Genomic DNA, 57,671 nt, shown 5'->3' with positions numbered 1-57,671 from the left:
ATCGGCCAGATCACCGGCCAGTTCGAATTCAACGAGGTCGTGTTCACCGACTACTTCGTGCCCGACGACCACGTGCTGGGCGAAGTCGACGGCGCCTGGAAGCAGGCGACGTCCGAGCTCGCCTATGAGCGGTCCGGCCCCGAGCGTTTCCTCGAGACGTATTACGTGCTGACCGAGCTGGTGCGCGCGGTCGGCAAGAACCCGGACACCCGCAGCGCCGAGGGCATCGGCCGGCTGGTAGCGCAGGTCCACACCATGCGTCGCATGTCGGTGTCGGTCGCGGGCATGCTGCAGGCCGGCAAGGAGCCGGTGGTGGAGGCTTCCATCGTCAAGGACATCGGCACGGTGTGGGAGCAGCAGCTGCCGCACCGCGTGCGCGATCTCGCGGCCTTCGTCGAGGAGACCGCGACCAACCGCGAGACGCTGGAAAAGCAGCTCGATTTCGCCATCAAGACCGCACCCAAGCTGACGATCCAGGGCGGCACCACCGAGGTGCTGCGCGGCATCATCGCCCGCGGGCTCGGTCTGCGCTGATGACCAATGAGACCGACGCTCTCACCGCAAGCTCTTGCACCTCTCCCATCGGGAGAGGTCGGCGCGCAGCGCCGGGTGAGGGGTCACGGTCCCTCGAGAGAGCAGACCCCCTCACCCGATTTGCTGGCGCAAATCGACCTCTCCCCTTGGGAGAGGTGACACTGTTCGCGCCGCGAGATTGCAGCCTTACCGGAGACAAGAGATGACCAAGTACACTGATATCGGCGTCGAGACCCATGGCCATGTCGGCCTGATCGAAATCCGCAAGCCGCCGCTGAATTTCTTCGACGTCGCGCTGATCAACCAGATCGCCGACGCGCTGGAGGAATTCGACAACAATATCGAGATCCGCGCCTCGGTGCTTGCGGCGCAAGGCAAGGCGTTCTGCGCCGGCGCCAATTTCGGCGATCCCGCCCGCCAGGAGCAGGAAGAGCGAGCCAAGAGCGATCCGGCCTCGAACCTGCCGATCAACCATCTCTATGTTCAGGCGGTGCGCATCTTCCGCAACAAGAAGCCGATCGTCGCGGCGATCCATGGCGCCGCGATCGGCGGCGGTCTCGGGCTTGCCGTGTCAGCCGACTTCCGCGTCGCCTGCCCTGAAGCACGCTTCTCGGCGAATTTCACTAAACTCGGCTTCCATCCGGGCTTCGGCCTGACCACCACGCTGCCGGAGCTGATCGGCAAGAACAATGCCGAGCTGATGTTCTACACCAGCCGCCGCGTCACCGGCGAAGAGGCCTATCGCTGGGGCCTCGCCAACGTGCTGGTGCCGCAGGACCAGGTGCGGGCCGAGGCGATGAAGCTCGCGCAGGAGATCGCCGAATGCTCGCCGCTCGGCCTGGTCTCGACCCGCGCCACCATGCGCGCCGGCCTCGCCGACCGCGTGCTCGCCGCGACCAACCACGAGTTGGAGGAGCAGACCAAGCTGCGCGCGACCGAAGACTTCAAGGAAGGCGTCAAGGCCACCGCCGAACGTCGCGTCGCCAACTTCAAGGGACGGTGAGCGTAAGCGCATCTCCCTCAACATGGTCGTCCCTGCGAAAGCAGGGACCCATAACCACCGATGCGAGTGACGAGACAAGCCGTCTCCCCTTGTGCCCTTTCCGCCCGGCCGCGGCGTATGGGTCCCTGCGTTCGCAGGGACGATGGGGAGATAGCTCGCTACCCCCTCGGCACCACCAGCGCATCGACGATCGTCACGCCCTGGCCCTCCGGATGCACCAGCACCGGATTGACCTCGACCTCGGCGATCTCGCTCGCATGCTGCGCAGCCAGCACTGAAATCTGCGAGATCAGCCGCGCGAGTGCAGCCACATCCGCCTTCGGCGCGCCGCGGAAGCCGTGCAGCAGCGGCGCGGCCTTCAGCGTCTCCAGCATTGTGGCCGCCTCATCCGGGCTCACCGGCGCCGGGCGGTAGACTACGTCCTTGAACAGCTCGGTCGTGATGCCGCCGAGCCCCACCATCACCAGCGGCCCGAAGGTGGCGTCCGTCATGGTGCCGACGATGATCTCGACGCCCTTCCGGGCCATCAGCCCGACCAGCACGCCCTGGATCGCAGCGTCCGGCCGCGCCTTCTGCACCGTCTCCAGCATGTCGCGATAGGCGGTGAACGCGGCGCCCTTGGCGGCGATGTTGACTCGGACGCCGCCGACCTCGCTCTTGTGCGCGATTGCCGGCGACTGGATCTTCATGACCAGTGGAAATCCGGCGCGCTCGATCGCGGCGTCGAGCCCGTCGCGATCGGTCACCAGCACCTCGTCCGGCAACGCGATGCCGGCGGCGCGCAGCAGCGACTTGCTGTCATGTTCGGAGAGCGTCTTCCCCGTGAGATACGCGGAGAGATCCTGCGCCGGTGACGCCGCCACCATCTCCGGCGCGGGCCTGAAGCCGGCATAGTCGGCCAACCGTCGCATCGCGACGCCGACATGGGTCAATCCCGAGAGCACCACCACGCCCGACTTCGCCAGCTCCTGCCGCGCGAAGTGAGAGGGTAGCGTGTAGGAATAGAACACCACCGGCTTGCGCTGCGCCGCGATCACCGGCTTCAGCTCGGCCTCCTTGAACGGCATCCGTATCTCGCTCGACAGCGACAGCACGACCAGTGTCGCGTCCACTTCATCGGACGCGTCGAACATCTCGATGCTCTTCTGCAAGCCACCGGAGGAGACGCCCTGCGCGGTGACATCGACCGGATTGCCCGCCGCGCCGTAGGACGGCATCCATTGCTTGATCTGGCTCTGGATCCCGGCCGAAAGCTCCGGCACGCGCAGGCCCTGCATCGACACGGTGTCGGCGCCCCAGATGCCGGCGCCGCCGGACACCGTCAGCACCGCGACGCGATCACCCTTCGGCAACGGATTGGTGGTCAACACGGCAGCAATGGTCACGGCCTCGTCGAGATCGTTGGAAACGATGAAGCCGTATTTCGCGAACACCGCATCATAGGCCGCCGACCATCCCGCCATGCTCGCGGTGTGCGAGGCCGCCGCGCGTTCGCCGGCGCCGGAGCGGCCGACCTTGGTGACGATCACGGGCTTCCTCAGCTCCGCCGCGCGCTTCGCCGCCGCCAGGAACTTGTCGACGTCCCGGATGCCCTCGATGAACAGCAGGATCACGTCGGTCGAGGCATCCTGCACCATGTAGTCGAGGAACTCGCCGGCGCCGAGATCGCTCTCATTGCCGGCGCTGACGACATAGCTCAGCGCAACGCCAAGCGCCTTGGCGCGATGATAGATCGCAAAGCCGATGCCGCCGCTTTGCGCGACGATGCCGATCCGCCGTTGGCTCGCGACCAGATCGGGCACATCCGGCTTGACGTCGACGGTCGGGCTGAAGGTCGCCGCAACCTTCTGGACCTGGCTGTAAAATCCTTCGGCGTTGGGGCCACTGATCCGCATCCCTGTCCGCTTCGCCAGTGCCACGATCGCGTCCTGCATCGCTGCGCTGTCGCCGCCCTCCTCGGCAAAGCCCGAGGAGATGATGACCGCGTTCCTGACGCCGGCGGCCGCGCACTGCTCCAGCGCCGGCAGCACCGCACGCGCGGGAATGACGATGACGGCGAGATCGACCGGCGCGCCGATCTCGGCGATCGCCTTAAAGCACTTCAGGCCGTCGATCTCGTCATAGTTCGGATTGATCGGATAGAGCGCGCCCGGATAGCCGTTCTTGCGCAGCATCGCGAGCAGCCGCCCGGGAATCTTCTCGTGATCGCGCGAGGCGCCGATCAGCGCGATGCTTTTTGGAGCGAAGAAGGAATCGAGCGGATGCGGCATGGGGCGTTCCGTTTGTTGTTATTGTGGGCCACGATATTGAATCGCCGCCAAAGGCTCAACCACCTGTCCCGTCATCCTGAGGTGCGAGCCTCTTCGGCGAGCCTCGAAGGATGGACGGCCCGGCTGGTGGCCGTGCATCCATCGAGGCTCGCTCCGCTCGCACCTCAGGATGACGGATCTGGTAGCCTCCTCCGGGCTACGGAATTACGCCGTCAGCTTGAACGTCACGCCGCAAAGCAGGAACTCATCGCCTTCAACCGCACAGCCCCTGGCTTTCGCGGCAGCCAGCACCTTCGCCTTGTCGGCAACCTTGAACGTCAGACCGCTCATGATCTCGGTGTCGCCCTTGACGAAGCGGAAGCTGCTGTTCGGCAGCTTCACCACGGTGCCCTCGGCGGGGACGCCGATGATGCGGCCCCAATGCGCTGCCAACGCTTCGGGCTCGGGGCTCTGCATCTCGACCTCGGTCAGCGCCAAAGTCGTGTCCTTGCGGATCGACTTCTGCCAATCGGGGCCGGCCGGCGGATACGGCCCCAGCAAATTGTCGCTGCCATCGGTGTGGTTGAACTCGATGAACGCCGCGCGGCAGTCGCGCGGATGCAGCTGCACGCCATGATACGGCGCATGCGTGATCACGTTCGCGGTACGCACGCCCATTGCATTGGCCTTGGCGCCGCGCGCGTCGGGATCCTCGCAACAGAAGATCGCCATGTAGCCGCCGCGGCCACCGGTCTTCTCGATGAAGCGGCCGGCCGCGGTGCCCGGCCCCGGCTGGAAGGGCGCGACGACTTCAAGGAGAATCGTATCGACCGGCAGCAGCGCGTTCTCGAGGCCGTATTTGGCGACGTTGCCGTCGCGGTAGCAGACGTCGAGGCCCATGATCGCGGAGATATCCGCGATCACAGGCGCAAGCTGCGGCGCCACCAGGCAGATCTGCCGCAGCCGCATGTATTCGGCCATGTGATTGGTCACGGTCTACTGGCCCTGGAAGGTGGGCTTGCGCTTCTCGACGAAGGCTTTCGCCGCTTCCTTGTGGTCGGTGGTGTCGCCGGCGCGCGTGTGGTGGATCGCCTCGCCGTCGAAGCAGGCCTCGAGCGTCATAGTCTCGGCATTGTTGATGTTGCGCTTGATGTAGCCGAGCGCAACCGACGGTCCCTGCGCCAGCGAGCGCGCGAGTTCCAGCGTCTCGGCCTCGACATCGGCATCGGGCACCACCTTGGAGACCATGCCGAGGTTGTAGGCCTCCTGCGCCGACAGCACCGGCGACATCATGTAGAGCTCGCGCGCCTTGGCGCTGCCGAGCATCTTGGTGAGGAAGTAAGTGCCGCCGTAGTCGCCGGAGAAGCCGACCTTGGCGAAGGCGGTCGTGATCTTGCAGGAGGCGCTGGCGACGCGGAGATCGCAGGACAGCGCGATCGAGAGCCCGGCGCCGGCCGCCGCACCATCGAGCTGCGCCACCACCGGCTTCGGCATCGTGTGCAGGATGCGCGAGACCTCCATGCCGCGGCGCAGGTTCGCCATCTTGGCCTCGAACGGCAGCGGCGCACGGCCTTCCGCCATCGACTTGACGTCGCCGCCGACGCAGAAGGTGCCGCCGGCGCCCCTGATCAGCACCGCGCGCACCTCGGTGTCGTCCTGCGCCCGCCGCGCCGCCTCGACCAGGCCGCGGGTCATGTCGGGATTGAGCGCATTGCGCCGATCCGGGCGGTTCATGGTGATGGTGAGCAGGCCCTTGTCGAGGGATTGGAGAACCATCTGATTGTCGCTCATGGCGTTTTGCCTTTCGTTGTTGTTGGTTAGAAACTGTCTCTTTCGTCATTGCGAGGAGCGAAGCGACGAAGCAATCCATTCTCCCGTCATGCGGCCCGATGGATTGCTTCGCTCCGCTCGCAATGACGGCACTCCGACCGTCTTATTTCTTCACCAGCGGACAGCGCGACTCCGACAGCGGCTGGAACGCCTGATCGCCCGGGACGGTCGCGAGCAGCTTGTAATCGTCCCAACGGCCTTTCGATTCCGACGGCTTCTTGACCTCGAACAGATACATGTCGTGCACCATGCGGCCGTCCTCGCGAATCCGGCCGTTCTTGGCGAACATGTCGTTGATCGGGGTCTCCTTCATCACCTTCATGACGGCGGCCGCGTCCGTGGTGCCCGCGGCCTTCACCGCCTGCAAATAATGCATCACGGAGGAGTAGACGCCGGCCTGCGCCGAGGTCGGCACCCGCTTGGTGCGCTCCATGAAGCGCTTTGAGAACGCGCGGGTGTCGTCATTGAGGTCCCAATAAAACGCTTCCGCGAGCAGCAGGCCCTGCGCGGTCTCGAGCCCGACGCTGTCGATGTCGGTGACGAAAGCGAGCAGCGGCGAGATCTTCTGGCCGCCCTTGGTGATGCCGAACTCGGCGCCCTGCTTGATCGCGTTGATAGTGTCGCCGCCGGCATTGGCGAGCCCGATCACCTTGGCCTTGGAGGCTTGCGCCTGCAGCAGGAAGGACGAGAAGTCCGAGGTGTTGATCGGATGCCGCACGCTGCCCAGCACCTTGCCGCCCGACTTCACCACGACATTGCTGGTGTCCTTTTCGAGGTCCTGACCAAAGGCGTAGTCCGCGGTCAGGAAGAACCAGGTGTCGAGGCCGGATTTCACCGCGGCAAGGCCGGTCACATTGGCCTGCGCGAAGGTGTCGAACACGTAGTGCACGGTATAGGGGCCGCAGGCTTCATTGGAGAGGCGGATCGAACCCGGGCCGTTGAACATGATGATCTTGCCGCGCGCCTTGGCGATCTCGCCGGCGGCGAGCGCGGTCGCGGAGGCCGCGACGTCGAAGATCATCTCGACGCCCTGGTTATCGATCATGTCGCGGGCGATGTTGGCGGCAAGGTCGGCCTTGTTGAGATGATCGCCGACCACGATCTCGATCTTGCGGCCGAGCACCGTGCCGCCGAAATCCTCCGCCGCCATCTTGGCCGCGGTTTCGCTGCCCGTACCGGTGATATCGGCATAGAGGCTCGACATATCGAGGATGCCGCCGAGCTTCAGCGGAGGCTTGTCCTGCGCCAGCGACGCATTCGCCGAGATCGCAAACGCACAGGCCAACACGCCGGCCAAAACTCGTCTCATTCAGATCCTCCCATCAAGCGCGGACCTCATTCCGTCAGGTCCGTTTCGAGGGCCGGATCATGCCGCATGGTCCGCAGTGCAGCAAGCCGCAGCGGCAGCAATCTGTTTTCCGTTGAGCGGAATGACGCGCCGCACCGGCGATGCCGGCCGGCCGTCGATCGCGCGCAACGCGATGCGATCAGAGATGGAAGTCGGGAACGGTCTGATAGGGCGTTCCCGCCGGCAACCCAAGGAACAGGTACTGCATGCCATATTGTCCGGCGAACGCCGATGCAGTCGCGTCCATGATGACGTGACCACCCAGATCCAGGTGCAGTTCCGGCCGGGTGATCGCGCCGATCGTGTAGGCCGGCGCTGTTGTCTCGTTGATGTGCAGCGCATCGAACACGGCGGATACGGCCGAAAGCGATGCCGCATTGCCGGCCAGGTCGACGACGCTTCCGCCATTGGCGACGAATCCGGTCACCGCCAGCGAGGCGGCGCGATCCGTCGACGACACGATGTGATCGAACACCAGTTTGGAGGGATCGCCGAGCAGCGCCGTTGCCGCGGCATCGTAGGTCGCGCTACCGCCATCGTTCAGCGTCAGGATCGGCGTGCCGCCATTGACCTTGACCGTCTCGCTGAAGCCGACCGTCAGTTGCACCAGCGAGCCCGGCCCCGCAACGCCCCCGGCGGGTGTCGCGGTGATCCCGGTGAGATGGGGCGCCGACGTGTCGAGGGTGAAGGTCAGACTCGACGACGCGCTGACATTGCCGGCGGCATCGACCTCCTGCACCGTCACGAAGTGCACGCCGTCGGTCGTGAACACCGGCGCCACCGTCGAGAAGCTCGAGGCGCCGTCGGCCTTGAACCACAGCGTGTCGGCCGAATCGAACTTGGTGTAGTCGATCAGCGGATTGCTGGTGATGTGATCGGTGCCCGAGAACCCGGTGTCCCGGTGCAGCGCCAGTCCCGGCGCCGAGGGTGCCTTGGTGTCGCCAGTGAAATTGATGGTGCTGCTCGCCGCGCCGGCGTTGCCGGCGACGTCGGTGTAGCTCGCCCCGGCAACGGACAGATTGGCCGACAAATGGTCGGTGACCTCGGCCGTGAAGACCGCAGTGTAGATATCCTGGCCTGCGCCGTTGATGCCGACATGGGTCAGACTGCCCAGCAGGCCGCCATGGACCGTGATGTCGCCCAGCCCGAAGCCCGCAACCGCCTCGGAGAAGGTGAACGTCATCAGCGCCGTGTCGCCGGCGTGCAGCACAGTGTGGTTGGCGGCAACCGACACCGTCGGCGAGTGGGTGTCGCCGCCGATATCGGCCGTGTTGCTTGCGGCACCAGCATTGCCGGAGTCGTCAGTATAGGTCGCGGCCGAGACCCGGATCGAGCCCGCCAGGACATCGTTGATATCTGGCGTGAAGAGCGCGGTGTAGACGTCCTGGCCCGATCCGTTGAGCCCGACATGGACCAGATTGCTCAGCGCGCCACCGGCGACGACGGTATCACTGAGCGCAAAGCTCGCGACGTGTTCGGAGAAGGTGAAAGTGACAACGGAGGTCTGGCCTGCCAGCACCGTGCTCGGGCTCGCCGCGACCGACACCGTCGGAGCCTTGGTATCGCCGGTGAAATTGATGGTGTTGCTTGCCGCGCCGCTGTTGCCGGCGACGTCGGTGTAACCGGATGCGGTGACCTGCACCGATCCGAGCTCGGCGTTGCTTTCATCCGGCGTGAAGGTCGCGGTGTAGACGTCCTGGCCCGATCCGTTGACGCCGACATGGACCAGATTGCCCAGCGCGCCGCCATGCACGGTGACGTCACCGACCGCGAAGCTCGCAACCTGTTCGGAGAAGGTGAACGTCACCAGCGCGGTCTGGCCCGCCAGCAGCGCGTTACGATCCGCCGCAATCGACACCGTTGGCGCCAGCGTATCGCCGCCGATAGCGGCGGTGTTGCCGGCCGTGCCGGCGTTACCGGCCGTATCGGTGTAGCTCGACGCGTTGACCTTCACCGAGCCCGTCTCGGTGTCGCTGATGTCGGGCGTGAACGTCGCGGTGTAGATGTCCTGGCCTGCGCCGTTGAGCCCGACATGCACGAGACTGCTCAGCACGCCGCCATGAACGGTGGTGCCGGCAAGGCTGAAGCCCGCGACGGCCTCCGAGAAGGTGAAGGTCGCGACCGAGAGGTCGCCGGCCAGCACCGTGTCCGGGTTGAGCGTGACGGATACCGTCGGCACCTGCGTATCGCCGCTGAAATTGATCGTGTTGCTCGCGCCGCCGGCATTGCCGGCCGTGTCGCCGTAACCAGATGCGGTGACCTGAACCGAGCCGGCCTCGGCGTTGCTCACGTCAGGCGTGAAGGTCGCCGTATAGATATCCTGGCCGGAGCCATTGACTCCGACATGCACAAGATTGCCAAGCGCGCCGCCGCTGACACTGACGTCGCCGAGCGCGAAGGCCGCAATCGCCTCGGAGAAGGTAAAGGTCACGACTGCGGTCTGACCGGCCAGCAGCGCGGTGTGATCGGCCGAGACCGACACCGTGGGCGCCTTGGTGTCGCCGGAGAAGTTGATCGTGTTGCTGGACGCGCCGGAATTGCCGGCGACGTCGGCGTAGCTTGACGCGTTGACCTGCACCGAGCCCGCTTCAGCGTTGGTCACGTCGGGTGTGAAGGTCGCCGTGTAGACGTCATGGCCGGAGCCATCGACGCCGACATGGATCAGGTTCCCCAGCGTCCCGCCCTGGACGGTGACATCACCGAGCCCGAAGCCGGTGACGGCCTCGGAGAAGGTGAAGGTGACGAGCGCGCCATCGCCGGCAGTCAGCGTGGTGTGATCGGCCGAGATCGACACCGTCGGCGCTCTGGTGTCGCCGGTGAAGGTGATCGTGTTGCTCGCCGCGCCGGCGTTTCCGGCGACGTCGGTATAGCTTGAAGCGTTGACCTGCACCGAGCCCGCCTCGGCGTTGGTCACATCGGGTGTGAAGGTCGCCGTGTAGACGTCCTGGTGCGCGGCGTTGACGCCGACATGCACGAGATTGCTCAGCACCCCGCCGCTGACCGTCGTGTCCGACAGCGCGAAGCCCGTCACCGCCTCGGAGAAGGTGAAGGTGACGGTCGAGGTCTGTCCGGCCAGCAGCGAGGTCTGGCTCGCGCTAACAGACACGTTCGGTGCGATCGCGTCGATCACCAGATGCAGGTCGGTGGCCGCATGGGTCACATCGGCATCCTGGCCGCCGGGATCCTTGATGCTGCCGCCATTGAGCGAAAGGCTCTGTATCTGAAGATCGGACGTGCTGTCGCCGTCCTGCACGGTGTAACTGAACACCAGCGCCTGCGAACCGCTGCCGCTGACATAGGTCGCGACCTTGCCGTCGTTGAGCAGCAACTCGGGCACGCCGGTCACGCTCACCGTGTTGCTGAAGTTCACGGTGACGGTGACGACCTTGCCGGCATTCAGCGTCGTCAGGTGACCGGTGGTGTCGGCCGTGACCGAGGCGATGCTCGCCTGCGACCTGATCTCGAGATGCGGCGAGGCCGAGCCGTCGGAGGCCAGCATCAGCGAGCCGAACGAAGCGCCCGACCCGAAGCTCAGGTTCAGCGAGGCGAGCGTCGTGCCGCTGCCGCTCTTCACCACCAGCACGCCATTCGAATAGGACAGCGTGGCCGTTGCGTCATAGGCGATATTGCCGAAATCGATAGTATCGCCGCCGGCAAAGCCGGTGATCGACGTGCTGAACGACGTGCCGGAGAACACCCCGGCATCGAGCACGAGCTTCTCGGTAGAGCCGTCGGTGAACGCGATCGCGCCGGTTCCCGCCGCACCGTTCGTCGCCAGTTCGAGGATCGAGCCCTTGATGACGGTGCCGCCGGAATAGGTGTTGTGCGCCGACAGCACCAGCCGGCCGCCGCCGGTCACCTCGACATCGCCCGGCGTCGCGCCATCGGAGATGACGCCGCTCTGGGTCACGGTCTCGCCGGCCGCGACATTGAAGACCGGATCGCCCGCGACGGTGATGTTGCGGGTCTGCGTGAAGCCGTCGGTGAAGCTGATGCCGGTGCCGTCGCCGAGCTTCAGCACGTTGGTGACCGCGCCGAGATTGACGTTGGCGGAGATCGAAACAACGGTGCCCGTGCCGCTGACGGTGGTGTTGCCGGTATAGGTGTTGTTGCCGCCAAGGATGACCGTGCCACCGCCGCTGATGACGAGACCGCCGATGCCCGCATTGGCGCCGGTGCCGCCATTCCCGCTCTGGTCGGCGATGTCGTTGGCGATCGTCAGCGTCTGGCCGCTGTCGGGCGCGAAGCTGAGATTGTTGTTGCCCTGGATGAAGATGCCTGAGCCGTAAGCCGATCCGCTGGCCTGGCCACCGCCATTGGCGCCGCCCTTGACGGCATTGAAGCCGGTGTCGTTCGACAGCGAGCCGCCCTTGATGGTCAGCGAGCCGCCTTGCTCGACGAAGACCGTGCCGCCGGCGCCAAGGCCGCCACCGCCCCCCGCCGTGCCGTCACCGCCACCAAAGCCGCCGAGCGCGCTGACGCCGCCACCGCCGCCGAAGCCGCCATTGCCGCCATAGCCGCCGCCACCACCGAATCCACCATTGCCGAACGCCCCGCCGCCACCGCCGTAGCCGCCATTGCCGCCGTCGATTGCGTTGGCGCCGCCGACGCCACCGCCGGTGCCGTGCGCGCGGTTATTGTTGCCGTAGAAACCACCCGCGCCGCCGCCGCCGCCGTTGGCGCCGCCCGTTCCTCCATTCCAATAAAGAATGGTCCCGTTCCCGTACGGGATCAGGTAGCCGTCGACCCCTTTGCCGCCCCCCGCGGCGCCGGGGACGATGCCGGCGGAACCGTTCTGAAATGCGGCGGAGTTCGCACCCTGCGCGTGAAGGCCGATGCCGCCGCCGCTGCTGTTTCCGCCTTGGCCGCCCATGCCGCCACCACCGCCGAAGCCGTCGATGTTGACGTTGCTCGCGGTGCTGCCGGTTCCGCCCTTGCCACCGATCGCGGCACTGTTGTGAAACACGACATTGTCGATCGTGGCGCTGCCATTCGACGAGACGAACAGCCCGCCACCGAGGCCGGCGCCACCGCCGCCGCCGCCCTGGATGACGCCACCGCCGGCAGCCACGGTGTTCTGGATGGTCAGGTTTTCGAGATTGAGATTGCCGGCATAGACGAAGAAGCCACGCTGGGCGTTGAGGCCGTCGATCGTGTAGGTGCCGCCGCGACCGTCGCTGCCGTTGATCGTGACACTCGACCCACTCAGCAGATTGAGCGCGTACAGCTCCGACGTCAGGCTGAAATTCGCTGTGATGTTGATCGTGTAGTTGGCATTCGCCGCGGCGTTCTGCCCGCTGGAATCCATCTGCAGGATGGCGGCATTCAGGTCGGTGACATTGGAGACATTGAAGACGCGGGTCGAGACGACCTGCACGATCGTGCCACCGCTCACATCCTGCGAGAGCTGGAAGCTGGTACCGGCGCCGACGCCGGCAAGGGTCAGCGTATCGGTCGTCGTGCCGTTCGAGATCGAGAGCGTGTTGCCGGTCAGGATGACCGTGTTCAGCGACGGATTCTGGGTGTTGTACTGCAACCCGGTCAGGTCGATGAACTGGCCGGGATTGAAGTTCGCGATCGTGTTGGTGAACGCATTGCCGCTCAGCGCGGCGTTGTCGATCTTCAGCGTGCCGACAATGCCTGTCGTGAACGAGATGTTGCCGGTTCCGGCGGCGCCCGCCGCGGTGAGCCACACCGTGCCCGAATAGATTGTCGTGCTGCCGTAGCTGTTGGCGGCGTGGCCAAGCACGAGCGTACCACCGCCGTCGATGCCGAGATTGCCGCTGCCGGTGACGAGAGCGGTGTCGGTGACGGTCTTGCCGTTCGCGACCGACAGGATCGAATTGCCGCTGACCGAGAGCGTGTCGTCGAACGTGCCGCCCGATGTCAGCGACAGGTGCGCGCTGCTCAGACCGAACGTCCCGGTCAGCCCGGCGAGCTGACCCATCCCAAGCTGCAACGTGCCGGCGCCGGACAGCGTGAAAATACCGGAGCCAGAGATCGAGCCGATGTCGGCGATGGTGCCCGACGAGATGTCGAAGGTGCCGCCATTGGCGGTGACCTGGATGTCGTGGGTGAAGGTGTAGCCGCCGGTCGTGGTCAGCGTGCCGCCATTGAGGATCAGCGCGCCGGCCGAGCCGCCGATATTGTTGTCGGCGCTGATCGAGAGCGTGTTGCCGCCGTCGATCTGGGTGCCGCCGACATAAGTGCTGGCACCCGTCAGCGTCAGCGTGCCGCCGCCCGAGACGACCAGTTTCCCGGTCGTGCCGCTGCCGCTGATGCCCCTCTCGTCGGCGATGGCGTCGCCGATCGTGAGCGTCGTGACGGTCTGCAGGCCCTGCGAGAACGTCGGCACGGTGTGCGTCGGCGTGACGACCATCGTGCCCTGGATGAAGATGTCGCCATAGGCAGAGCCGTTGCCGGCGCCGTTGGCGCCGGTGCCGCCGGTCTCGGTAGCACCCATCAAGGTGCCGCCGATGACGGTCAGCGTGCCGCCCTGTTGTACGAAGATGTTGCCGCCGAGGCCTGCGCCGCCGCCACCGCCACCGGCGAGCGAGCCGCTGCCCGCACCAAAGCCGCCGGTGCCGGGCGTGCCGTTCGAACCGCCGCCGCCACCGCCGAAGCCGCCATCGCCGCCGGTGTGCGCGTATCCGCTGCCATTGCCGGAGCCGCCGCCGCCACCCGCGAACCCGCCATTGCCGCCGCTATAAATACCGCCGCCACCACCGCCGCCGACGCCACCAGCGCCGCCGTAGCCAGTTCCGGGAGCGCCGGCGACCGAGTTGGCGCCACCGATGCCGCCGCCGCCTCCACCAACACCACCGCCGCCACCGCCGCCACTCGCACCGCCGCCGGCATGTGCGCCGTAACCGGAGCCGCCGTAATTGTCGGCGCCCTGTCCACCGCCCGCCGCGCCTTCGATCGTCGCCGGCGTGCCGCCCGCGTTCTGTGCGCCGGTCGAGGGATTCTGGCTGTCGTGGCCGGCCTCGCTGTAACCGCTGCCGCCATTACCGTGGTAGCCGTAATAGTCCTGCCCACCGAAGCCGCCGCCGCCACCGCCGCCGCCATTGCCACTGCCGCCGTCGGCACCGATGCCGCCACCACCGCCGCCACCGCCGGCCGGATCGACCACGCCGCCATTGCCGCCCCTGGCGGTGTTGCTGCCGAAATTGACATTGTTCAGCGTGACGTTGGCGTTCGCTCCGACGAACAATCCGCCGCCGAGGCCCGCGCCGCCGCCGCCACCGCCGACCCCGCCATTGCCGCCGCTCGCAACCGCATTGATGATGGTGAGGTTCTTGAACGTCACCGTGCCTGACGTGACGACGAAACCTTGATAGCCGCGCGCGTCGATGACGTCGCTGTAGTCCTGTCCGCCGAGTTGATTGTTGTAGTCGGAGTTGCCGTCGAAGGTGAGCGTCGAGCCGCTCATCAGGTTGATGGCCGGCAGATCGTCCAGCAATTGCAGCGTGCGCGCGCCGGACGAGAGCGAGAAGTGGATCACGTAATCGGTGTTCGCGGCAGCCATGCCGCCACCGACGCTGATTCCAGAGATCGCGTTGTAGAGCAGGAGATAATCGCTGAGCGGATCGGTGGTCGACAGCGTAAGAACAACTGGGTTCGACACAAGGACCTCGGCAATATGCGTGAGCGACCGCGATCGATCGCTGTTTCGAAAAATTGCTGATTAGTTACCTTGCGCCGCAAGTCATTGGCAACAATAACGAATTCTCATTCCGCGCACGGAGTTGAGATGGTCAATCGGTAAGGTTGATGCGTCTGAGGGCGCGCTGTGAACGTCAAACGCGCCAATCTCCGTCACGGCGAGGGACATGCGAGACGTGTTCGTCCCGCAGCGACCGTGCATTGATGTGAAACGGGGATCAGGCCTGTGCGCACGATGAGAAGCGTCGCAAAGAATTTGATCGCCAATGCGTTGTCGAATCACGGCCGATCGCGCTGATGCGGTCGCGCCTGGCCTGTGGCTCCGCGACGATCTTTCGGTCAGACTGTTCTTGTTGGCGACCGCGCTCCGAACGGAGCGTGCCGGAGTGACGAGTTCAGCATGACGTTTCCGCGCGATAGAGCATGGCAACGCCGTCCGCGGGCAGTGGCGATGATCGCGTGCGCGATCGCGACCGCGGCGTGCATCGGACGCGGCGAAGCGGCCGGATGCAATTTCGAGGTTCAGGGCGAGGGGCGCGTCGCCGCCGTGGTCGATGCGCGCAGCTTTCGGCTCGACGACGGCCGTGAGATCAAGCTTGCCGGCATCGAGGTGGCGGACAGGGCGAAGGCCACAACAGCGCTGACGGCGCTGCTGGTCGGTCGCGAGGTGACGTTGCGCGGACAGGACGATACGCCGGACCGCTATGGCCGGCAGCCGGCCTACGCATTCCTCGACGGCGGCGAGATGCCCGTGCAGACCGAGTTGCTGCGCCGGGGCGTCGCGCTGGTATCGTCCGAGATCGCCGACAAGGACTGCACCGCGGCACTGATGGCGGCGGAGGCCGAGGCGCGGACCGCCCGATCGGGAACCTGGGCCGAGACCACGGTCATAAAAAACGCTGAAAGTCCGGACGATATTTTGGCCGGGATCGGGCGCTTTACAGTGGTCGAGGGCAGGGTTTTGTCCGTGCGTCAAGCGGGCGCGACGACCTACCTGAATTTCGGTCGAAACTGGACTCGGGACTTTGCTCTGACTATTTCAAGGCGCATAGTCCCTGCGTTCGAGGCGGCCGGGCTTTCGCCCAAGTCTCTGGAAAATCGTAGGATTCGTGTGCGAGGCTGGGTGGAAGCACGACGTGGGCCGCGAATCGAGTTGCTCCGGGTGGGGCAGATTGAAGTGCTCGGCGGGAACTAGGGGGGCCTCTGGCCACAGCCTGGCCGATTCTCGGGACAAATTTGTGAGTTTTTGACGTGATTGAGCGCGAGCGCGCAGGACGGCGTGAAGAGGGGACTGGCCGCCGCCTTTCGGCGGCGCCTGTGCTCGTCTGCGCCGCCCTGACGCTGTCGGCCTGCGGCAATGTCGGCCGGTTCGAGCAGGTCACCCCGACCGCGGCCGCAGCCCCGGTGAAGCCGAACCGGGTGGTGCAGCAGACCCCCAACAGCGAGCGCGAGCATGAGCGCATCCTGTCGTCCTATGGCGGCGCCTATGACGACCCCAAGCTCGAGGCCCTGATCAGCAAGACCGTCGAGCGGCTGGTCGCCGCCTCCGAACGGCCCGACCAGGCCTACAAGGTGACGATCCTCAATTCCGGCGCGGTCAACGCCTTCGCGCTGCCGACCGGTCAGCTCTATGTCACGCGCGGCCTGATCGCGCTCGCCAGCGACACCTCCGAGCTCTCCTCGGTGCTGAGCCACGAGATGGCGCACGTGCTGGCCAAGCACGCCGCGATGCGCGAGGACCAGGCGCGCCAGGCGGCGGTGGTGACGCGCGTCGTCACCGACATGAGCACCGATCCCGATCTGACCGCCTTGGCGCTCGCCAAGACCAAGCTGACGATGGCGAGCTTCTCGCGGCAGCAGGAGTTCGAGGCCGACGGCATCGGCGTCGGGATCGCCGCCCGCGCGCATTTCGATCCCTACGGCGCGGCGCGCTTCCTCACCGCGATGGAGCGCAATGCCGCGCTCAAGATCGGCAAGACCGCGCTCGATCCGCGCGCGCAGGATTTCACCTCGTCGCATCCGGCGACGCCGGAGCGCATCAACAATGCGCAGACCACGGCGCGGCAGTATTCGTCGCCCGAGAGCAACGAGCGCGACCGCGAGACCTATCTCGCCGCGATCGACAACATCGTCTATGGCGAGGACCCCAGCGAGGGCTTCGTGCGCGGCCGGAGATTCCTGCATCCCAAGCTCGGCTTCACCTTCACCGCGCCCGACAATTTCACGCTCGACAACACCGCGCAGGCGGTGATCGGCGTACGCGAGGGCGGCAGCCAGGCGATGCGCTTCGACGTGGTGCGGGTGCCGGCCGAGCAGTCGCTCGGCGACTATCTCAATTCCGGCTGGATGGAAGGCGTCGAGAAGTCCTCGACCGAGGACCTCACCATCAACGGCTTTCCGGCGGCCTCCGCCACCGCGCATGGCGAGCAGTGGCAGTTCAAGGTCTACGCGCTGCGCTTCGGCAGCGACGTCTACCGTTTCATCTTCGCCGCCAAGCAGAAGTCCACCGAGAGCGAGCGCAATGCGCGCGAGACCGTCAATTCATTCCGCCGCCTGACCCTCGACGAGATCCAGGCCGCGCGGCCGCTGCGCATCAAGGTCATCAATGTGCAGCCCGGCGACACCGTGGAATCGCTGTCGCACCGCATGGCCGGCGTCGACCACCCGGCCGAGCGCTTCCGCGTGCTCAACGGCCTCGACGCCCACGCCCAGGTGAAGCCGCGCGACCGCGTCAAGATCGTGGTGGATTGAGGTCCGCGCTGGCCCTCACCACCGCCGTCGTCCCGGCGAACGCCGGGACCCATAACCACCGTCGTTAATTGTTGGAAGAAGCTGGGGCCACAGCGCGCTCGAACAACGCAGCCCTGTGGTTATGGGTCCCTGCTTGCGCAGGGACGACGTCGAGAGAGAGCGCCTACTTCGCCTTCTCCTTGAGGAAGGCGATGATGTCGGCCCGATCCCTGGGATCCTGTACCTCGTAGAACATCTTGGTGCCCGGAACCATCGCGTCCGGACCGGTGAGCCATTTGTCGAGATTGGCCTCGGTCCACACGATCTTCGAGTTCTTCAGCGCCGGCGAGTAATTGTAGCCTGCGACCGAGCCGGCAAGGCGGCCCACCACACCCCGGTGCATCGGGCCGACGTCGTTCTTCTCGATCGAATGGCAATCGCCGCAACCCTGGTACAGCGTGGCGCCGCGCGCCGGATCGCCCGCTGCGCGGGCGCTGTTCAGGGCGATCAGGATCGCGATGGCCGCCATCGCGGCGATCTTGGCGTGCCGCGGCGCCAGCGCGCCTGCGATCGAACGAATGGTCATTCCCGGGGTCTCCTGTTTGCCACCACAACAGGAGCAGCCCTGCTGCCATTCTATTCCCTGCAATGCCGCTCGCTCGCGCGGCCGATGCGGAAGTTTTTCAGCCGACCGGGAATATCCGCGCGCGCCGCCGATCTATCTTGGAGCTGCCACCTCCGCAGCTGCGCCGCGCTATTGGAGCATCCCCAGTGTTTCAGAACCGGTTCGGCGCCGTCGCCCGACTTGCCGAACTTGGGTGCGTGCTTGCTGCGCTCGCTCTCGCAGCAGCCACCGCCGCGCGCGCGGACGGCTGTCCCAAGGCCAACGAAAAGCCGAGCGACGAAATCGCGACCGACCGGCCCGACGTCACCAATTCGAGTATCGTCGTGCCGGTCGGGAGCCTGCAGAACGAGAACGGCATCAACCTGACCGGCCGCAACAGCGGCCGCTTTATCGACGGCAGCAACAGCCGCTGGCGGCTCGGGATTGCGCCCTGCCTCGAGGTGCTGGTCGACCTCCCGAGCTATGTCGGCCCCTTGAGAGCGCCCGGCGCCTCGGGCTTCACCGACGTCGCGCCTGCCATCAAGTGGCAGATCAGCCCGCTGCCGGGGAAGATCGACCTCTCGATCACCGCCGGCGTCGCGCTGCCGACCGGCACGGCCGCGGTCGCCGGGCGCGGCGCGCAGCCCTACATCCAGTTGCCCTGGTCATGGGAGCTGCATGACGGCTGGGGCGTCAGCGGCATGTTCACGGAATTCTTCCGCCCGGCCGAGCTGACCGGCCGGCACATGTCGGAAGCGACCTTCGTGATCGAGAAGAAGCTGACCGAACGGATCAGCGTGTTCACCGAATATGTCGGCGACTATCCCGACGGCACACGGCCAACCCAGCTGATCAATTCCGGCGGCCTTTACCGGATCACGCCGACCCAGCAGGTCGATCTCCACATCGCGTTCGGGCTCAACCGCAACTCGCCGAACTATGTCGTCGGCCTCGGCTATTCGTTCCGCGTCGATGGGTTGTTCCGGTAGCCCACCTCCCCTTGAAAAGGGGAGGTCGCTTTGCTCGCCAGAGCAAAGCGCGTGGGGATCCGGTCTCTCCGCAGATGCAGCGTCGCCTGCGGCAGACCCCCATCCCGACCTTCCCCCTTTCAGGGGGAAGGAGCAGATGGGACTACGTGACTCAGTTGACTTCCGCTTCGCGCAGGCCGCTGAGCCAAAGCGCCAGCAGCGTCCACACCGCACCGGACAACAGATACGCACCGGCCGAGATCAGGCCGAAATGCGTCGCCAGCAGCAGCGCGGCGAGCGGCGCGAAGCCGGCGCCGAACAGCCAGGCGAAATCCGACGTCAGCGCCGAGGCGGTATAGCGATAATTGCGCGCGAAGTTCGAGGCGATCGCCCCCGACGACTGGCCGAACGACAGCCCGAGCAGCACGAAGCCGAGCACCATGTACACGGTTTCACCGAACGCACCGGCATCGAGCAGCTGCGGGGCAAAGCCGCTATAGACTGCGATCGCGACCGCCGAGCCCAACAGCAGCGGCTTGCGCCCGACGCGGTCGGCGATCATGCCGGAGGCGACGATCGCGACGACGCCGACCATGGCGCCGATCATCTCGATGATCAGGAAGCGCACCGGGCTTTCCTTGGTGAACAGGAACACCCAGGACAGCGGAAACACCGTGACCATGTGGAACAGGGCAAAGCTCGCCAGCGGCGCGAAAGCGCCGAGCACGATGTTGCGGCCTTCCTGCGCCACGGTCTCGCCGATGCGCGCCGGCTCCAGATCGCGGCTTTCGAACAGCTCGGAATATTCATCCGTCGCCACCATGCGCAGCCGCGCGAACAGCGCCACCACGTTGATGGCGAAGGCGACGAAGAACGGATAGCGCCAGCCCCAATCGAAGAAATCATCCGCCGAGAGGTTGCCGGCGAAGAAGGCGAACAGCGCGCTCGCCACGATCAGCCCGAGCGGCGCGCCGAGCTGCGGCACCATCGCGTACCAGCCGCGCTTGTTGGCCGGCGAATTCATCGCGAGCAGCGAGGCGAGGCCGTCCCACGCGCCGCCCCAGGCGATGCCCTGCAGCACGCGGGCGGCGGCGAGCAGCCAGATCGCGGCAACGCCGATCGTGTCGTAGCCGGGCAGGAACGCGAGCGCGACCGTGGCGGTGCCAAGCAGGAACAGCGCGATGACGAGCTTGGCACCCTTGCCGTGGCGGCGGTCGACCGCCATGAAGATGACGGTGCCGAGCGGCCGCGCGGCGAACGCCAGCGCGAAGATGCCGAATGAATAGAGCGTGCCGGTCAGCTCGTTGACGAACGGAAACACCAGCTTCGGGAACACGATCACCGAGGCGATCGCGTAGACGAAGAAGTCGAAGAACTCCGAGGTGCGCCCGATGATGACGCCGATGGCGATTTCGCCGGGTTTCGCCTGCCCGTGACCTGATGCGGTCGGGGTGCCGTGAGCCATTGCTGGGGCTTGTGCCATCGCCGGAGAACCGTCCTTTGGAGCATGGTCCGGAAAAGTGGAAACCGGTTTTCCGAACGGATCATGCTCAAGCAAGAAGATGAGGCCACGGGCAGCCTTTGCCACGCGGTCCACCTCACCTTCTGACCTTCTATCCCGCACTGCAACATTGGACAAATTGTCCAATGTCAACTTTGCTGCATCGCAGCTACCCGTTGGCGGAACTCATAAAATTCAAGTGGGGTGAGCCGTGCGCGCCTTGAAATTATTGGCCTTATTGCCGTTCGCGGCACTCCTTGGCGGGTGCGATTTTGTCGTCCTGGCGCCTGCCGGCGACATCGCCGCCCAGCAGCGAGACCTCGTCGTCATCTCCACCGTCCTGATGCTCATCATCGTGCTTCCGGTGATGGCGCTGACCGTCTTCTTCGCCTGGCGCTACCGCCAGTCAAACACCCAGGCCCCCTACGAGCCGGAGTGGGATCACTCGACCCAGCTCGAGCTGGTGATCTGGTCGGCACCGCTCTTGATCATCATCTGCCTGGGCGCATTGACCTGGATGGGCACCCATCTGCTCGATCCCTATCGCTCGCTCGGCCGCATCGCCGCCGACAAGCCGATCGAGAGCAAGGACGCCCCGCTCAATGTCGAGGTGGTCGCGCTCGACTGGAAGTGGTTGTTCATCTACCCGGATTACGGCGTCGCCGCCGTCAACGAGCTTGCTGCGCCCGTCGACCGCCCGATCCGCTTCCGCATCACGGCGTCCTCCGTGATGAACTCGTTCTACATCCCCGCGCTCGCCGGCCAGATCTACGCGATGCCCGGCATGGAGACCAAGCTGCACGCGGTCGCCAACAAGGCAGGCACCTATCGCGGCTTCTCCGCCAATTACAGCGGCGCCGGCTTCTCCGGCATGCACTTCGAGTTCAAGAGCCTGTCGGGCGCGGATTTCGACAAATGGATCGCCGGTGCCAAGGCGAGCTCCAACATGCTCGGCCGCACCGACTATCTGCAGCTCGAGCGTCCGAGCCAGAACGATCCGGTCCGTCTCTATCGTTCGGTCGATCGCGATCTCTACAAGGCGATCCTCAACATGTGCGTCGAGCCCGGCAAGATGTGCATGAGCGAGATGATGGCGATCGACGCCAAGGGCGGCTTGGGGCGCGAAGGCCTCAACAACACGCTGCCGCTGACCTATGACAAATACGCTCGCCGCGGCGCGCCGCTCGGCTCGGAGCCGACCTTCGTCGCCGGCATCTGCTCGATGGACGAGATCAAGGACGCGCCGTCGCGCGAGGTCACCGCGCCGCTCGACCTGACGCCGCTGCGCGGCTTCGGGCTGAAGCGCCCGCCGTTCTCGCCGGCGCATCCGTCATCGACATCCCAGCTGCTCGGCCAGCGTCCGAAATCAGAGTCCTGAGGAGGACCGCATGAATCCCGATCTCGTCAAGATGATCTTCGGCCGCCTCAACCTGGATGCGCTGCCGATCCATGAGCCGATCCTGGTCGGCACTTTCGCGGTGGTCGCGACCGGCGGTCTCGCGCTGTTCGCCATCGTCACCTACTTCCGGCTCTGGAGCTATCTGTGGCGCGAGTGGTTCACCACCGTGGACCACAAGCGCATCGGCATCATGTACATGATCCTCGGCATCGTGATGCTGCTGCGCGGCTTCGCGGACGCGCTGATGATGCGCCTGCAGCAGGCGATCGCCTTCAACGGCTCCGACGGCTATCTGCCGGCCCATCACTACGACCAGGTCTTCACCGCCCACGGCGTGATCATGATCTTCTTCGTGGCGATGCCGCTGGTGACCGGCCTGATGAACTACGTGGTGCCGCTGCAGATCGGCGCCCGCGACGTCTCCTTCCCCTTCCTCAACAATTTCTCGTTCTGGATGACGGTCGGCGGCGCCGTGCTGGTGATGATGTCGCTGTTCGTCGGCGAATTCGCCCGCACCGGCTGGCTCGCCTACCCGCCGCTGTCGAACATCGGCTACAGTCCTGACGTCGGCGTCGACTATTACATATGGGGACTACAGGTCGCAGGCGTCGGCACCACTTTATCGGGCATCAATCTGATCTGCACCATCGTCAAGCTGCGCGCGCCGGGCATGACGATGATGAAGATGCCGGTGTTCACCTGGACCTCGCTCTGCACAAACGTCCTGATCGTCGCCTCCTTCCCGGTGCTGACCGCGGTGCTGGCGCTGCTGTCGCTCGATCGTTACGTCGGCACCAACTTCTTCACGAACGACTTCGGCGGCAACCCGATGATGTACGTGAACCTGATCTGGATCTGGGGCCACCCCGAGGTCTACATCCTGGTGCTGCCGGCGTTCGGCATCTTCTCCGAGGTGACCGCGACGTTCTCCGGCAAGCGGCTGTTCGGCTACACCTCGATGGTCTACGCCACCGTCGTCATCACCATCCTGTCCTACCTGGTCTGGCTGCACCACTTCTTCACGATGGGCTCCGGCGCCAGCGTGAACTCGTTCTTCGGCATCACCACCATGATCATCTCGATCCCGACGGGCGCGAAGATGTTCAACTGGCTGTTCACGATGTATCGCGGCCGCATCCGCTTCGAGCTGCCGATGATGTGGACGGTGGCGTTCATGCTGACCTTCGTGATCGGCGGCATGACCGGCGTGCTGCTCGCGGTGCCGCCGGCCGATTTCGTGCTGCATAACAGCCTGTTCCTGATCGCGCATTTTCACAACGTGATCATCGGCGGCGTGCTGTTCGGCCTGTTCGCCGGCATCAACTACTGGTTCCCGAAGGCGTTCGGCTTCAGGCTCGATCCGTTCTGGGGCAAGCTGTCGTTCTGGTTCTGGGTCTCGGGCTTCTACTTCGCCTTCATGCCGCTCTACGTGCTCGGCCTGATGGGCGTGACGCGACGGCTGCGCGTGTTCGACGATCCCACTCTGCAGATCTGGTTCGTCATCGCAGCCTTCGGCGCCTTCCTGATCCTGCTCGGCATCGGCGCGATGCTGGTGCAGTTCGCGGTCAGCATTTTGCGCCGCGAGCAGCTCAAGGACACCACCGGCGATCCCTGGAACGCGCGCACGCTGGAATGGGCGACCTCGTCGCCGCCGCCGGACTACAACTTCGCGTTCACGCCTGTGGTCTACGACAACGACGCCTGGTGGGACATGAAGCGCCGCGGCTACAGGCGCCCGCTCACCGGCTTCAGGCCGATCCACATGCCGTCCAGCACCGGCACCGGCATCATCCTCGCCGGCTTCGCGACGGTGATGGGGTTCGCCCTGATCTGGTACATCTGGTGGCTCGCCGCCGTCAGCTTCGTTGCGCTGCTCGCGGTCGCGATCGGCCACACCTTCAACTATCACCGCGACTTCCACATCCCGGCGGATGAGGTGGTGCGGACCGAAGATGCGCGGACGCGCGTTCTCGCCGCGGGAGCCCAGACATGAGCGTAGCAACCAACCGAATCTCCGTCCAAGGCTCCGAGCCGGTCTTCCACGTCATCGACGAGCACGATCATCCGGAAGGCGCCAGCACCATGCTGGGCTTCTGGATCTACCTGATGAGCGACTGCCTCATCTTCGCGATGCTGTTTGCGACCTATGGCGTGCTCGGCGGCAACTACGCCGCCGGCCCGGCGCCGAAGGATCTGTTCGACCTCAAGCTGGTCGCGCTCAACACCACGATGCTGCTGCTCTCCTCGATCACCTACGGCTTCGCCATGCTGACGATGGAGAAATCGAAGATCGGTCAGACGCAGCTCTGGCTCGCGATCACCGGACTGTTCGGCCTCGCCTTCCTCGGCATCGAGCTCACCGAGTTCGCCCACATGATCCACGAAGGCGCGACGCCGCAGCGCAGCGCCTTCCTGTCGTCGTTCTTCACGCTGGTCGGCACCCACGGCCTGCACGTCACTTTCGGCCTGGTCTGGCTGGTGACGCTGATGGTGCAGACCGCGCGCTTCGGCCTCACCACGGCCAACCGGCGCCGGCTGATGTGCCTCTCGATGTTCTGGCACTTCCTCGACGTGGTCTGGATCGGCGTCTTCACCTTCGTCTATCTCCTGGGAATGCTGCGATGACAACCAACTCTCACGCCCTGCACTCCAACGACCACGGCCATGACGACCATGGCGGCGCCGCCCACGGCTCGCTGAAGAGCTACCTGATCGGCTTCGGCCTCTCGGTGATCCTCACGGCCATTCCGTTCTGGCTGGTGATGACCGGGACCATCGCCGACAAGGCAGTCACCGCGCTGATCGTGCTGGTGCTGGCCGCGGTGCAGATCGTGGTTCACATGATCTACTTCCTGCACATGAACACGCGGTCCGAGAACGGCTGGACCATGATGGCGATGATCTTCACCGTGGTCATGGTGGTGATCGCGCTGACCGGCTCGCTGTGGGTCATGCATCACCTCAACATCAACATGATGCCGATGCACGACATGAGCCAGATGCCGTGACGATGCGGTCTGCCAGACCCTCGCTTGTGCTGCTCACGCTCGGCATGCTGGGCGTGGTGCTGCTGAGCGCGCTCGGAATCTGGCAGGTCGAACGCAGGACCTGGAAGCTGGCGCTGATCGAACGGGTCGAGCGGCGCATGCACGCGGCGCCGGTCGCGCCGCCGCCGCCATCGTCGTGGTCGGAAGTCACGGCCGCGCGCGACGAATACCGCCGCGTCACCGTGCGCGGCACTTTCCTGAATTCCGACGAGACGCTGGTGCAGGCCGTGACGAACGAAGGCCCCGGCTTCTGGGTGCTGACGCCGCTGCGGATGGCTGACGGAACCACCGTGCTGGTTAACCGCGGCTTTGTTCCGCCCGACCGGCGCGATCCCGCGACCCGGCGCGACGGCGACCTGCAAGGCCCGGTCAACGTCACCGGACTGTTGCGGATCTCGGAGCCGAAGGGCGGCTTCCTGCGCAGCAACGATCCGGCGGCGGGCCGCTGGTATTCCCGCGACGTCGCAGCGATCGCGGCTACGCACGGATTGTCGCAGGCAGCTCCCTTCTTCATCGACGCCGACGCGACGCCGAATCCGGGCGGCGCCCCGGTCGGCGGGCTCACGATCGTGCGGTTTCCGAACAACCATCTGATTTACGCGCTGACATGGTTCGTGCTGGCCATTATGCTGGCGGGCGCGCTCCTGCGCACCTTCAGCGGCAGGGGCCGCGCCGGCGATCCAGGGTGGACCTCGAGGCGCGCCGCCGTGCGCCGCCTGATCGGCGCAGCCCGCAATCTGTCTCGCGACACAGGCCCAGATGCTCGAGCGCACATCGGATCTGCATGAGGAGAACGCCCCGGCCGGCACGGCCGTGATGCGGTCCGCCGTGAGCGCGGCTGCCGGCATGCCGTTCGATCTCGCCGCGCCCGCCGACATCGCGACCAACCGCAAGAACATGGCCCTGTTGGTTCAGCTGCGCTGGATCGCCGTGATCGGCCAGATCGTCACCATCGGCTTCGTGCAGTTCTGGATGGGCGTCGCGCTGCCGCTGCTGCCATTGGCGGCCGTGATCTCCGGGCTCGTGGCGCTCAATGTCGTCAGCCTGCTGTGGCTGCGCTACCGCGCCGACATCAACAACCGCGAGCTCTTAGTCGCGCTCGCGCTCGACGTGGCGGCGCTGACCGCCTTGCTCTATCTCAGCGGCGGCGCCACCAATCCCTTCACGTCGCTCTATCTGCTGCAGGTGACGCTCGGCGCGGTGCTGCTCGATGCGCCCTCGACCTGGTCGCTGGTGGCGCTGGTCTGCATGAACTTCGCCTGGCTGACCAGCTACTACCGGCCGCTGGAGCTGCCGCAGCAGGGCTTTGCCGACGCCTTCAACCTCTACATCGCCGGCACCTTCATCGGCCTCGTGCTCGACGCCGTGCTGCTCGTCGTTTTCATGACCCGGATCAACCGCAATCTGCGCGACCGCGACCTCCGCCTCGCGGCGCTGCGCCAGCACGCCGCCGAGCAGGACCACATCGTCAGGATAGGCCTCCTGGCGTCCGGCGCCGCGCATGAGCTCGGCACGCCGCTCGCCTCGCTCTCGGTCATCCTGGGCGACTGGCGCCGGATGCCCACGCTCGCCTCCGACCCCGAGCTGTCGCAGGACCTCAGCGAGATGGAGATCTCGGTGCAGCGCTGCAAGTCGATTGTGACCGGCATCCTGCTGTCGGCCGGCGAAGCCCGCGGCGAAGGCTCCTCGCCGACCACGGTCGCGGCGTTCCTGACCGCGCTGGTGGAGGAATGGCGGACCACGCGGCCGTCGGCCACGCTGTATTTCCGCAATGCGTTCGGCGCTGACCTCGCGATCGTCTCCGACATCGCGCTCAAGCAGGCGATCTTCAACGTGCTCGACAATGCCGCCGAGGTCTCGCGCGACTGGATCGAGCTGACGGCCGAGCGCAATGCCGACAAGCTCGTGCTGTCGGTGACCGATCGCGGCCCGGGCTTCTCGCGCGAGATGCTGTCGCATATCGGCAAGCCGTATCAATCGACCAAGGGCAGCTCCGGCAGCGGTCTCGGCCTGTTCCTGGTCGTCAACGTCGTGCGCAAGCTCGGCGGCGTGGTGACGGCGCGCAACCGGCCGGACATTGGCGCCGCGGTCAGGCTCGAGCTGCCGCTCTCGACGCTAGCGATCGGAGACCATCTTGACGGATGAACGCCAGCTTCTGATCGTCGAGGACGATGCAGGTTTTGCCCGCACGCTGAAGCGCTCGTTCGAGCGCCGCGGCTACGGCGTCGCGGTGTCGGCCTCGCTCGACGAGGTCCGCGAGCTGCTCGAGCAGCAGTCGCCCGGCTATGCGGTCGTCGACCTGAAGCTTGCCGGCGGCGCGTCCGGCCTTGCCTGCGTCGAAGCGCTGCACGCGCATGATCCCGAGATGCTGATCGTGGTGCTGACGGGATTTGCCAGCATCGCGACCGCGGTCGAGGCCATCAAGCTCGGCGCCTGCCACTATCTGGCCAAACCGTCGAACACCGACGATATCGAGGCCGCGTTCCTCAAAGCGCAAGGCAACGCCGGCATCGAGGTCGGCGCGCGGCCGACCTCGATCAAGACGCTGGAATGGGAACGCATCCACCAGACCCTGATGGAGACCGACTTCAACATCTCCGAGGCCGCCCGCCGTCTCGGCATGCACCGCCGCACGCTGGCGCGCAAGCTGGAGAAGCAGCGGGTGAAGTGACGGCGTTCTCAGCAGGGCGCAAACCGCGATCTCCAGCCAGGTCTCTACCCGTGTGGTACAGGCACGGTCATAATTCATACGCCATTGCAATTAGTTAAAGACACAGTCTCCCTACGGTGCCTCCAGCAGCATTTCGGCTTTCGCACTTCGTGCAAGGCGACCGTCAAGGAGTTTGTTCAATAGAGCACTGCAGGAAGGGCCTGCTACTCGCGGCACAATCAGAGAAGGCGCTGTTTCGAGCTAACCATTCGTCGCAAACGACGGCTTATGGCTTTGACAATTCAGCTGGTCACCTCTTATCGTCAATGCTGGGTTGAGGAAGAAAAGAACTTACACCCGTGGAAATACGGGATGTTGGGGCTAGAAGTGCAAACAATTGAAAAGGTGCGCAGCGTCACCTCGCAAACGCTAGGGCGGCTCAACGTAGCAGCCAAAATTGCCATCGTGGTGCTTGTCTGCGTTCTCGCAGGTGGATTGATTTTTTGGCTCAGCAATGAGCTGGTCTACTACTATTTGGCGCACACATACGTCGAAGAACTTGCTGACGCCTATGATCTAAATCCCGGAATTACTCGGGCTCTCCTATGGGCCAGCTTCGCGGCGATCGTGGTCCTCGCGGGCTATACGTTCTCATTTTCGAAGCATAAGCGCCGGATCGGCTACGTGGGCCTCCTAGCGCTTGTCATCGGACATTCGCTTCTGCTCGGACGTATTGATGCGAACTTCCGGAAAAATGGCGTAGCGGAGAAATGCTACGTGATGACTCGCACCAGCATCAAGACATTGAACCGCATCGGGGTCGATCCGGATACTGGACGCGAATGTCGTCCCCTTACTCCTCAGATTGTAGAAAAGATCGAACAATACCGAAGCGGCCATAGACCAAAGATAATCACCTCGACCAATCCGACCTTCTTTGATCCAACAACGGGTGAGCCGGTTGTTTGGTATTTCAAGAACGATCGTGGTCAGATCGAACTGTTCGATCTCATGGGCTTTCATCCGCAAACCGGCGAAGAGTTAACGCCCGTTACCCGGGACGTTGTTCAAGTGTGGAACCAGCAGGCCGCTAAGGTCGTTCGTCGAGCACCTCTGCGGATAGATGATCCGGAGAAGTTCGGCTTCTTCGAACCGACAACGGGAGCTACAAAGGTCTGGTACTGGCGAAGTGAGAGTGGCCAATACGAATTCTACGATGGCCCCGGCTTTCATCCGCGGACGGGCGACGAGTTCAAGATTGCCACCCGCGAGGTCATCGCTGATTGGCGTCAACAACAGGACGCGGCTACGGCAAAAAAGAAGGCGGAGGGGGAGCTAAGAGAAAAGGAAGCACGTGAACGTGCGGAGCGGGATGCCCAGCAAGCGCAACAAGCCGCCGAGCGAGACCGCCAAGCAAAGGAAGCAGCGGCGGCGGCAGATCGACAACGCTTGCAAAGCGGCGCTGACTGCGACCGACTCGCTGCAAATCCAACCGACGCCAGAAGGTCGGGTGACGGCGTACCTTTTGATGTTCTGAAATTGCAAGCGGATCAAGCGTACGATGCCTGCACGAAGGCGGCCGCCACCTTCCCCAACGAACTCAGATATCAGTACCAGCTTGGTCGAGCTACCCAGTTCAAGGACAGGAAGCAAGCGTTCGACATATTCTTCCGCCTCGTTGGCGCAAACTATCCTGCTGCGTTCGACAACCTCGGTGGCATGTATCTATGGGACCGAAAGGACACGACGACAGCTATTTCGCTCTTTAAGCGGGGGAGCGCACTGGGTGACGCTGACTCGATGGTTAGCCTAGTCGACCTTATCGACAAGGGACTGGTTCAAACGCCAAATTCGGAGCAAACCAAACTGGCACTATTGCAGCGGGCCGCTGAACTCGGGCACGCGGGAGCGCAGCGAGGTTATGAGCTTCAGCTACAAAAGCTCAACCAAGAGCGCATCAATCAAGCTAACCAGCAGCAAATGATGCAGTTGTTCGGAGCCTTCGTTCAGGGGGTGGCAAGGCACTGACGGCTCGAAAGCAGCATATGTCAGCACGAACGACGCACTCTCTACCGCTTATCCCATTCGATAGGAACATGTCTTCACGATGCGCGCCAAGTATTGCCGTCGATTGGTGTCACCGTTCATTGCCGCGGTCATAGGCGGGATATCTTCTGCAGCCCTGGCGCAGTCGGACACGACATCTTCTTCGAAGTCATCCGATAACTTAGCGGAATGCGTGGTGGTCGACCCCACCTCGACTCCACTGAATATTCGAGCCGAGCCCCAAGGGCAGATAATTTCCACCATTTCGAATGGACAGCTTGTCCGCGTTCTGCGCGAGAAGAGTGATACTCGCAGCAAGCGGTGGGCATATGTAGCCGATGCCAATTCTCGGCCACTCGGCTGGGTGTTCAGGGAACATCTCGCCTGCAGGTGACGTTCATCGATCCGACCGTCACGCCAGCGACAGGTGGAAGGCTGGACGACGGTAAGAGCCGCAGCCGTTTTCGGGCAGTTTCGCTCATAGGACGCAGCCTTGAGCGGTTGCGGTCTATCGAGGGACGCCAACTCGCGGAGAGGCCGTACCCCTCACCCGGATTGCATCTGACGATGCAATCCGACCTCTCCCACAAGGGGAGAGGTGAAGCGTGCCTCATGGAGACGCCTCAACGAAACAAGAAGCCCGGTCTTGCGACCGGGCTTTTGTTGTCAATCCGTCGAACTCTTTCAGGCGGCTTCGTCCTCGACGGCGGTGTCGTCGCCGTCGGAGTCCATATCCTCGCCGTCGGCATCGCCCTCGGCGTCGCCTTCAGCGGATTCGGCCTTGGCGCCGCGGCGCGGGCTCTTGGCGAGCTGGCCTTCGATCTCCTTGATCGCCTCGGTCTCGGTCGAGTGCTGGACAACAGCGATTTCGCGCGACAGACGGTCGAGCGCCGCTTCATAGAGCTGGCGTTCAGAGTAGGACTGCTCGGGCTGCGATTCCGAACGATAGAGGTCGCGGACCACCTCGGCGATCGCGACGATGTCGCCCGAGTTGATCTTCGCTTCGTATTCCTGGGCGCGGCGCGACCACATGGTGCGCTTGACGCGGGCGCGGCCCTTCAGGGTCTCCAGCGCCTTCTTGACCAGCGCCGGCTCCGACAGCTTGCGCATGCCGACATTGGCGACCTTCGCCGTAGGCACCCGCAGCGTCATCTTGTCCTTCATGAAGTTGATCACGAACAGCTCGAGCTTGGCGCCCGCGATCTCCTGCTCCTCGATCGCCAGGATCTGGCCGACGCCGTGAGCGGGATAGACGACGAATTCATTGGCCTTGAAGCCCTGGCGCTGGGTCACGACCTTCTTCGGCTCCTCGACGCGCGGTGCAGCCGCTGCGGGCTTCGCGGCAGCCTTGGGAGCAACGGCGGCGGCAGCCTTCGGGGCAACAGCCGGCTTGGGGGCAGCAGTCTTGGGGGCGACCTTTGCGGCGGCAGCGGGTTTCGCAGCCGACGCCTTCGCGGCAGGCTTGGCAGTCTTTTCTGGCATCACGCTTCTTTTGTTCTTTGAGGACTTTGCAGCCGCCGCCTTCTTGGCACCCTTCACGGACGCCTTGGCACGGCCCTTGGTTGCGCTGCGAGCAACGACAGCGGCTTTTTTCGTCGTCTTTGAAGCACTCTTTTTACGCGTTTTCTGTGACACAGCCTGCGCGCGGAAACTGCCACGCCCCTGTTCGATGTTTGCGGGAACCTCGAAGCCACAAGGTACGCATGGCAGGGGGTTCTTGGCCTGTAATGTGCCCAATATAGCACATTTTCCGCAAAAATCAATGGTTTACGCCCGATTCCGGGCATAACGGGGGCCGCTCAGGTCATATGTCCGTCATTAGGGTTAAATCAGGGCCTAACGGCGGACCGGTGACGGGCCGCAGCCCGCCCTTATCGGGGTAGTCCCCGGCAGATGCTGACGAATCAGTCGCCGCTGCCCGGGTTCGAAGAAAAATATTTCTCGAACTTGCCGTCCTTGCCTTCCCACTCCTTGGCGTCCTCGGGCGAGTCCTTCTTCTGGGTGATGTTCGGCCAGCTCTTGGCGTAGTCGCGGTTGACCTCGAGCCACTTCTCCAGCCCCGGCTCGGTGTCCGGCTTGATGGCGTCCGCCGGGCATTCCGGCTCGCACACGCCGCAATCGATGCATTCGTCAGGATGGATGACCAGCATGTTCTCGCCCTCGTAGAAGCAATCGACGGGGCAGACCTCAACGCAGTCGGTATATTTGCACTTGATGCAGGCTTCAGTGACGACGTAGGTCATCCAAAACTCCGAAACGATCCAGTTTTTCTGGGGTTGCCTAGCGCAGGAATACCGGCCCCGCAAGGGAAGCGGCCCCCGAAAAACGCCAGTATTCTCACACGTCTGCCACCGGCTTTATTGGGAGCATGATCCTATCGCGAACCCGGTCCCATTAGTCCGGATCATGTTGCGGTCGAAGTAACAGACGCTAGATAACTACTCCTTACCGGCTTGCAAATTGCCGGCTTGCAAATTGCCGGCCTGCAAATCCTCATACAGCACGCGCGCCGAACTGGCGTCGCCGCGCCGCTCCGCGAAGCCGATCACCTTCAGCACGCGGACGCTGTTGTCGAGCGCGACGGTGACGACGTCGCCCGCCTTCACCGCATGGCCCGGCGATTTCTCGCGCGTGCCGTTGATCCGGACATGACCTGATGCGACGAGTTCAGCCGCGCTGGTGCGGGCCTTCACCACCCGCGCGTGCCACAGCCATTTGTCGAGCCGCTGTCTGTCCAAGGACTTCTATGTTTGACGCGTTGTCTTCACGCGAACCGGACTCCCGCCTCGCTTGAAAACGCTATGCCGGATTATTCCTTCCGTCCCGCGAGCTGCTCCTTCAGGGCAGCGAGCTTGGCGAATGGCGAATTCGGATCGATCGGCCGGTCGCGCTCGCGCGGCGCGCTCGAGGCGTAGGGCCGATGCGACGGGCCGCTCTCGCGCTTGTCGCGGCCGCCCTTGCCGAAATCGCGGCCGCCACGGTCACGATCGCCGCGCTCGCCCTTGCGATCGCCGCCACCGAACTTGTTGTCGCGGCGCCGCTCATTGTTGTCGCGATCGCGGCCCTTCCCTTCGAAGCGTTCGCGGCGCGGGCCCTTGTCGTCACGATTATCCTGGCGGTTGTCGCGCGCCTGCGCGCCTTCGGCGGGCGCCGCAGCCGGATCGGCGGGCGCGCCGGGACGCGGCGTGCGGAAATCCTGGTGACGGCGCGGACGGCGATGATGTTCGCGCTTGGCCTCACCCTCACCGCCGCCTTCAGCGGCTTGTGCGCCCTCGGCGGGCTTGCCCTGGTGGCGGCCGCGGTTGCGATCATGGCCGCGGTGATGCGGACGGCGCTCGTCGGAGCGGCCACCGGGCCGCCAGACTTCGACGAGCTGCGGCTCGGCCGGCGTCTCGGCGGGCGCGGCTTCGGCAGCGGTGGCTTCGGCAGCGGTGGCTTCGGCCGGTGCAGCTTCGGCGCTCGCGGTCTCCGCAGGCGCCTCAGCGGCAGTCTCTGACGGCGCCTCCAAAGGTGCAGCTTCGGAAGGTGCCTCCGCGACGGCTTCAGCGGCCGGCGCAGGCTCGGCTGCGGCTTCGATAGCCGGCGCCTCGGCAGCGGGTTCTTCGGCGGCAGCGGCGGGCTCTGCGGCGGGTTCGTCGACCGGCGCAGCACGCTCGGCCACCGCATCCTGATGGGTCTCGACCACGACCGGCGTCGCCTCGCTGGCGGCGACCGCGGCAAAGCCGACATCGGGCAGCAGCGCGGCCGACGGCGCGGGATCGCCGGACACCGGCTGATGATCGACCGCAGCCTCCAGTGCATCGGCGGTGACCTCTGCGCCAGCCGGCGCCTCGGCGGCGGCATCCACCGGTGCATCGACGGCGGCGTCGGAGGTCGCCTCGACCGGCGGCGTCTCGGCGGCGACCGTCTCGGTGGTCTCGGCAGGCTGAGCCTCGACGGGCTTCGGCGGCAGCGGCGGACGGCGGTCCATGCGGTAGCCGAGCGCGCGCAGGATCGAGGCAAAGTCCTCGCCGGCGGATCCCGTCAGCGAGGTCATCGCCTGGGTCACGACAAAGCCGCGGCCGTCGAACGCACCGGCCGGCTTCTCGCCCGGCGAGGTCTCGCGCCAGGCCAGCGCCGGGCGGATCAGGTCGGCGAGCCGCTCCAGGATGTCGACGCGCACCGCGCGCTCGCCGCACTGGCGATAGCCGAGCACGCGATAGCCATCGCGCGGCAAGGTCTTGTCGACCGGGAACGAGGTGCGGCCGCTGGAGGCGAGATGCTGCACATTCGACAGCGCAGCCATGTCGACATTGCTCTGCTTCTCGGCCCACAGCAGCGAGGCCAGCGAGCGCGCCGCGGGCTTTAAGAGCTGCGGGAAATAGATGTGGTAGGCGCCGAAGCGCACGCCGTATTTGCGCAGCGCGGCGCGCGACGGCTGGTCGAGATCCTTCATCTCGGCCGCGATCTTCGAGCGCTCCAGCACGCCGAGCGCCTCGACCAGCTGGAAGGCGATGCCGCGGGCGATGCCCTGCAGATCCTCGGCCTTGGACAATTCGAACAGCGGCCCGAGCAGTTTTTCGATATGCGTCTTGAGCCAGAGGTCGAGCCGGGTCTGCACCGCCTCGCGCGAGGCGCCGGTCAGCCGCTCGTCGGAAATGATGCGCAGCCGCGGATGCAGCGCGTCGTCGGCCGCGACCAGCTTGGCGACCGCATCGCCGGTCCAGCGGATGGTGCCGTCGGAGGTCAGCACGAACTGCTCGTCGGGCGCGGCACCCAGCTTCTCGGCGCGCGCATCGATCTCGCGCGCCAGCACCTGCTGGGCGGCGGCTTGCAGCGCCTTGGCGTCGCTGCCGGCCTCGGCCGCATCAGGTGCGAAGGTGAAACCATCGAGCCGGCCGATCGCATGGCCTTCCACGATCACTTCACCGGTCTTGCCAATTTCCGTATTCAAAACTGAGTTCTCCCGCAGGCGGCGCATCAATACACTGGTCCGCCTGTCAACGAAACGCTCCGTGAGCCGTTCATGCAGCGCATCGGATAATTTATTTTCGAGCTCGCGCGTGATCCCCTGCCAGTGGTCCGGGTCGTAGAGCCAGTCCGGCCGGTTGGCAACAAAGGTCCAGGTCCGGATCTGCGCGATCCGGCCCGATAGCGTGTCGATATCGCCGTCGGTCCGGTTGGCCTGGTCGACCTGGGCGGCAAACCATGCGTCAGGGATACGACCCTTTTGCATCAGGAAGCCATACAGCGTGGTCACGAGTTCGGCATGGGCGGCCGGCGACAGTTTCCGGTAGTCCGGAACCTGGCAGGCCTCCCACAGCCGCTCCACGGCCTTGGCCCCGTGCGCCCATTGGCGCACCTCGGCGTCGCGCGCGACATGCTCGAGCACGCGCAGGTCCTCGGCCACCGGGGCCCGCGTCAGTGCCTCATGATTGGGCGACAGCGCCAGCGACACCTGCAAGGCGCCGAGCGAGGCGAAATCGAGCTTCGCGTTGCGCCATTGCAGCATCTTGACGCTGTCGAAGGTGTGGTTCTGCAGCGCGTTGACGAGCTCCGGCTCGAACGGCGCACAGCGACCGGTGGTGCCGAAGGTGCCGTTGCGCGTGGCGCGGCCGGCGCGGCCCGCGATCTGGGCGAACTCGGCCGGCGTCAGCCGGCGGAACTGGTAGCCGTCATATTTGCGGTCGGAGGCGAAGGCGACGTGATCGACGTCGAGATTGAGCCCCATGCCGACCGCATCGGTGGCGACGAGATAATCGACGTCGCCGTTCTGGAACATCGCGACCTGCGCATTGCGCGTGCGTGGGCTGAGCGAGCCGAGCACCACGGCCGCGCCGCCATGCTGGCGGCGGATCAGCTCGGCGATCGCATACACTTCATCCGCCGAAAACGCGACGATTGCCGTTCTGCGCGGCTGCCGCGTGATCTTGCGGTCGCCGGCGAATTCGAGCTGCGACAGCCGCGGCCGCGTGATGATCGACGCGCCCGGCAGCAGCCGCTCGATCATCGGCCGCATCGTCGCTGCGCCCAATAGCAGCGTCTCGTCGCGGCCGCGGCGATTGAGGATGCGATCGGTGAAGACATGCCCGCGCTCGAGATCGGCCGCGATCTGGATCTCGTCGACCGCGAGAAACGACACGTCGAGATCGCGCGGCATCGCTTCCACGGTCGAGACCCAGAAGCGCGGCGCCTTCGGCTTGATCTTCTCCTCGCCGGTGACCAGCGCGACGTTGTCGACGCCGGCGCGGTCGACGATCTTGTTGTAGACCTCGCGCGCGAGCAGCCGCAGCGGCAGCCCGATCAGGCCGGACGAATGCGCCAGCATGCGCTCGATCGCGAGATGCGTCTTGCCGGTGTTGGTCGGCCCGAGCACTGCGGTGACGCCCGCACCGGGCACGCGGTCATTTCCGAACGAAGTTGAGAAAACCATTTTTTGCAGGTGTTTCTTGAACTGTTGGCAGGATACCCGATCCGTCATCCTGAGGTGCGAGCGGAGCGAGCCTCGAAGGATGGACGGCCGAGATCGAGCCGTTTGCGGCGATCTTGGTGAGACAGCGGGGCCGTCGCCCTTCGAGACGGCCGCTGCGCGGCCTCCTCAGGGTGACGGTGAAAGACTGACGCCTCGGGCTTCACTCCTGCACGCATCCTTTCGCAAAATCTGTCTCACAATGCGACGCTTTCGGCGCCCGGCTTAAGCTCTGGAACGAGTTGAGAACGAATCGCGGCCGAATCGCTGACTCCATTCCAGGCCTGAAACGTTCACCGCAACATCTCGGCGGAGTCCAAGGCGGCGGCACTAGATCAAGTTTGAGAGGGCTCCACAAGCATGGGATATGCGGACTGAATTCCTTAAGTTCCAGGGGTGACCGAGTCGAATCAGAACCGGGCAAGAGTCAACTGGATTCCATGACGTTTGTTGCATTGCTCGTCATGCCCGGGCTTGACCCGGGCATCCATCAACCAAACAAACCCTCTCGCGAAACGGATGGATTGCCGGGTCAAGCCCGGCAATGACGGCCTGTGTCGTCCTGCTACTGCGTCTTCGCCACGCGCGGCGGCGCGGCCGTCGTCACGAACGAGGTCGCTTCCAGCATGGCCTGGCCGAGCGGGGTCGGGATCGTCATGCGGAACGGCACCAGCAGGCGGGTGCCCGCGATCGGCACGAAGGCGATCTCGATGTTGCGCTGGGCGGCGAGGTATTTGATCACGGGTCGGTCAGGGATGTAGCCCGAGATCGGCACGAAATAGAGCGCGCAGACCAGCGCCGGGCCGTGATAGCCGCGCTCGGCCTTGACGATCTCGACCCGCTTGAAATCGAGCTTGAGGTCGTAGCGCATGCGGCCGTCGAACACGCCGGCGCCGGTGCGGCAGACATCCGGGCTCATCAATTCGGCATTGCCGGGCGCGCGCAGGAACGAGCCGGTCATCGGATCGAACACGTTCTTCTTCTGCGCATCGCTCACGGGCAGCCGGTCGGCATCGACCGGCGGCTCCGGCTCGATCGCGGATTCCTTGATGCCGCCCCCGGCGAGCACCATCCGGATCGTCTCCGACTTCTTCGAGGTGGTCGTGGTCGCGGTGTAGGAACTCGCGACCAGCGAGCCGTTGACGACGCGGCCCTGCGAGGCGCCGGCGCCAGAGCCGCCGGAAAACGCCTTCAGGAGGCCCGCGGTGCCGCCCTGCGCCGAGGCCGAGAAGGTGTCGTCGCCGATTTCGATGGTCCAGGTGCCCTTGCCGACCGGGATACCGGCCAAGGTCGCCTCATAATGGGCGTCGAGCCGCCCCTGCGCGCTGGCGCGCTCGGCGCAAAACAGCAGCATGGCGCCCGCGCACAGGCCGAGGAGCCGGCCGAGCGGAGGCAAAATGGCAATGGCGGTGGTCACTTAACCTACCTGACGGTCCTGCTATCGGCGCTCTCTCGATTGTCCATTTGGCATTCAATTCGGCGGCCGGACAACGTGCGCATCTCTTATGGAACCAAGACTTGCAGCCGAATACGCCCTTTATATGGTTGCCATATCCGGTGTTAAGTGGCTGGAACGGCTTATGAACAAAGCGTTTTCAAGCGAAGTGGCCTTCCCGGTTCGCGTGAAGAAAACGCGTCAAAAAACAACGGCGTAGGAACCCCGGAAACGAGCGTGCGGGGTAGAAAACCTTGACGCTCGGATGATCTGCCCCTATACACCCGCGGTTCCTGGAAAATGGACGCGAATTCAAAACCCCCGCGCGGGCCGTGTGATTGCACGCCTGGCAGAGAGGCGGGGATGCAATAAGGATTTTGTAAGATGTCCCGGCGCTGCGAACTGACGGCCAAGGGCCCCCAGACGGGCCACAAGGTGAGCCACTCCAACATCAAGACCAAGCGGCGCTTCCTGCCGAACCTGGCCAACGTGACCTTCATCTCGGACGCGCTCGGCCGCAACGTGCGCCTGCGCGTCTCGACCAACGCGCTGAAGAGCGTCGACCACAATGGCGGCCTCGACGCCTATCTGCTCAAGGCCAAGGCCGACGTGCTCTCGCCCCGCGCCCTCGACCTGAAGCGCGCCATCGAGAAGAAGGTCGGCAAGCCGGCCCCAGTGAAGAAGGCGAGCTGAGCGCGGCTACACGCGAGAGCGGAATTCGCGGGAAGAGATTTGAAGCGGCCGGGTCGATGATGACCCGGCCGTTTTTGTTTGTGCCGCTCGAGAGAGACTTAGGCAATATCTCGTCGGTGGATACCTTCACCCATAGCGCGAGCTATTCGTTTTGCTCAATTGACGCAAAGCGCCGCAAGGTGCCTAGATCAGGAGACATATCGAACCAGAGAATTGTGGATGAAACTAACGCCTTGGGAACCCGACCTTAAGACCGTGGTCGAGCGAATCGAGAGCGGAGACATCGATCTTCAGCCTGATTTCCAGCGCCAAGAAATTTGGTCCCCCGCAAAGAAGCGACGATTAATTGATACGGTCCTTAGGGGATGGTCGATCCCCCCAGTTTTCCTCGTGGTCACTAAAGACGGGCGGATGGAAGTGTTGGACGGCCAACAACGGCTCGCCGCGCTTCGTGATTTCGTACGAAACGATTTCTCGATCGACGGGAGCATTACGCCTCCCGACGATCGGATTCAAAGCCTCGATGGGAAGTATTATCGGCGACTAGACCCCGCAGATAAGCGACTCCTGGATCAGTACACTCTCCGATGCTTTCGGATCACCGACTATCTTCCAGACGAGCCAAGCGAACTCTTCTACCGTTTGAATCAGCCAAGCATGTTGACGGCTGGGGAGCAGCGTAACGCATTCTACGGTCCCGCGCGTGAGCAACTGAAGAATCTCGTTCGGTTCTTCGAGTCCGGGGACAATAACAAGAAGACTATTGGCTTCTCGAATGCCCGCCTCGCCTACGACGACATCGTCGCCCGACTGCTCCTCTTTCTGGAGGCAAAGACTTTTGCAACAAAGAGCACGGAGGCGCTCGTCTCTCAGCGCTTTAAAGATCGCTCCGAGTTCTCCGGTGATGTGCTCGCGCAAGCTCAGAAAAGCATCGATCACTTTTCTCGATCACGGAAAGAAGCGCTCGCGGTGCGACTGAACAAAGCAAGCACCTTAAGCTGGCTATTGTTCTTTGCTCGCTTTGAGAATGACGAACCAAGCCACGAGTACATGACGTCCTTCGTGCAATCCGCATCGACAACCTCAGCTCGCAATTTTGTTCCTCAGGCTTACGCTGTATTTCAGGATCGAGCGAGTCTTCGGGTGACGGATGTCTCTTCAGTCGTCTATCGTGATGCTGCGCTGTGGTTTGCGTATTACTTTTCTGGACATCTACCCCTTCCAGAAACGGTGGATCGACAAACACTCATTGCGATCCGAGATGATCTACAATCGAGGGAGGATACGACCTTTGAACATTCACTAGCCCAGCGACTGAACCTCGAGCGCTGGAGCAAGCTGCCGTGAGAGCCGCACGAGTTACCGACTATAGACGGCGCATCAAGGAGCGCGTGCTGCAATGGCAACTCCAACTTCAACGATTTGCCTTTCAAGAGATACCGACGCTCGGTAGCGGTGAAATCCCGCTTTCTTTGCCGCTAGTCGTCTTAGCCGGCCCAAATGGGGTAGGTAAGACGACTATCCTTCGATCTGTTTGGGCAGCCGCGGCGCCGAAACGAGCAACTCAAGATTCTCCGACAAGCCTAAAGCTAAGCTCTGGCCGCGCATCTTTGACTTATCGAGCGCACAATCTCGATCAAGTCTCAGAGGTGACGTTTGCAAGTGGCTCGCTAACCGGACAAGGCTCGTTTGATTATGAAGTCATTCACATCGATGCGGCGGTAGAGACGCGCCTCCACCAAAGGGAGTTTGCTGGCTTCCAAGACGTCAATGACATCATCAATGGTGTGGGATCCAGAAATATCGACGAGAAGACTCTTGTCGAGGTCAACTACGTAAGCCGGCGCGACTACAGGGAAGTGAAGATATATGAGATTGAAAGCGATGACGGCATAATTCCGTTCTTCGAGGTGGCGTATGGAAATGATCGCTACGACAGCCGCACGATGGGAGCCGGAGAACTAGCGATCCTGTTCCTTTGGTGGACGATCGACCGAGCCGCGGAAAACGCGCTGCTTTTGATAGAGGAGCCTGAGACCAATCTATCGGCCGCAACGCAAGAAGCCTTCAGTCATTATCTTCTGGGCGCGACCGTCGACAAGCGCCTGAGCGTGATAATGACAAGTCACTCGCCGAAGATCATCAATAGTTTTGACGAGGAACACCATGTCTTCTTGTTCCGACAGGGGGCAAACGTACGAATAGTGGAATCCACTCCACCTCCAGTACTTCTCTCTATGCTCGGAATCGAGCCGCACATTGACATCGTGATTCTCGTGGAAGATCTCGCCGCTCATTGGTTCCTTCGTCAGATTCTGGAGCGACATAGGCCAGGGCTTTCGCGCCGGATCGAAATCAGTGTACGCAACGGTGATGGCAACATCATCAAATTGTTGGAGCGCATCGGCTCGCCGTTCTCCGCCGTAAAGATTTTAGGCCTCTTTGACGGTGACTTACGAGGCAAGATCCCAAATGCGCTAACGGGCATATCAACCTTCCTTCCTGGCGAGAAACCAATCGAGCGCATATTCCGGGCGATAGTCGAAGCCGACCCAAGTGCGCTCGAAGCTGTAAGTGGATCCCAAGATGTCGGGCCAATACTTTTCGCGCTTCAAGGGGCCGAGCAGCACGATTGGTACGCTGCGCTCAGCGACCATCTAGGTCTATCCAAGGCTCAGTTGTTTCCAATGCTGTTTCAACTCTGGGAACGACAGCCCGGCAACACTGAAAACGCCGTTGAAATGTTGAACAACATTGCTCAGCTCATCGATTTGGAAAGCGAAGGTGCCACTCACGCCCAAGAGTAGCTCCGCAAGCTGTATCATGCCCGAGTGATCTTCCGGACGATTTGCGACTACGCAACTTCGACACTTACCTAGGAATCGGCACCCGATTTCAGTGAGCCGGCGTCGCTGGCAGGCACTTGTGGTGCATTTAACGACGCAAGTAACAGCGAGGCTCGTAAAAGACGCAGTTCGGAACACAGAGATACGGAGGCACTTCTAATGCACCTTCTCTATTGCGACGAAACGAATATCGAGCAAAGGAGTAATGATTTCTTCTTGTACGGCGGTCTCTGTATTTCCGCGGAAAAATGTGCAGACCTAACAAGTCAAATCGACAAGCTGCGCAAGGACGCGAAAGTCCCTGAGATATTCAAGCTGAAGTTTCTCCCCGCGCCTCCGGGCATGTCTCATCAAACATTCATCGATTTGAAGAAGTCGATGATTGTGGCCGCAACAGATGCAGGTACGAAGCTCCTTGTCTCAACTATATTGCACAACATAGCAACCAGCCCGGAAGTCGCTCGGAGGAACGCGATTAACACTGTGTGCTATCACTTTGACTGCCATCTAAATCGCTTCAAATCGACAGGTCTCGTCTTGATCGACAGATTCTCCGACAAGCAAATAGACGCTCATCTAGTCGACAAGTTCGCTGTCGGAGTAACTGGGCTGCCGCATGCAAGCCCATTGAGGCTGACTAATATTGTTGGCTTTCACTACGCGGCCATCGGCCAATCACACTTTTCCAGTCTGATCGACATTGTTATCGGCTCGCTGCGATTTGCAATCAACGCCTACACCCGAGATCAGAAACAGAATCTTCCAACGGCCCGCAGAATCCTCGAGGGATTGCAACCGCTCTTCTTTCGCGAGACAGAGAAGATGGCAGTCTCCGACCTGAGTTTTTCATTCAGTCCCAAGACGGTCAAAGCGAATGGCTATCGGGCAAGATACGAAGGATTGAAATCCTTCTTGAAGGAAAGCGGAATTGATACCGCGCAGATGATCCAGTCCGGCTAACGTCAGACTGCGCCTAGAAGCGCTCCTCGAGGCACGACTAACCCCCGTCATACGCGAAACGTGGGCCTTTAATTGTCAGATTTGCAATAGTTCGGCGATGCCGCCCGTTAATTTGCTGCACCAAAACTCAAATTTCCACGGTAACTTCAATGCGATATACCCTACGCAGCCCGCGCAAAGAAAATATGACCCCGACTCGCGAGTACAAGCAGCGCGTCTCCTTTCCGCCGAGAGGGGGTGCGGGATGCGGTGGACGTGAGGGGCGCGAGACGAGCGCGCCACGCGCGAGTGAGTGGCGAGTGACGAATAGAGTGGATTCTTCTTTTCGAGATTGCATGCGAAGCAAAACAATCCATCGCAATCGGCATGGAGGGATGGATTGCGTCGTCGCTTCGCTCCTCGCAATGACGGCTTGGTCTGGGCTTCCACAAGCCCGCTGACAACTGCTGCCAATGACAGCGGTGTCATCGCTCGCCGCGGCGCGAATCTCTGTTGATGCGCTGTTGGTGCGTGAAGAAACGATTAACGCGCGCGCCTCGCCGACTTCAGAAACCCTATAAATGAAGGCAAAAGCGGCTCCTCGCGCCGTCGTTAATCACAAACTCATTCGCATCATCACGAGCGCATGAGGCGCATGCAAAACGCCACGATCTCTTCCAGATATTAGTGTGCAAACAAGCCGTCCGACACGATTGCGATTCGACGCTGGCCGAACGGCCGCATCGTCTCGAACACCGTGAGGGACATCACGGCCGGTACAAGAGATTGTGAGGCATGTGCGCCGCACTCTTGGGAAGAAGCCTGGCCGTTCTTATGTCACGTCCAAAGAACGACCCCGATAAAGGAATTGATCAATGCAAGTTCGCGCACTCGATACGCGCGGAAGACTGGTGCCTGCGATCGCAACCGCCGCCGTGGCGGTGCTCGCGACGGCCGCCCTCGTCGTCCTCGAATTCAGCCCGCCCAAGAACGTGCGGTCGGGCGAGCCCGGCATGATCACCTCGGCCGCCGCCAGCCGCGCCGGCGCCACCGTGCTGCCGACCGATCCGGTGACGACCGGCAGCGTGCGCGTCCGTTAAGGGCGCCGCTCTTTCATTACGTCGTCCCGGCGAAAGCCGGGACCCATAACCACCAATATTTGCCGTTACGCGGAATGTTGCCCCAGCGTCGCTCCAAATGAGCAGTTGGGGTAATGGGTCCCGGCCTTCGCCGGGACGACAGCGGTAGTTACATCCCGCCGCTCGCCGCAGCCCGCCGCATTTTCGCATCCCTGCCCCGGCGTCTCGCCACAAGCCGAACGCGCATCCGCTCAATTAAGCTCTCCCTCGCGAATAACAAAAAACGCACAGGGAGGCTCACGATGATCTGGAAGGCCATCACGGCACTGGCAGCGCTTGCGCTCGCGACGCAGGCGCACGCCGCCGAGAAGAAATACGGCACCGGCGCCAGCGACACCGAGATCAAGCTCGGACAGACCTCGCCCTTCTCCGGCGCGGCGTCGGCCTACAGCGTGATCGCGAAGACCCAGGCCGCCTATTTCAGGATGATCAACGACCAGGGCGGCGTGAACGGGCGCAAGATCAATCTGATCACGCTCGACGACGGCTACTCGCCGCCGAAGACGGTGGAGCAGACCCGCAAGCTGGTGGAGCAGGAGGAGGTCGCCGCGATCCTCAATCCGCTGGGCACGCCGACCGGCCTTGCCGTGCGCAAATATCTCAACGACAAGAAGGTGCCGCAGCTGTTCGTCGGCGCCGGCGCCACGCTGTGGGGCGACTATGCGCATTATCCGTGGTCGATCGGCTTCCAGCCGTCGTACCAGGCCGAGACCGCGGTCTACGCCAAATATGTGCTGACCCAGAAGCCGGACGCCAAGATCGCGCTGTTCTATCAGAACGACGACGCCGGCAAGGATTACGGCAACGGCTTCAAGAAGGGGCTGGGGCCGGAGAACACCGCCAAGATGGTGGTCGCGGAGACGACCTATGAATCGACCGACCCGACGGTCGACAGCCAGATCGTGAAGCTGAAGGCCTCCGGGGCCAACGTGCTGTTCATGCACGCGATCCCCAAGCAGGCGGCGCAGGCGATCAAGAAGATCGGTGAGATCGGCTGGAAGCCGGACCTGTTCTTCCTCGCGGCGACCTCGACCTCGGTGTCCTCGGTGCTGAAGCCAGCCGGCTTCGACTATTCCAGGGACATCATCTCGTCCTACTCGCTGAAGGATCCGAACGATCCGCAGTGGAAAGCGGACCCGGATGTGATCGCCTGGAAGGAGTTCATGACGAAGTATTTTCCCGACGGCAATCTGCAGGACCAGCTGATCGTCTACGGCTATGTGGTGGCGGAGGCGACGGTGCAGGTGCTGAAGCAGTGCGGCGACGACCTCACCCATGAGAACATCATGAAGCAGGCCGCCAACCTCGACATCGCACTGCCGATGTTCCTGCCCGGCATCAAGGTGAAGACCTCGCCGACCGACTATTTCCCGGTCGAGGCGATGCGGTTGCAGAAGTTCAACGGCGAGACCTGGCAGCTGTTCGGCGACACCATCGGGAATGATTGAGGGGGAGTCGGGAGCGCTGAGGGAGAAGTTGTAGAGCGCATAACCATCCACATCGTCGTCCCGGCGCAGGCCGGGACCCATTACCCCGACTGTGTGTGTGGCGCGACGCTGGGGCCGCAGCCTGCTGCAACAACAGGCTGTAGTGGTTATGGGTCCCGGCCCCCGTGCGCAATTGCGCACTAGGCCGGGACGACGAGGAGGTTAGCCTCCTCGTCAACAACGGCCGGGACGACGGGGGGAGATTAGACTCCCTCCTACCCAATTTCGGAATATTAGAATTCTATCCGTGAGTTGCCCGACGCGTCAAGCCGCCTGGTCGAACGCCGGCGACCACCGCCGGCTCCTTTGCATGGGGTTGTTTTCGATATTTTGGCAACGCACCTCCCCCGCGAGGGCCTCCAGGGGGGCAAGTAGGGCGTTACACTCCCCGCTCCAGCAACACCCGAAAGTCCGCCCGCGCGCGCTGTGCCTCGGCGCGTGCGGCGTCCGAGGCGTCGCCGAGGCCGAAATAGCCGTGAATCAGCCCCTCGCCTGTGTGATACGCGACCGGCACCCCGGCCGCGTGCAACGCCTTGGCGTAGGCGTGGCCTTCGTCGCGCAACGGATCGAACCAGGCGGTCGTAACCACGGCCGGCGCGACACCGGCAAGGGTCTTCGCGCGCAGCGGCGAGACGCGCCAGTCGGAGCCTTGCGCCTTGTCGGCGAGATAGTGTCCGCAGAACCACTGCATGGTCGCGCGCGTCAGGAAGTAGCCCTCGGCATTCTCGGCGCGCGACGGAAACTTCGCATTCTCGCTTGCGTCGGCATAGCCGCCGACCGCATCGGTGACGGGATAGACCAGCAGCTGCCCGGCGAGCCTGATGCCGGCGTCGCGGCAGGCCAGCGCCGTGGTGGCGGCGAGATTGCCGCCCGCGGAATCGCCGGCGACGCCGATGCGGGAAAGATCGCCGCCGAAATCGCCGATCCGCGCGATCACATCGCGGATCGCGGTGAACGCATCCTCGAACGCACCGGGAAAGCGCGTCTCCGGCGGTTGGCGGTAGTCGACCGAGATCACCACAGCGCCGGTCTCGATCACGAGGTTGCGCGCCTGGCGGTCATGGGTCTCGAGATCGCCGGCGACCCAGCCGCCGCCGTGGAAGAAGATCACGGTCGGCGCCGTGCCGCTGCCGCTCCGATAGAGCCGCGCGGCGAGCTTGCCCGCGGCGCCCTGCACCTCGATATCACGTGCCATATCGACCGGCGGCGGCGGCACCGCCTTGCGCGCCTCGGCCAGCGCGCGCAGCGAGTCACGGCAGCTCTGCGGCGTCATGGTCGCGGGCTCGCGCAGCGGCAGCAGCGGGATGATTTTTTCAATGACGGGGTCGAGGGGAAGAACCATGGCTATGCTTTCTCGGGAGCAGTTGCCGTCTATCTGACAACATGCTCCCGAAAAGCACAACACTCATGCCAAGACTCAGGCCAAGACTTACGCCAAGACTCAGGCAACGTGCTGCTGCAACGTGTCCGGCTCGGTCGCGGCCGCGTCGGTATTCTCATCCGTCTGCGGCGCGGGCGCCGGTGCAGCAGCGGCGAGTTCCGCTGCTATTTCCTTGGCGAGCGCGGTGGCGCCGACATAGTCGGTCTTGCCGGTGCCGAGCAGCGGCACCTTGTCGACGACGCGGATGTCGGCGGGTACTGCGAGCTCGGAAGCGCCACTGCTCTTGGCCTGGCGCTGCATCGCGGCGCGGTCGGCATCCTTCTGCGTGGTGAGCAGCACGATGCGTTCGCCCTTGCGCGCGTCGGGAAGCGTGACCGCGACCGACATCGCCTGCGGCCACAGCGTGGTCGCCATCGTCTCCACCGCCGACAGCGAGACCATCTCGCCGGCGATCTTGGCGAAGCGCTTGGCGCGGCCCTTGATCGCGATGAAGCCCTGCGCGTCGACCGTGACGATATCGCCGGTGTCGTGCCAGCCCTCGGGGAGCGGCTCGAGCACGCCGGGATTTTCCGCACGGAGGTAGCCGAGCATCACGTTCGGGCCCTTCACCGACAGCCGGCCGCCTTCCTCGATGCCGGGGACCGGATCGAGGCGGTATTCCATCAGCGGCGAGATGCGGCCGACGGTGCCCTGGCGGTTGGCCATCGGCGTGTTCATCGCGAGCACCGGCGCGGTCTCGGTGACGCCATAGCCCTCGAGGATACGGATGCCGTAGCGCTCCATGTAGATCTGCCTTGTGCGCTCCTTCACCGCCTCCGCGCCGGCGATGACAAGCCGCAGCGTGCGGAAGTCATAGGCATGCGCCGAGCGGGCATAGCCGGTGAGGAAGGTGTCGGTGCCGAACAGGATGGTGGCGCCGGTCTGGTAGATCAGCTCGGGCACGATCCGGTAGTGCAGCGGCGACGGATACATGAAGATCGGGATGCCGCCGAGCAGCGGCATCATCATGCCCCCGGTCAAGCCGAACGAGTGAAACACCGGCAGGACGTTGAACACCTTGTCGTTGGCATTGGCATCGACCCGCGCCAGCGCCTGCGCCGCATTGGCGAGGATGTTGCGGTGGGACAGCACGACGCCCTTCGGCGTGCCCTCCGAGCCCGAGGTGAACAGGACGACCGCGGGATCGTTGGCATTGCGCGTGACGCGCGGTGCGATGCCGGCGCGGAAGCCCGCGATCTTGTCGGAAAGGCTGATGCCGGCCCTGACGTCCTCGAGATAGACGACGCGGGCCTGGCCCGCGATCGCCGCGATCAGCTTGTCGAGCTTGCCCTTCTCGATGAAGGCCTGCGAGGTCAGCACGGTCTTCACCTGCGCCGCCTTCATCGCGGCCAGCACGTTGACCGGGCCGGCCGAGAAGTTGAGCATCGCCGGCACGCGGCCGATGGTCTGCAGCGCCATGAACACCACGGCGACGCCGGCCGAGTTCGGCAGCAGCACGCCGACATTCTCACCGGCGGCAGTCCCCTGCTCGAGCTTGCGGCTCAAGACCTGCGCGCCGAGGATCAGCTTGCGATAGGTCAATTTGGTACCGAGCGCGTCCTCGATGATCGGCTTGCCGGTGTCGCGGTCGCGATAGGCATGGCCGAGACCTTCGAACAGCGTCTGGTCGAGCATCGCGTTCTGCACCATGGCATTGATCATGACGTCCTGCAGCGCGGCGCCGGCGGCGTTGCGGCGCGCCTTGCCCCGCAGCGCCTGGTCGACCGGCAGCTTGACCGGCGGCAGGATCGAGATCGTCACCTTGGGGAACCACGAACGCTTGATCTCGCCGTTCTTGAGGTAGCTGAGATGGGAGCGCTGCGCGCCCTCGATGCGGACCGGGACGACGACGGCATCGGCCTTGTCGGCGATCATCGCGGTGCCGTCATAGACCTTCATCAGCGAGCCGGAGACCGTGATGCGACCTTCCGGGAAGATCACCACCGGCTCGCCGGCGGCGACCAGCTTGATCAGGTCGCGCGCGGCCAGCGGCTTCGACGGATCCATCGTGTAGTGCTTGATCATCTTCAGGAACGGCTTGGCCCACCATGCCTTGGCGATGCCGGTGTCGACCGCAAAACTCGCATCGATCGGCAGCATGGCGTGCAGCAGCGGACCGTCGACCAGGCTGACATGGTTGGGCGCGATCAGCATGCGGGTGCCTTCGGGCGGCAGGTTTTCCATGCCGCGCACCTCGAGGCGGAACAGCGCACGGAACAGCAGCGCACCGAAATCGCGCACGCCTTCCTTGCCCCACTTGGTCAGCACGAACCACACGGTGCCGAAGCTCGCGATGGCGAGGCCGAAGAAGATCCAGGCGATCGGAAGACCTATGGCTTGCAGCGCGCCGACGAACACCGCACCGGCGACCATGAAGCCGGCCTGCAGGATGTTGCCGGCGGCGATGATGCGGGCGCGCTCGGACGGCGCGGTCCAGGCCTGCACGGCGGCAAACGACGGCACCACGAACAGGCCGCCGCCGAACGCGAACAGGAAGAAGTCGACCAGCATGCGGAAGCCACCGAACGAGGTCGCGAACGCCGCCGCGGTGACGTCCTTGCCGAGCGAGGTGGTGGCGATCGCAAGTGCGAGGTCGAGGCCGATCACGCCCATCACGATGGCGCCGATCGGCACCAGCGCGAGATTCGGGCGGACGTGGCTGAGCTGCGCGGCAAACAGCGAGCCGGCGGCGATGCCGATCGCGAACACGGCGAGGCACAGCGTGACCACGCCCTCGGTGCCGCCGACGCCTTCCTTGATCAGCGCGGGCAAGAGCGACAGCACGATCGCGCCGACCATCCAGAACCAGGACACGATCACCATGCCGTCCCACAGCCGCGGCTCGGCATAGAGCGACTTCAACAGCCGCACGGTCGAGGTCCAGGGATTCTTGGTGATCGGCAGATCGGGCGCGGAGGGTTGCGTCAGGGGAATGCGCGACGCAAATCCCCAGGACAGCACCGACAGGCCGACCACGGCGGCGCAGATCCAGCCCATGTGGCTCGCGCCGGCGACGAACATGCCACCCGCGATGGTGCCGATCAGGATCGCCATGAAGGTCGCGCCCTCGACCAGCGCGTTGCCGGTCGCGAGTTCGGAGACCGACAGCTGGTCGGGCAGCACGGCATATTTCACCGGGCCGAACAGCGCGGCGACGATGCCGAACAGCGCCAGCGCGATGAACAGCAGCGGAATCGAATGGGTGAAGAAGCCGGCGGCGGCGAAGGCCGCGGCGAAGATCTCGAAGAACTTCAGCCGGCGCGCGACGATGGACTTGATGTAGCGGTCGGCGAGTTCGCCGCCGAGCGCCGACAGCACGAAGAACGGAGCGATGAAGACGGCACCCGCGAGTTGGACCAGCGCCGGCCCCTGCTCGTTGGCGACGCCATACAGCAGCATGATGACCAGCGCGTTCTTCAGCACGTTGTCGTTCAGTGCCGAGCAGAACTGCGACCAGAACAGCGGCGCGAAGCGGCGGGACGTCATCAATTCCTTGATCATGACCGGTTCCTTGGGTTAGCGCGCACGGCGCTGGCAGGTCTGCGAGTTCGGGTGGCAGGGAATGGGGAGCGTGGTGAAAATGACGGAGATGCCGCAGCCTTTAGTCTTTTCCGCAACGTATCGGTTCGAACCGGCGCGGATCGGCCGCACCGGGACGCCGCGACAATGCCCGGCAGAGATGTACGAGACCTTATCCAGGGTTGTGGTCGATCGGGATTGAAGCGGGCTCGCAAGCGACATGGTGAGTGCTTTGTTGAGGTTTCGGCGACAATTGCGGCGTCGGCGCTTCAGGTCAGTTCACTCAACCCGCGGAACGGCGACCAGCGGCAGTGGCGCGACTTGCGGCGGCCGCCGCGTGCAGCCGCCGGGCGCGACGCGCGCTGATCCGCGCGCCGCTGCTCCAGGACACCTGCGACATCGCAGGCACGGGCGATCCGCTCGATCGGCGCAGTCGCCAGGGAGAGAATGGCGCGGCCAAAGCCGGTCACGAGCTCGATCGCGTCATCGACGAAGGTGGTGGTCAATTGAAGTGCTAGGGTCTGCATCTGAGTGGCCTCCTATGCCAACTTGAGCAACGCTCAAATTATTAGTATGAAAATGAACATTGCTCAAGAAGAATCGCGACGGGACCGGAAAAAACTTCAGCGGCGCACTTTGCTGATCGAGATCGCGCGCCGGTCCATCGCTACTAAAGGCTTGAGATCATTGAAAGTTCGAGACGTCGCCGAGGCCGCCGGCTGCTCCATCGGCAGCGTCTATAACGAGTTCGGCGACTTCGACGGCCTGATCCTGACCGTGAACCGGGAGACCGTTGGGGCCCTGACGGCCCGGCTCAAGGCGGTTCCATCCGACGATCCCCTGCGCCAGCTGCACGGGCTTGCCGACGCCTATCTCGGCTTCGCCACTGAACATGCCAACCTGCTGCGCTCGCTGTTCGAGCATCGCATGGAGGACGACCGCCCGTTTCCGGAGGATATTCTTGCGATGGTGATGGATGCCTTCGCGCTGATGCACGCACCGCTGGTGCGGCTGCTGCCCGATCGCGATCCCGGCGATGTCGCGCTGCTGTCGCGGATGATGTTCTCTGCGGTCCACGGCATCATCTCGCTGGGCCTCGAGGAGCGCATGGTCGCAGTGCCGCCCGAGATGCTGCGCGAGCGCCTTGGGCAATTCGTCGACACGCATCTGGCAGGATTGGGCGTGATCCGCCGCGCGTGATCACACCCGCGCGCGTGCGATCGTGCCGGCGACGATCTGCATGGCGACCCCGAGCACCCAGCCCGCCATGATCGCCGCGGTCCAGGTGATATCGGGCTCGCTGCGCAGTACGACGACACCGACCGAGAAGAACGCAACCATCGTCGCGAGAAAGGTGCCGACCGCGCTGAGCAGCTCCGCCGCGTCGATCTTGCGCGACGAGGCGGCATCCTTCGGATGGAAGAGCTTTGGCGGCGTATCGATGCCGAGATAGAAGCCGATCGCGCCGCCCAGCATCATGATGAGCAGGAACGCCTGCGACGTCAGCGCCGACACGCTGGAGCCGACATGGATGGCGACGAACAGGCCGCTTGCGGCTCCCGCCAGGGCAAGCCCGAAGCGCTCCAGGACATGGGCAAATTTTCTGACGCGGCTGCGCATAGCTGTGCCTCATCAATGAATTGCGCCGCTCACAGGCTAGGCCTTTTCGCAGCAACGCGAAAGTCATCACCTCTCACATGGCCGCGACCACCTGACGCCTTTGTGCGCCAGTTCACACCCATCGCGACACGAAGTCGTTAAAGATCGATCCAAGGTAGCAACCGATCTGGCGGCTGCTACGCTGCGCCAGCCGCTTTATCCATGTCAGCGAGCGTCTCTCGATGCCGAGCCCAAAGATCATCATTCTGTCCGATGGCACCGGCAATGCCGCCTCCAGCGTCTGGCGCACCAATGTCTGGCGGATATTCCAGTCGCTCGATTTGCAGGGCAACAGCCAGGCCGCCAAGTATGATGACGGCGTCGGCACGTCGTCTTTCGTCCCGCTTGCGCTGCTCGGCGGTGCGTTCGGCTACGGTCTGAAGCGCAACATCCTCGACGCCTACAAGTTCATCTGCCGAAACTACGATCACGAGAATGATTCGAAGATCTACCTGTTCGGATTCAGCCGTGGCGCATTCACCGTGCGCACGTTGGCCGCGCTCATTCTCGATCAGGGACTGATCGTCGCGGACACTGAATCCGAGCTGCACGATGGCGCGGTGAAGGCCTACCGCGCGTACCGGGCCGCAGGCTACCACTCGATCTGGCGCATCGAGGTGCTGTTCCGCGCGCTGCGCGACTACATCCTCGTGCCGGTGCTGGACCGCCTGACGGGCAACAAGTCCTATGCAAGGATCGCGCGGAAGCCGGTGCCTGCGATCGAGTTCATCGGCATCTGGGACACCGTCGCCGCCTACGGCCTGCCGATCGACGAGATGACGCGCGGCATCTCGAACTGGGTGTGGCCGCTTGAATTGCCGAACCGGATTCTCAGCCCGAAGGTCAGGTGCGCACGGCATGCGCTGGCGCTCGACGACGAGCGCACGACGTTTCATCCGGTGCTCTGGACCGAGCAGGAGCCGGGACAGCCGGCCCCGGCCGTGCCGAACACCATCGATGGCGAGCGCCTCGTCCAGGTGTGGTTCGTCGGCATGCATGCCAATGTCGGCGGCGGCTATCCGGACGATGCGGTCGCGTTCGTGCCACTGGCCTGGCTGGTCGACGAAGCCGTCAAGCGCGGACTGGTGTTCAAGAGCTCGCCGGCGGCCGACCCTGATGCGATCAAGGTGATCAGGTCCTCCGAGGACAAGGATGGCCGGCTCTACGATTCGCGGGCGGGCCTCGGCTCCTACTACCGGTACGGTCCACGCAAGGTCGCCGACCTCTGCAACGATCCCTATGCCGGCGTCAGCGTGCCGACGCCGAAGATCCACGAGAGCGTGTTCGAGCGGATCGATAGCGGCGCCAATGCCTATGCCCCGATCGGGCTGCCGTCGAATTATGTGGTCGTCTCCCGAAACGGGCAGATCACGCCGCTCGGCGAGACGACATTCGAGACGCCGGCGGGGGCGCCGGTGCGCTATGCCGCCCAGGAGAAGCTGTGGAATTTCGTCTGGATGCGGCGGATCGCCTACTTTGCCACGCTGGCGGCATCGCTTCATCTGGCGGCGTTCTGGCTATTCCACAATCAGCACAAGGAGCACGAGTTCAGCTCCTGGATCAGGATGGTTTCGGAGCTGGTGCGCTTCATTCAGTCGTTCCTGCCCGATTCGTTTCATTGGTGGACCGACTGGTATGCCGGCAACCCGGAATGGTTTGCCGGCGGCATCATTGCCGTGTTCGCACTGATGGCCGTGGGCAGTTCGCTCAGCGCCACGATCAGCGACCGGATGCGCATCATCTGGCGTGACCGCGCCAATCCGAAGCCGCTGTCCGGGGTCGTGCACGATGCGATCTATCGATTCCGCACCAGCGCGATCTATCAGTGGATCCTCAATGTCGGGAAACGGCACGTCGTGCCGTTCCTGCTGACGGCCGTGATGGTCTGGTACGGTGCGACGCTGCTCAGCCATTTCGTGTTCAATGCCGAGGATTCGGTGGGCGCCTTCTGCAAGGGGACGGCGGCCGACAAGCTTGTCGCCGTCGACAAGGGCATCCCGCAGGATGCGGCCGATTTCGATACCAGCGCGATCTGCGCGCCGACCGGCCTCAAGGTCCGCACCGGATTCAAGTACGAGATCGCAATCACGATGTCGGAGCCCTGGGAGGATGCCGGACGCGCGGTGACGCCGATCGGATACCGGACCTCGACCATCGAGGCCGCGACGCGCTGGCGCGGATACGCCACGATCTTCCTGCGGCGGGTCCTGTTCCGGCCATGGTTCAGGCTGATCGCGCGGGTCGGCGAAACCGGAGTCGACGAGTATTTCCTCGATCCGCTGCCGACGCCCAACACCGACCCGCAGGTCTACAAGGCGCGGTTCACCGCCGACCGCAGCGGCGAGATCTTCCTCTACGTCAACCAGGCGGTGATCGGCCTGCCCTGGATCACCAAATGGTTCTACGGCGATCACAAGGGCAAGGCGAAGATCACGGTGCGATTGATGTAGGCAGCCCATCCCGCCTCCTCCCGGGACAGCGGCCGGACCGAAGCCCGCCGCGGCATCGATCTGTGATCCAGCCGATAATCCCGGTTGTAAGTTATCTGACATACTCCCGTTGCTAGACGGCCCGCCGGACACCCGGAACGATCCGTCACGACGTCACGGATCGCCTGAGGGGCTGACGCGCCAGCTTCATATCGACCGGATATTTCTCATGAGCGATTCGGAGACATCACGATGATTTCCAGGATTCAAGCATTCCCGACCACCGACGGCATCTTCGTGGTCTGGGAAGTCTCGGCGATGATTCCGAACTGCCTTGGTTTTGCGCTCTATCGCCAGCAGCAGGGCAAGGCCGCCACCGTCGTCGACACCTGGGTCGGCTTCGAGGATCAGGTCCAGGGCCACAAGGCCGGCGATCATCGGCCGAGCACCGAATGGCCGGTGCAGAAGACCAACTGGACCGATTTCCTGGCGCCGACCGACGCGCCGGTCCGCTATGGGGTGGTCCCGGTTCTGATGGACGGCGCCACCAAGGTGAAGCCCGCGGCCAGCGCCCCATCGGAGTGGAGCGACTATGTCTCCGCCACGCCGTCGGGCCCGCTGAAGCCATGGTTCAACCGCGGCACGATCTCGGCGCAATGGCTGTCGCGCGCGATCGGCAGCGCGCCCAAGGCCTCCCAGGCGCTTGAGAAGGCGATCTCGACCAAGGGCAACAAGATCCGCAATTTCCTCATGGGCGAGCTCGGCGCCCGCCTGCTCGCGCTGCTGGCCGATGCCAGGAAGAGCAAGCACGACGTCTATCTCGCGCTGTACGAGCTCAACGATCCCGAACTGATCGCGGCGCTGACCGCCATGAAGGGCAAGGCCCACGTCGTGCTCGGCAACAGCACCGGCAAGTCCGACGCCACCGCAAAGGACACCGAGAACAACGCCGGCGTGCTGAAGAAGGCGGGCGTCGATATCGTCCGCCGCAAGATCGCGCCGAGCCGCTACGCCCACAACAAGTTCGCGGTGTTCTGCGACGGCGCCGACAAGCCCAAGGTGGTCTGGACCGGCAGCACCAACTGGACCCGAACCGGTCTCTGCACCCAGAACAACAATGGGCTGGAGATCACCGACGATAAGATCGCGGCGGCCTATCACGATCACTGGAAGGCGATCTACGCCGACGGCAGCAAGTCGCCCAAGGCGCTGGCCGTGGCCGGCGATCACGAATGGCCGTTCACCATCGGCCAGTCGAACGTCAGCGTCTGGTTCACGCCGACCACCAAGAGCGGTGACCTCAAGGAGGCCACCAAGATGATCGAGGATGCCGAGCATGGCGCGGTGTGCCTGATGCTCAATCCCGGCAACAAGGGCCTGCTCGGCCCGATCCTGGAGAAGGCGCAGGACAAGAAGCTCTATGTGCGCGGGGTGCTCAACAATTTCCCGGCGCAGGGCAAGGACAGTCCGAAGGATCAGCTGCAGTTGCTCGCGGGTGATGGCCAGCAGCAGGTCTTCAAGGGCAAGCAGATCGCCGACGTGATCCGGCCCGCCGGCATCGACAAGACCGCCGACTGGTGGCAGCACGAGATCAAGAACACCGGAAAGTTCATGATCGCCGTGCACAGCAAGGTGATCGTGCTGGATCCGGCCGGCAAGAACCCGGTGGTCATGACCGGCTCGCACAATTTCTCCGACCGTGCCAGCACCAAGAACGACGACAACCTCGTCATCATCAGGGGCGATTCGCAGCTGGCACTGACCTACGCCGCGCGCATCGTCAGCATCTACGGCCAGTATCGCTGGCAGGCCTGGCGCAACACGCCGGAAGGCCAGAAGGACAAGGGCCTGAAGCGCAGCGACAGCTGGCTGAGCAGCCGCATCGGCAAGGGCTGGGCGCAAACCGAAACGCGGTTCTGGCTCGGTACCACCTGACGCCGGTTATCCGTCACGACATAAAAATACGGGGCAGCGTTTCCGCCGCCCCGTATTCTTCCTCACCCTCTTCAACCTACGCAGCGCGGCCGACCGATGCGTCGAGATGCTTCAGCCGCGGCAGCACCTCCTGCTTCAGGAGCCGCAGCGAATTGTGCCAGGCCTCGGGCTTGTGCTTGTAGTCGAAGCCGAACACCAAGAGCACGCCGAAGCCGCCGACCTCCTGATAGATCTTCTCGATCTTCTCGGTGACGGTCGCCGGCGAGCCCACGATCCAGTTGTTGCGGGCGCAATACTCCACCGTGACGTCGCTGTCAGGCACGTCGGGCGAGGCCTTCAGATAATCCTTGAAACCAAAGTGACCGAGCAGCGGCAGGAAATACTCGCCCATCATCCGGCCCATCATGTCGCCGGTGGAGAGCTTCCACGCCTCTTCATCGGTGTCGGCGACGAACACCTCACGCACCATCCGCCAGTCCTTGCGGCTCGGCTTGCGGCCGGTCTTGGCGGCGCCTGCCTCCACCGAGTCCCAGTGACTGCCGACATAAGCGGGGTTGAGGTTGAGGCTCATCGGGATGAAGCCGCGCTCGCCGGCGAGCTTCAAAGTGTCCGAATTCTTCGACAGGCCCGCGACGCCGATCGGCGGGTGCGGCGCTTGCTGCGGCTTGATGTGGGGCTTGAGGAAATCGAACATGGTGTCCGGCTTGCTCACCGTCCAGAACTTGCCCTTGTGGGTCCAAGGACCCGGCTCGGTCCACATCTTCAGGATGATCTCGAGCGCCTCGCGGGTCATGTCGCGGTTTTGCCCGGACATGCCGTCGACGTTGAACATTGCCCAGTCGCTCGGCAGGCCCGAGGCCGCAACGCCGAAGTTCAACCGGCCGTTCGAGATGTGATCGAGCATCGCGACGCGGTTGGCGAGTTCGGCGGGATGATGATACGGCAGCAGGAAGCCGCCGGGCCCGATGCGGATGTTCTTGGTCTGCAGCAGCGCCTGCGCCACCAACAGATCGGGCGACGGATGCGGCTCCCAGGGCGCAGTGTGGTGCTCGCCGATCCAGGCTTCCTGATAGCCGAGCTCGTCGAGCCAGCGCAGCACCTGTAGGTCCCAGTCGTGGCCCTCTTTCAATCCGCACTCCGGCGGATGCGACGGCATCGCGAAGTATCCGAGTTCCATGGGTTTCCTCTCTTTGTTTCGATGCGTATCTTGCGCACGCGCTTCGGAGAGTAACTGCCCTGGCCGCGGCAGAACAATGGCTTTGTCGCCTATGACCCGGCCGGGACTTACGCGTAGGGCGTCCCCTTCAGCATGGCCGCGATGCCGGAAAAGCTTCGCTCCATGATTTGCAGGAACGCCGCGCGGGACGCCGCGCCCGGCCGGCGCGCCTTGTGCTCGCGCAGCCCTTCCGCATAGGCGACGGTCAGCGCCGTGATCACCATCGCGGCCGTGAGCCGGGCATCGGCATCGGCGAGCGGCCGCTTGAGCGCGCCCGCCAGCGCGGTCGCGAGATCTTCGACCAGCTCGTCACGCATCTCGCGCGCCCGCGCCGAGAGCGCCGGGCTCTCGGCGACGGTGCGCCAGAACTTCGCCGTCCCATCGGTGAACTTCGCGAACGGATGCGCGCGATCCGCCAGGCTGTGCACCAGCCTGCGCAGCGTCATCAACGGCGCCTCGCCGGCCGGACGTTCGGCAAAGGCCGCCCGCAGCATCTGGCGGCTTTCCTCTTCACGATCGAAGAACAGGTCTTCCTTGCGCGGAAAGTAATTGAACACCGTCATGCGGGAGACCTCGGCGGCCTCGGCGACTTCGGCCACCGACACATTGTCGAAGCCGCGCGCCAGGAACAGCTCGGTCGCGACATCCGAGATCGCCTGCCGCGTCGCCTCCTTCTTCCGCTCCCGCAATCCACCCTGATTTGACATGGAGAAATTTGTACCATACTAAATATTATACTGAGTACAAGTTTATGGTGACGGCGTGACGCGTGAGCGAACGGATGTGATTGTGGTCGGCGCCGGGCCGACCGGATTGCTGCTGGCGATCGAACTGACCTTGGGCGGCGCCGACGCGGTCGTGATCGAGCGGCTGTCGGAGCCCGACCAGACCATCAAGGCCGGCGCGATCGGCGCACTCGCAGGCGAAGCACT

At 64.0% G+C, this 57,671-nt stretch carries 42 protein-coding genes (2 of these 42 only partly in view); 24 read left to right on the top strand and 18 right to left on the bottom strand.

Annotated elements, in window-relative coordinates:
- Positions 1–534, top strand: partial view of an acyl-CoA dehydrogenase family protein gene (locus BI327_RS25810; protein WP_018269158.1) — the 3' end only. It extends 627 nt beyond the left edge of the window; the window shows 534 of its 1,161 coding nt (coding positions 628–1,161); the start codon falls outside the window, past its left edge; the stop codon is at positions 532–534.
- Between the two features lie 202 nt (positions 535–736).
- Complete coding sequence (locus tag BI327_RS25805; protein ID WP_074126635.1) at positions 737–1,537, top strand: enoyl-CoA hydratase/isomerase family protein; 801 nt, start codon at positions 737–739, stop codon at positions 1,535–1,537.
- 158 nt (positions 1,538–1,695) lie between these two features.
- Here BI327_RS25805 and BI327_RS25800 read toward each other — a convergent pair whose 3' ends face one another.
- The 5 genes from BI327_RS25800 to BI327_RS43585 all read right to left on the bottom strand — a co-directional run bounded on the left by BI327_RS25800 (position 1,696) and on the right by BI327_RS43585 (position 14,591).
- On the bottom strand, positions 1,696–3,807 hold the full coding sequence (locus tag BI327_RS25800) for an acetate--CoA ligase family protein (protein ID WP_076864072.1): 2,112 nt from the start codon (positions 3,805–3,807) through the stop codon (positions 1,696–1,698).
- A gap of 204 nt (positions 3,808–4,011) precedes the next feature.
- Complete coding sequence (locus BI327_RS25795; RefSeq protein ID WP_076864071.1) at positions 4,012–4,767, bottom strand: hypothetical protein; 756 nt, start codon at positions 4,765–4,767, stop codon at positions 4,012–4,014.
- A 15-nt stretch (positions 4,768–4,782) separates the two neighbouring features.
- Positions 4,783–5,577 (bottom strand): enoyl-CoA hydratase, encoded by a 795-nt coding sequence (locus BI327_RS25790; RefSeq protein ID WP_076864070.1) that lies wholly within the window; start codon positions 5,575–5,577, stop codon positions 4,783–4,785.
- A gap of 142 nt (positions 5,578–5,719) precedes the next feature.
- The gene (locus BI327_RS25785) at positions 5,720–6,925 is read right to left on the bottom strand and encodes an ABC transporter substrate-binding protein (protein WP_076864069.1); all 1,206 of its coding nucleotides are present in this window, start codon (positions 6,923–6,925) and stop codon (positions 5,720–5,722) included.
- A gap of 178 nt (positions 6,926–7,103) precedes the next feature.
- Entirely contained in the window at positions 7,104–14,591 is a 7,488-nt protein-coding gene (locus BI327_RS43585; RefSeq protein WP_167386908.1) for an Ig-like domain-containing protein, read from the bottom strand.
- Between the two features lie 489 nt (positions 14,592–15,080).
- On the opposite strand from BI327_RS43585, the gene BI327_RS25765 reads away from it, so the two are divergent.
- Positions 15,081–15,824: a thermonuclease family protein gene (locus tag BI327_RS25765; protein ID WP_076864067.1), complete on the top strand. Its 744-nt coding sequence runs from the start codon at positions 15,081–15,083 to the stop codon at positions 15,822–15,824.
- A 56-nt stretch (positions 15,825–15,880) separates the two neighbouring features.
- Positions 15,881–17,380, top strand: coding sequence for a M48 family metalloprotease (locus tag BI327_RS25760; RefSeq protein WP_245334929.1), 1,500 nt, complete (start codon positions 15,881–15,883; stop codon positions 17,378–17,380).
- A gap of 163 nt (positions 17,381–17,543) precedes the next feature.
- On the opposite strand, the gene BI327_RS25755 is transcribed toward BI327_RS25760, so the two are convergent.
- Entirely contained in the window at positions 17,544–17,945 is a 402-nt protein-coding gene (locus tag BI327_RS25755) for a c-type cytochrome (RefSeq protein ID WP_076864065.1), read from the bottom strand.
- A gap of 185 nt (positions 17,946–18,130) precedes the next feature.
- Between BI327_RS25755 and BI327_RS25750 the strand changes: the two genes are divergently transcribed.
- Positions 18,131–18,952 (top strand): transporter, encoded by an 822-nt coding sequence (locus tag BI327_RS25750; RefSeq protein WP_076864064.1) that lies wholly within the window; start codon positions 18,131–18,133, stop codon positions 18,950–18,952.
- Positions 18,953–19,103: 151 nt separating this feature from the next.
- Here the strand turns inward: BI327_RS25750 and BI327_RS25745 are convergent, their stop codons facing one another.
- Complete coding sequence (locus tag BI327_RS25745; protein ID WP_076864063.1) at positions 19,104–20,396, bottom strand: MFS transporter; 1,293 nt, start codon at positions 20,394–20,396, stop codon at positions 19,104–19,106.
- A 247-nt stretch (positions 20,397–20,643) separates the two neighbouring features.
- Between BI327_RS25745 and cyoA the strand changes: the two genes are divergently transcribed.
- The 9 genes from cyoA (at position 20,644) to BI327_RS43790 (ending at position 29,968) form a co-directional block, all read left to right on the top strand.
- Positions 20,644–21,810 (top strand): ubiquinol oxidase subunit II, encoded by a 1,167-nt coding sequence (gene cyoA / locus BI327_RS25740; RefSeq protein ID WP_076864062.1) that lies wholly within the window; start codon positions 20,644–20,646, stop codon positions 21,808–21,810.
- Between the two features lie 10 nt (positions 21,811–21,820).
- Positions 21,821–23,824: a cytochrome o ubiquinol oxidase subunit I gene (gene cyoB / locus BI327_RS25735; RefSeq protein ID WP_076864061.1), complete on the top strand. Its 2,004-nt coding sequence runs from the start codon at positions 21,821–21,823 to the stop codon at positions 23,822–23,824.
- A complete protein-coding gene (gene cyoC, locus BI327_RS25730; protein WP_076864060.1) occupies positions 23,821–24,456 on the top strand; it encodes a cytochrome o ubiquinol oxidase subunit III in 636 nt (211 codons plus the stop codon). The genes cyoB and cyoC overlap by 4 nt, the downstream gene beginning before the upstream one ends.
- The gene (gene cyoD / locus BI327_RS25725; RefSeq protein ID WP_076864059.1) at positions 24,453–24,839 is read left to right on the top strand and encodes a cytochrome o ubiquinol oxidase subunit IV; all 387 of its coding nucleotides are present in this window, start codon (positions 24,453–24,455) and stop codon (positions 24,837–24,839) included. Before cyoC ends, cyoD begins: the two co-directional genes overlap by 4 nt.
- 2 nt (positions 24,840–24,841) lie before the next feature.
- Positions 24,842–25,666 (top strand): SURF1 family protein, encoded by an 825-nt coding sequence (locus tag BI327_RS25720; protein WP_167386907.1) that lies wholly within the window; start codon positions 24,842–24,844, stop codon positions 25,664–25,666.
- Entirely contained in the window at positions 25,638–27,023 is a 1,386-nt protein-coding gene (locus BI327_RS25715; protein WP_076864058.1) for an ATP-binding protein, read from the top strand. The genes BI327_RS25720 and BI327_RS25715 overlap by 29 nt, the downstream gene beginning before the upstream one ends.
- Positions 27,013–27,549, top strand: coding sequence for a response regulator transcription factor (locus tag BI327_RS25710; protein ID WP_076864057.1), 537 nt, complete (start codon positions 27,013–27,015; stop codon positions 27,547–27,549). The genes BI327_RS25715 and BI327_RS25710 overlap by 11 nt, the downstream gene beginning before the upstream one ends.
- A gap of 267 nt (positions 27,550–27,816) precedes the next feature.
- On the top strand, positions 27,817–29,556 hold the full coding sequence (locus BI327_RS25705; RefSeq protein ID WP_076864056.1) for a tetratricopeptide repeat protein: 1,740 nt from the start codon (positions 27,817–27,819) through the stop codon (positions 29,554–29,556).
- A gap of 79 nt (positions 29,557–29,635) precedes the next feature.
- Positions 29,636–29,968, top strand: coding sequence for an SH3 domain-containing protein (locus BI327_RS43790; RefSeq protein WP_076864055.1), 333 nt, complete (start codon positions 29,636–29,638; stop codon positions 29,966–29,968).
- Between the two features lie 290 nt (positions 29,969–30,258).
- Here BI327_RS43790 and BI327_RS25695 read toward each other — a convergent pair whose 3' ends face one another.
- The 5 genes from BI327_RS25695 to BI327_RS25675 all read right to left on the bottom strand — a co-directional run bounded on the left by BI327_RS25695 (position 30,259) and on the right by BI327_RS25675 (position 37,376).
- Positions 30,259–31,056 (bottom strand): CarD family transcriptional regulator, encoded by a 798-nt coding sequence (locus BI327_RS25695; protein WP_076864054.1) that lies wholly within the window; start codon positions 31,054–31,056, stop codon positions 30,259–30,261.
- 422 nt (positions 31,057–31,478) lie between these two features.
- Positions 31,479–31,817 (bottom strand): ferredoxin FdxA, encoded by a 339-nt coding sequence (fdxA, locus tag BI327_RS25690; RefSeq protein WP_076864053.1) that lies wholly within the window; start codon positions 31,815–31,817, stop codon positions 31,479–31,481.
- A gap of 195 nt (positions 31,818–32,012) precedes the next feature.
- Entirely contained in the window at positions 32,013–32,312 is a 300-nt protein-coding gene (locus BI327_RS25685; protein ID WP_076864052.1) for an RNA-binding S4 domain-containing protein, read from the bottom strand.
- A gap of 71 nt (positions 32,313–32,383) precedes the next feature.
- Positions 32,384–35,986, bottom strand: coding sequence for a helicase-related protein (locus BI327_RS25680; protein WP_076864051.1), 3,603 nt, complete (start codon positions 35,984–35,986; stop codon positions 32,384–32,386).
- A 601-nt stretch (positions 35,987–36,587) separates the two neighbouring features.
- Positions 36,588–37,376, bottom strand: a complete 789-nt coding sequence (locus BI327_RS25675; protein WP_076864286.1) for a DUF3108 domain-containing protein — start codon at positions 37,374–37,376, stop codon at positions 36,588–36,590.
- Positions 37,377–37,841: 465 nt separating this feature from the next.
- On the opposite strand from BI327_RS25675, the gene rpmB reads away from it, so the two are divergent.
- The 6 genes from rpmB (at position 37,842) to BI327_RS25645 (ending at position 44,522) form a co-directional block, all read left to right on the top strand.
- Positions 37,842–38,150 (top strand): 50S ribosomal protein L28, encoded by a 309-nt coding sequence (rpmB, locus tag BI327_RS25670; RefSeq protein WP_021080171.1) that lies wholly within the window; start codon positions 37,842–37,844, stop codon positions 38,148–38,150.
- Between the two features lie 219 nt (positions 38,151–38,369).
- Entirely contained in the window at positions 38,370–39,497 is a 1,128-nt protein-coding gene (locus BI327_RS25665; RefSeq protein ID WP_076864050.1) for a DUF262 domain-containing protein, read from the top strand.
- Positions 39,494–40,957, top strand: a complete 1,464-nt coding sequence (locus tag BI327_RS25660; protein WP_159450488.1) for an ATP-dependent nuclease — start codon at positions 39,494–39,496, stop codon at positions 40,955–40,957. The genes BI327_RS25665 and BI327_RS25660 overlap by 4 nt, the downstream gene beginning before the upstream one ends.
- 198 nt (positions 40,958–41,155) lie before the next feature.
- Positions 41,156–41,956: a DUF3800 domain-containing protein gene (locus BI327_RS25655; RefSeq protein WP_076864048.1), complete on the top strand. Its 801-nt coding sequence runs from the start codon at positions 41,156–41,158 to the stop codon at positions 41,954–41,956.
- Between the two features lie 854 nt (positions 41,957–42,810).
- A complete protein-coding gene (locus tag BI327_RS25650) occupies positions 42,811–43,035 on the top strand; it encodes a hypothetical protein (protein ID WP_076864047.1) in 225 nt (74 codons plus the stop codon).
- A 281-nt stretch (positions 43,036–43,316) separates the two neighbouring features.
- Positions 43,317–44,522: an ABC transporter substrate-binding protein gene (locus BI327_RS25645; protein ID WP_076864046.1), complete on the top strand. Its 1,206-nt coding sequence runs from the start codon at positions 43,317–43,319 to the stop codon at positions 44,520–44,522.
- 418 nt (positions 44,523–44,940) lie between these two features.
- Here the strand turns inward: BI327_RS25645 and BI327_RS25640 are convergent, their stop codons facing one another.
- From BI327_RS25640 to BI327_RS25630, 3 genes are all read right to left on the bottom strand, one after another.
- The gene (locus BI327_RS25640; protein WP_076864045.1) at positions 44,941–45,903 is read right to left on the bottom strand and encodes an alpha/beta hydrolase; all 963 of its coding nucleotides are present in this window, start codon (positions 45,901–45,903) and stop codon (positions 44,941–44,943) included.
- Between the two features lie 99 nt (positions 45,904–46,002).
- Positions 46,003–49,482 (bottom strand): acyl-[ACP]--phospholipid O-acyltransferase, encoded by a 3,480-nt coding sequence (locus tag BI327_RS25635; RefSeq protein ID WP_076864044.1) that lies wholly within the window; start codon positions 49,480–49,482, stop codon positions 46,003–46,005.
- A 287-nt stretch (positions 49,483–49,769) separates the two neighbouring features.
- Positions 49,770–50,027, bottom strand: a complete 258-nt coding sequence (locus tag BI327_RS25630) for a hypothetical protein (protein WP_076864043.1) — start codon at positions 50,025–50,027, stop codon at positions 49,770–49,772.
- 52 nt (positions 50,028–50,079) lie between these two features.
- Here BI327_RS25630 and BI327_RS25625 point away from each other — a divergent pair, with 52 nt between their 5' ends.
- The gene (locus BI327_RS25625; RefSeq protein WP_174683061.1) at positions 50,080–50,700 is read left to right on the top strand and encodes a TetR/AcrR family transcriptional regulator; all 621 of its coding nucleotides are present in this window, start codon (positions 50,080–50,082) and stop codon (positions 50,698–50,700) included.
- Here the strand turns inward: BI327_RS25625 and BI327_RS25620 are convergent, their stop codons facing one another.
- Entirely contained in the window at positions 50,701–51,120 is a 420-nt protein-coding gene (locus tag BI327_RS25620; protein WP_076864042.1) for a hypothetical protein, read from the bottom strand. It abuts the gene before it with no gap.
- Between the two features lie 221 nt (positions 51,121–51,341).
- Here BI327_RS25620 and BI327_RS25615 point away from each other — a divergent pair, with 221 nt between their 5' ends.
- Positions 51,342–53,609 (top strand): DUF2235 domain-containing protein, encoded by a 2,268-nt coding sequence (locus BI327_RS25615; protein WP_076864041.1) that lies wholly within the window; start codon positions 51,342–51,344, stop codon positions 53,607–53,609.
- A 231-nt stretch (positions 53,610–53,840) separates the two neighbouring features.
- A complete protein-coding gene (locus BI327_RS25610) occupies positions 53,841–55,523 on the top strand; it encodes a phospholipase D-like domain-containing protein (protein WP_076864040.1) in 1,683 nt (560 codons plus the stop codon).
- Between the two features lie 76 nt (positions 55,524–55,599).
- Here BI327_RS25610 and BI327_RS25605 read toward each other — a convergent pair whose 3' ends face one another.
- Entirely contained in the window at positions 55,600–56,700 is a 1,101-nt protein-coding gene (locus BI327_RS25605; protein WP_076864039.1) for an LLM class flavin-dependent oxidoreductase, read from the bottom strand.
- Positions 56,701–56,807: 107 nt separating this feature from the next.
- Positions 56,808–57,446, bottom strand: coding sequence for a TetR/AcrR family transcriptional regulator (locus BI327_RS25600; RefSeq protein WP_076864038.1), 639 nt, complete (start codon positions 57,444–57,446; stop codon positions 56,808–56,810).
- A 55-nt stretch (positions 57,447–57,501) separates the two neighbouring features.
- On the opposite strand from BI327_RS25600, the gene BI327_RS25595 reads away from it, so the two are divergent.
- Positions 57,502–57,671 carry the beginning of an FAD-dependent monooxygenase gene (locus BI327_RS25595; protein ID WP_210191228.1) on the top strand. The gene runs 1,342 nt beyond the window's last position, so the window shows 170 of its 1,512 coding nt (coding positions 1–170); it begins with the start codon at positions 57,502–57,504; its stop codon lies off the right edge, out of view.

The sequence above is a fragment of the Bradyrhizobium mercantei genome (assembly GCF_001982635.1).
GTDB classification, from domain to species: Bacteria; Pseudomonadota; Alphaproteobacteria; order Rhizobiales; family Xanthobacteraceae; genus Bradyrhizobium; species Bradyrhizobium mercantei.
This window is presented reverse-complemented; position numbering and strand designations above follow the sequence as displayed.

Bases quoted from the DNA above. Each gene is read 5' to 3' on its own strand.
- BI327_RS25610 (WP_076864040.1), top strand. From the start codon at position 53,841: ATGATTTCCAGGATTCAAGCATTCCCGACCACCGACGGCATCTTCGTG.
- cyoC (WP_076864060.1), top strand. From the start codon at position 23,821: ATGAGCGTAGCAACCAACCGAATCTCCGTCCAAGGCTCCGAGCCGGTC.
- BI327_RS25795 (WP_076864071.1), bottom strand. From the start codon at position 4,767: ATGGCCGAATACATGCGGCTGCGGCAGATCTGCCTGGTGGCGCCGCAG.
- cyoB (WP_076864061.1), top strand. From the start codon at position 21,821: ATGAATCCCGATCTCGTCAAGATGATCTTCGGCCGCCTCAACCTGGAT.
- BI327_RS25755 (WP_076864065.1), bottom strand. From the start codon at position 17,945: ATGACCATTCGTTCGATCGCAGGCGCGCTGGCGCCGCGGCACGCCAAG.
- BI327_RS25745 (WP_076864063.1), bottom strand. From the start codon at position 20,396: ATGGCTCACGGCACCCCGACCGCATCAGGTCACGGGCAGGCGAAACCC.
- BI327_RS25765 (WP_076864067.1), top strand. From the start codon at position 15,081: ATGATCGCGTGCGCGATCGCGACCGCGGCGTGCATCGGACGCGGCGAA.
- BI327_RS25800 (WP_076864072.1), bottom strand. From the start codon at position 3,807: ATGCCGCATCCGCTCGATTCCTTCTTCGCTCCAAAAAGCATCGCGCTG.
- BI327_RS25665 (WP_076864050.1), top strand. From the start codon at position 38,370: ATGAAACTAACGCCTTGGGAACCCGACCTTAAGACCGTGGTCGAGCGA.
- cyoD (WP_076864059.1), top strand. From the start codon at position 24,453: ATGACAACCAACTCTCACGCCCTGCACTCCAACGACCACGGCCATGAC.
- BI327_RS25635 (WP_076864044.1), bottom strand. From the start codon at position 49,482: ATGATCAAGGAATTGATGACGTCCCGCCGCTTCGCGCCGCTGTTCTGG.
- BI327_RS43790 (WP_076864055.1), top strand. From the start codon at position 29,636: ATGCGCGCCAAGTATTGCCGTCGATTGGTGTCACCGTTCATTGCCGCG.
- BI327_RS25645 (WP_076864046.1), top strand. From the start codon at position 43,317: ATGATCTGGAAGGCCATCACGGCACTGGCAGCGCTTGCGCTCGCGACG.
- BI327_RS25715 (WP_076864058.1), top strand. From the start codon at position 25,638: ATGCTCGAGCGCACATCGGATCTGCATGAGGAGAACGCCCCGGCCGGC.
- BI327_RS25805 (WP_074126635.1), top strand. From the start codon at position 737: ATGACCAAGTACACTGATATCGGCGTCGAGACCCATGGCCATGTCGGC.
- BI327_RS25650 (WP_076864047.1), top strand. From the start codon at position 42,811: ATGCAAGTTCGCGCACTCGATACGCGCGGAAGACTGGTGCCTGCGATC.
- BI327_RS25785 (WP_076864069.1), bottom strand. From the start codon at position 6,925: ATGAGACGAGTTTTGGCCGGCGTGTTGGCCTGTGCGTTTGCGATCTCG.
- BI327_RS25605 (WP_076864039.1), bottom strand. From the start codon at position 56,700: ATGGAACTCGGATACTTCGCGATGCCGTCGCATCCGCCGGAGTGCGGA.
- BI327_RS25615 (WP_076864041.1), top strand. From the start codon at position 51,342: ATGCCGAGCCCAAAGATCATCATTCTGTCCGATGGCACCGGCAATGCC.
- BI327_RS25640 (WP_076864045.1), bottom strand. From the start codon at position 45,903: ATGGTTCTTCCCCTCGACCCCGTCATTGAAAAAATCATCCCGCTGCTG.
- BI327_RS25720 (WP_167386907.1), top strand. From the start codon at position 24,842: ATGCGGTCTGCCAGACCCTCGCTTGTGCTGCTCACGCTCGGCATGCTG.
- BI327_RS25600 (WP_076864038.1), bottom strand. From the start codon at position 57,446: ATGTCAAATCAGGGTGGATTGCGGGAGCGGAAGAAGGAGGCGACGCGG.
- rpmB (WP_021080171.1), top strand. From the start codon at position 37,842: ATGTCCCGGCGCTGCGAACTGACGGCCAAGGGCCCCCAGACGGGCCAC.
- BI327_RS25680 (WP_076864051.1), bottom strand. From the start codon at position 35,986: ATGGTTTTCTCAACTTCGTTCGGAAATGACCGCGTGCCCGGTGCGGGC.
- BI327_RS25620 (WP_076864042.1), bottom strand. From the start codon at position 51,120: ATGCGCAGCCGCGTCAGAAAATTTGCCCATGTCCTGGAGCGCTTCGGG.
- BI327_RS25695 (WP_076864054.1), bottom strand. From the start codon at position 31,056: ATGCCAGAAAAGACTGCCAAGCCTGCCGCGAAGGCGTCGGCTGCGAAA.
- BI327_RS25630 (WP_076864043.1), bottom strand. From the start codon at position 50,027: ATGCAGACCCTAGCACTTCAATTGACCACCACCTTCGTCGATGACGCG.
- BI327_RS25705 (WP_076864056.1), top strand. From the start codon at position 27,817: ATGGCTTTGACAATTCAGCTGGTCACCTCTTATCGTCAATGCTGGGTT.
- BI327_RS25625 (WP_174683061.1), top strand. From the start codon at position 50,080: ATGAACATTGCTCAAGAAGAATCGCGACGGGACCGGAAAAAACTTCAG.
- fdxA (WP_076864053.1), bottom strand. From the start codon at position 31,817: ATGACCTACGTCGTCACTGAAGCCTGCATCAAGTGCAAATATACCGAC.
- BI327_RS25675 (WP_076864286.1), bottom strand. From the start codon at position 37,376: ATGCTGCTGTTTTGCGCCGAGCGCGCCAGCGCGCAGGGGCGGCTCGAC.
- BI327_RS25790 (WP_076864070.1), bottom strand. From the start codon at position 5,577: ATGAGCGACAATCAGATGGTTCTCCAATCCCTCGACAAGGGCCTGCTC.
- BI327_RS25655 (WP_076864048.1), top strand. From the start codon at position 41,156: ATGCACCTTCTCTATTGCGACGAAACGAATATCGAGCAAAGGAGTAAT.